Source organism: Raoultibacter massiliensis (assembly GCF_900199545.1).
Lineage (GTDB): Bacteria > Actinomycetota > Coriobacteriia > Coriobacteriales > Eggerthellaceae > Raoultibacter > Raoultibacter massiliensis.
In genome coordinates this window covers 1455432-1513102 of record NZ_LT962671.1, presented here as the reverse complement: position 1 = coordinate 1513102, position 57671 = coordinate 1455432, and the positions used below count along the sequence as shown (strand labels likewise).

The 57671-nt window shown below is 60.2% G+C and carries 57 protein-coding genes (2 of these 57 cut by a window edge); 48 read left to right on the top strand and 9 right to left on the bottom strand.

Going from position 1 to position 57671, the window contains the following annotated elements:
* The 9 genes from tsf to rpmE form a co-directional block, all read left to right on the top strand.
* On the top strand, positions 1–610 hold the 3' portion of the coding sequence (gene tsf / locus C1719_RS10750; protein WP_102375103.1) for a translation elongation factor Ts. Its footprint begins 257 nt before the window's first position; the window shows 610 of its 867 coding nt (coding positions 258–867); the start codon falls outside the window, past its left edge; its stop codon occupies positions 608–610.
* A gap of 869 nt (positions 611–1479) precedes the next feature.
* Complete coding sequence (gene murA / locus C1719_RS10745; RefSeq protein WP_102375102.1) at positions 1480–2751, top strand: UDP-N-acetylglucosamine 1-carboxyvinyltransferase; 1272 nt, start codon at positions 1480–1482, stop codon at positions 2749–2751.
* Between the two features lie 33 nt (positions 2752–2784).
* Positions 2785–4284: an LCP family protein gene (locus tag C1719_RS10740; RefSeq protein WP_102375101.1), complete on the top strand. Its 1500-nt coding sequence runs from the start codon at positions 2785–2787 to the stop codon at positions 4282–4284.
* An 81-nt stretch (positions 4285–4365) separates the two neighbouring features.
* On the top strand, positions 4366–4596 hold the full coding sequence (locus tag C1719_RS10735; RefSeq protein ID WP_102375100.1) for a NifU family protein: 231 nt from the start codon (positions 4366–4368) through the stop codon (positions 4594–4596).
* Positions 4597–4646: 50 nt separating this feature from the next.
* The gene (locus C1719_RS10730) at positions 4647–4937 is read left to right on the top strand and encodes a hypothetical protein (RefSeq protein WP_102375099.1); all 291 of its coding nucleotides are present in this window, start codon (positions 4647–4649) and stop codon (positions 4935–4937) included.
* Between the two features lie 72 nt (positions 4938–5009).
* Positions 5010–5231 (top strand): CpXC domain-containing protein, encoded by a 222-nt coding sequence (locus C1719_RS10725; RefSeq protein WP_102375098.1) that lies wholly within the window; start codon positions 5010–5012, stop codon positions 5229–5231.
* 105 nt (positions 5232–5336) lie between these two features.
* A complete protein-coding gene (lgt, locus tag C1719_RS10720) occupies positions 5337–6170 on the top strand; it encodes a prolipoprotein diacylglyceryl transferase (protein ID WP_102376039.1) in 834 nt (277 codons plus the stop codon).
* A 37-nt stretch (positions 6171–6207) separates the two neighbouring features.
* Complete coding sequence (locus tag C1719_RS10715) at positions 6208–6588, top strand: desulfoferrodoxin family protein (protein WP_102375097.1); 381 nt, start codon at positions 6208–6210, stop codon at positions 6586–6588.
* A 178-nt stretch (positions 6589–6766) separates the two neighbouring features.
* Positions 6767–7231: a 50S ribosomal protein L31 gene (rpmE, locus tag C1719_RS10710; RefSeq protein ID WP_102375096.1), complete on the top strand. Its 465-nt coding sequence runs from the start codon at positions 6767–6769 to the stop codon at positions 7229–7231.
* Positions 7232–7450: 219 nt separating this feature from the next.
* Here the strand turns inward: rpmE and C1719_RS10705 are convergent, their stop codons facing one another.
* Positions 7451–8299 carry a DUF364 domain-containing protein gene (locus C1719_RS10705; protein ID WP_102375095.1) on the bottom strand — a complete coding sequence of 283 codons (849 nt, stop codon included), beginning with the start codon at positions 8297–8299 and terminating at the stop codon, positions 7451–7453.
* 106 nt (positions 8300–8405) lie between these two features.
* Here C1719_RS10705 and C1719_RS10700 point away from each other — a divergent pair, with 106 nt between their 5' ends.
* Positions 8406–9134, top strand: a complete 729-nt coding sequence (locus C1719_RS10700) for a hypothetical protein (protein WP_102375094.1) — start codon at positions 8406–8408, stop codon at positions 9132–9134.
* Positions 9135–9141: 7 nt separating this feature from the next.
* On the opposite strand, the gene C1719_RS10695 is transcribed toward C1719_RS10700, so the two are convergent.
* On the bottom strand, positions 9142–10410 hold the full coding sequence (locus tag C1719_RS10695; protein ID WP_245874579.1) for a Bcr/CflA family efflux MFS transporter: 1269 nt from the start codon (positions 10408–10410) through the stop codon (positions 9142–9144).
* 228 nt (positions 10411–10638) lie between these two features.
* Here C1719_RS10695 and C1719_RS10690 point away from each other — a divergent pair, with 228 nt between their 5' ends.
* Together C1719_RS10690 and C1719_RS10685 are read left to right on the top strand one after the other, a co-directional pair.
* Positions 10639–11337, top strand: coding sequence for an aspartate/glutamate racemase family protein (locus C1719_RS10690; RefSeq protein WP_102375092.1), 699 nt, complete (start codon positions 10639–10641; stop codon positions 11335–11337).
* Between the two features lie 11 nt (positions 11338–11348).
* Positions 11349–12101 (top strand): flavin reductase, encoded by a 753-nt coding sequence (locus C1719_RS10685; RefSeq protein WP_102375091.1) that lies wholly within the window; start codon positions 11349–11351, stop codon positions 12099–12101.
* 109 nt (positions 12102–12210) lie between these two features.
* Here the strand turns inward: C1719_RS10685 and C1719_RS10680 are convergent, their stop codons facing one another.
* Entirely contained in the window at positions 12211–13104 is an 894-nt protein-coding gene (locus C1719_RS10680; protein ID WP_102375090.1) for a class I SAM-dependent methyltransferase, read from the bottom strand.
* A 116-nt stretch (positions 13105–13220) separates the two neighbouring features.
* Between C1719_RS10680 and thyX the strand changes: the two genes are divergently transcribed.
* The 7 genes from thyX (at position 13221) to C1719_RS10645 (ending at position 20836) form a co-directional block, all read left to right on the top strand.
* Positions 13221–13901: an FAD-dependent thymidylate synthase gene (thyX, locus tag C1719_RS10675; protein WP_102375089.1), complete on the top strand. Its 681-nt coding sequence runs from the start codon at positions 13221–13223 to the stop codon at positions 13899–13901.
* Between the two features lies 1 nt (position 13902).
* Positions 13903–15279, top strand: a complete 1377-nt coding sequence (locus tag C1719_RS10670) for a DUF1385 domain-containing protein (RefSeq protein ID WP_102375088.1) — start codon at positions 13903–13905, stop codon at positions 15277–15279.
* A gap of 135 nt (positions 15280–15414) precedes the next feature.
* Positions 15415–16731 carry a sensor domain-containing diguanylate cyclase gene (locus C1719_RS10665; RefSeq protein WP_102375087.1) on the top strand — a complete coding sequence of 439 codons (1317 nt, stop codon included), beginning with the start codon at positions 15415–15417 and terminating at the stop codon, positions 16729–16731.
* A 328-nt stretch (positions 16732–17059) separates the two neighbouring features.
* Positions 17060–17782, top strand: coding sequence for an amino acid ABC transporter ATP-binding protein (locus C1719_RS10660; RefSeq protein WP_102375086.1), 723 nt, complete (start codon positions 17060–17062; stop codon positions 17780–17782).
* A gap of 9 nt (positions 17783–17791) precedes the next feature.
* Positions 17792–18565, top strand: a complete 774-nt coding sequence (locus C1719_RS10655) for a transporter substrate-binding domain-containing protein (protein ID WP_102376038.1) — start codon at positions 17792–17794, stop codon at positions 18563–18565.
* Entirely contained in the window at positions 18558–20180 is a 1623-nt protein-coding gene (locus C1719_RS10650; RefSeq protein WP_102375085.1) for an amino acid ABC transporter permease, read from the top strand. The genes C1719_RS10655 and C1719_RS10650 overlap by 8 nt, the downstream gene beginning before the upstream one ends.
* Before the next feature lie 2 nt (positions 20181–20182).
* Complete coding sequence (locus C1719_RS10645; protein WP_102375084.1) at positions 20183–20836, top strand: amino acid ABC transporter permease; 654 nt, start codon at positions 20183–20185, stop codon at positions 20834–20836.
* 646 nt (positions 20837–21482) lie between these two features.
* Here the strand turns inward: C1719_RS10645 and C1719_RS10635 are convergent.
* Positions 21483–21971: a hypothetical protein gene (locus C1719_RS10635; RefSeq protein WP_102375082.1), complete on the bottom strand. Its 489-nt coding sequence runs from the start codon at positions 21969–21971 to the stop codon at positions 21483–21485.
* A gap of 432 nt (positions 21972–22403) precedes the next feature.
* Here C1719_RS10635 and C1719_RS10630 point away from each other — a divergent pair, with 432 nt between their 5' ends.
* The 12 genes from C1719_RS10630 (at position 22404) to C1719_RS10575 (ending at position 36152) form a co-directional block, all read left to right on the top strand.
* The gene (locus C1719_RS10630; RefSeq protein WP_102376037.1) at positions 22404–24890 is read left to right on the top strand and encodes a DNA topoisomerase I; all 2487 of its coding nucleotides are present in this window, start codon (positions 22404–22406) and stop codon (positions 24888–24890) included.
* 120 nt (positions 24891–25010) lie between these two features.
* The gene (mdh, locus tag C1719_RS10625; RefSeq protein WP_102375081.1) at positions 25011–25934 is read left to right on the top strand and encodes a malate dehydrogenase; all 924 of its coding nucleotides are present in this window, start codon (positions 25011–25013) and stop codon (positions 25932–25934) included.
* Between the two features lie 12 nt (positions 25935–25946).
* Positions 25947–26795, top strand: a complete 849-nt coding sequence (locus tag C1719_RS10620) for a fumarate hydratase (RefSeq protein WP_102375080.1) — start codon at positions 25947–25949, stop codon at positions 26793–26795.
* Positions 26785–27315, top strand: a complete 531-nt coding sequence (locus C1719_RS10615) for a FumA C-terminus/TtdB family hydratase beta subunit (protein WP_102375079.1) — start codon at positions 26785–26787, stop codon at positions 27313–27315. The genes C1719_RS10620 and C1719_RS10615 overlap by 11 nt, the downstream gene beginning before the upstream one ends.
* Before the next feature lie 28 nt (positions 27316–27343).
* The gene (gene tmk / locus C1719_RS10610; RefSeq protein WP_102375078.1) at positions 27344–28135 is read left to right on the top strand and encodes a dTMP kinase; all 792 of its coding nucleotides are present in this window, start codon (positions 27344–27346) and stop codon (positions 28133–28135) included.
* Positions 28128–29270: a DNA polymerase III subunit gene (locus tag C1719_RS10605; RefSeq protein ID WP_102375077.1), complete on the top strand. Its 1143-nt coding sequence runs from the start codon at positions 28128–28130 to the stop codon at positions 29268–29270. Before tmk ends, C1719_RS10605 begins: the two co-directional genes overlap by 8 nt.
* Complete coding sequence (locus C1719_RS10600) at positions 29236–30714, top strand: PSP1 domain-containing protein (RefSeq protein ID WP_102375076.1); 1479 nt, start codon at positions 29236–29238, stop codon at positions 30712–30714. The genes C1719_RS10605 and C1719_RS10600 overlap by 35 nt, the downstream gene beginning before the upstream one ends.
* Entirely contained in the window at positions 30707–32176 is a 1470-nt protein-coding gene (locus tag C1719_RS10595) for a nicotinate phosphoribosyltransferase (RefSeq protein ID WP_102375075.1), read from the top strand. The genes C1719_RS10600 and C1719_RS10595 overlap by 8 nt, the downstream gene beginning before the upstream one ends.
* Positions 32177–32259: 83 nt before the next feature.
* Positions 32260–33159 carry a DegV family protein gene (locus C1719_RS10590; RefSeq protein ID WP_102375074.1) on the top strand — a complete coding sequence of 300 codons (900 nt, stop codon included), beginning with the start codon at positions 32260–32262 and terminating at the stop codon, positions 33157–33159.
* A gap of 19 nt (positions 33160–33178) precedes the next feature.
* Entirely contained in the window at positions 33179–34117 is a 939-nt protein-coding gene (locus C1719_RS10585) for a DegV family protein (protein WP_102375073.1), read from the top strand.
* A 25-nt stretch (positions 34118–34142) separates the two neighbouring features.
* On the top strand, positions 34143–35105 hold the full coding sequence (locus tag C1719_RS10580) for an NAD(P)-binding domain-containing protein (RefSeq protein ID WP_102375072.1): 963 nt from the start codon (positions 34143–34145) through the stop codon (positions 35103–35105).
* Positions 35106–36152: a radical SAM protein gene (locus tag C1719_RS10575; RefSeq protein WP_425439807.1), complete on the top strand. Its 1047-nt coding sequence runs from the start codon at positions 35106–35108 to the stop codon at positions 36150–36152.
* A 144-nt stretch (positions 36153–36296) separates the two neighbouring features.
* Here C1719_RS10575 and C1719_RS10570 read toward each other — a convergent pair whose 3' ends face one another.
* The 4 genes from C1719_RS10570 to C1719_RS10555 form a co-directional block, all read right to left on the bottom strand.
* On the bottom strand, positions 36297–37142 hold the full coding sequence (locus tag C1719_RS10570) for a TIGR03915 family putative DNA repair protein (RefSeq protein ID WP_102375070.1): 846 nt from the start codon (positions 37140–37142) through the stop codon (positions 36297–36299).
* Positions 37139–38632 carry a putative DNA modification/repair radical SAM protein gene (locus C1719_RS10565; RefSeq protein ID WP_102375069.1) on the bottom strand — a complete coding sequence of 498 codons (1494 nt, stop codon included), beginning with the start codon at positions 38630–38632 and terminating at the stop codon, positions 37139–37141. Before C1719_RS10565 ends, C1719_RS10570 begins: the two co-directional genes overlap by 4 nt.
* A 151-nt stretch (positions 38633–38783) precedes the next feature.
* Positions 38784–39089 (bottom strand): addiction module antidote protein, encoded by a 306-nt coding sequence (locus C1719_RS10560; RefSeq protein WP_219717852.1) that lies wholly within the window; start codon positions 39087–39089, stop codon positions 38784–38786.
* Entirely contained in the window at positions 39086–39382 is a 297-nt protein-coding gene (locus C1719_RS10555) for a type II toxin-antitoxin system RelE/ParE family toxin (protein WP_102375068.1), read from the bottom strand. Before C1719_RS10555 ends, C1719_RS10560 begins: the two co-directional genes overlap by 4 nt.
* Positions 39383–39713: 331 nt before the next feature.
* On the opposite strand from C1719_RS10555, the gene C1719_RS10550 reads away from it, so the two are divergent.
* The 5 genes from C1719_RS10550 (at position 39714) to C1719_RS10530 (ending at position 43859) form a co-directional block, all read left to right on the top strand.
* Positions 39714–40037, top strand: a complete 324-nt coding sequence (locus tag C1719_RS10550; protein WP_102375067.1) for a hypothetical protein — start codon at positions 39714–39716, stop codon at positions 40035–40037.
* Positions 40038–40087: 50 nt separating this feature from the next.
* Positions 40088–41053: a DMT family transporter gene (locus tag C1719_RS10545; protein WP_245874499.1), complete on the top strand. Its 966-nt coding sequence runs from the start codon at positions 40088–40090 to the stop codon at positions 41051–41053.
* Positions 41054–41223: 170 nt separating this feature from the next.
* On the top strand, positions 41224–43146 hold the full coding sequence (locus C1719_RS10540) for an FAD-dependent oxidoreductase (RefSeq protein WP_102375066.1): 1923 nt from the start codon (positions 41224–41226) through the stop codon (positions 43144–43146).
* A gap of 174 nt (positions 43147–43320) precedes the next feature.
* A complete protein-coding gene (locus C1719_RS10535) occupies positions 43321–43650 on the top strand; it encodes a DUF6442 family protein (RefSeq protein WP_102375065.1) in 330 nt (109 codons plus the stop codon).
* Positions 43650–43859, top strand: a complete 210-nt coding sequence (locus C1719_RS10530; protein WP_102375064.1) for a helix-turn-helix transcriptional regulator — start codon at positions 43650–43652, stop codon at positions 43857–43859. Before C1719_RS10535 ends, C1719_RS10530 begins: the two co-directional genes overlap by 1 nt.
* Before the next feature lie 102 nt (positions 43860–43961).
* Here the strand turns inward: C1719_RS10530 and C1719_RS10525 are convergent, their stop codons facing one another.
* Positions 43962–45212, bottom strand: coding sequence for a putative ABC transporter permease (locus C1719_RS10525; protein WP_102375063.1), 1251 nt, complete (start codon positions 45210–45212; stop codon positions 43962–43964).
* 426 nt (positions 45213–45638) lie between these two features.
* On the opposite strand from C1719_RS10525, the gene C1719_RS10520 reads away from it, so the two are divergent.
* The 12 genes from C1719_RS10520 to C1719_RS10460 form a co-directional block, all read left to right on the top strand.
* Positions 45639–47963, top strand: coding sequence for a molybdopterin-dependent oxidoreductase (locus tag C1719_RS10520; protein ID WP_102375062.1), 2325 nt, complete (start codon positions 45639–45641; stop codon positions 47961–47963).
* 12 nt (positions 47964–47975) lie between these two features.
* Entirely contained in the window at positions 47976–48311 is a 336-nt protein-coding gene (locus C1719_RS10515) for an oxidoreductase (protein WP_219717851.1), read from the top strand.
* 12 nt (positions 48312–48323) lie between these two features.
* Complete coding sequence (locus tag C1719_RS10510; RefSeq protein ID WP_102375060.1) at positions 48324–48551, top strand: hypothetical protein; 228 nt, start codon at positions 48324–48326, stop codon at positions 48549–48551.
* Positions 48552–48665: 114 nt separating this feature from the next.
* Positions 48666–48905 carry a hypothetical protein gene (locus C1719_RS10505; RefSeq protein ID WP_102375059.1) on the top strand — a complete coding sequence of 80 codons (240 nt, stop codon included), beginning with the start codon at positions 48666–48668 and terminating at the stop codon, positions 48903–48905.
* Positions 48906–49273: 368 nt separating this feature from the next.
* Positions 49274–50581: a trigger factor gene (locus tag C1719_RS10495; protein ID WP_102375057.1), complete on the top strand. Its 1308-nt coding sequence runs from the start codon at positions 49274–49276 to the stop codon at positions 50579–50581.
* A gap of 159 nt (positions 50582–50740) precedes the next feature.
* A complete protein-coding gene (locus C1719_RS10490; RefSeq protein ID WP_102375056.1) occupies positions 50741–52243 on the top strand; it encodes an MFS transporter in 1503 nt (500 codons plus the stop codon).
* A 127-nt stretch (positions 52244–52370) separates the two neighbouring features.
* Positions 52371–52823, top strand: a complete 453-nt coding sequence (locus tag C1719_RS10485) for a hypothetical protein (RefSeq protein WP_102375055.1) — start codon at positions 52371–52373, stop codon at positions 52821–52823.
* 235 nt (positions 52824–53058) lie between these two features.
* Positions 53059–55560: a molybdopterin-dependent oxidoreductase gene (locus C1719_RS10480; protein ID WP_102375054.1), complete on the top strand. Its 2502-nt coding sequence runs from the start codon at positions 53059–53061 to the stop codon at positions 55558–55560.
* An 11-nt stretch (positions 55561–55571) separates the two neighbouring features.
* The gene (locus tag C1719_RS10475) at positions 55572–55913 is read left to right on the top strand and encodes an oxidoreductase (protein ID WP_102375053.1); all 342 of its coding nucleotides are present in this window, start codon (positions 55572–55574) and stop codon (positions 55911–55913) included.
* Positions 55914–56000: 87 nt separating this feature from the next.
* Positions 56001–56297, top strand: a complete 297-nt coding sequence (locus C1719_RS10470; RefSeq protein ID WP_102375052.1) for a zinc-ribbon domain-containing protein — start codon at positions 56001–56003, stop codon at positions 56295–56297.
* Between the two features lie 40 nt (positions 56298–56337).
* Positions 56338–57567 (top strand): MFS transporter, encoded by a 1230-nt coding sequence (locus C1719_RS10465; protein WP_102375051.1) that lies wholly within the window; start codon positions 56338–56340, stop codon positions 57565–57567.
* A gap of 97 nt (positions 57568–57664) precedes the next feature.
* Positions 57665–57671, top strand: partial view of an MFS transporter gene (locus tag C1719_RS10460; protein WP_180963564.1) — the 5' end (the start) only. The gene runs 1250 nt beyond the window's last position; only the first 7 of its 1257 coding nucleotides appear in the window; it begins with the start codon at positions 57665–57667; the stop codon falls past the right edge of the window.

The window sequence follows — 57671 nt, the reverse complement described above, 5'->3', positions numbered from 1 at the left end:
TATGAACGACAAGTTCAAGGCCTACGCTGAGAAAATCGCCAAGGCTGCGCTTGCCGCGAAGCCTGCCGATCTCGATGCCCTTAAAGCCGTCGAAGTCGAAGGCGAGACGGTCGAGGCCGTTGTGACCGACGCCATCCATACGCTTGGCGAGAACATCCAGCTTTCGCGTTTCGGCGTTGCCGAAGGCGGTGCTGTTTCCTCCTACATCCATGGCGGCGGCAAGATCGGCGTTCTCGTGGAGTTCGACGTTGAGGGCATCGATCCCACGTCGGCCGAGTTCGCGCAGTACGGCCGCGATGTCGCCATGCAGGTAGCCGCGGCATCCCCGGTTGCCGCGAACCGCGATGCCGTCGATCCGAGCGTCGTGGAGCATGAGAAGGCCATCTACATGGCTCAGGCGGCCGAGTCCGGCAAGCCCGAGGCCATTCAGGAGAAGATGGCGACGGGGCGCTTGGAGAAGTTCTTCAAGGAGAACACGCTGACCGAGCAGGCATACGTGAAAAACCCCGACCAGAGCGTCGCGGAGTACACTGCCGAGGTTGCCAAGAACCTGGGCGGCGAAATCAAGATCGTGAACTTCACCCGCTTCGTGCTCGGCGACGCCGAGTAGCTTCAAGCTTCATTCGCTGAACCGAATGCCGGCGGCCGTTTGGCTGCCGGCATTTTTACGTGCGCGGCTTCGACTCTTCGGTGCTTTTGCCTTGCGGGCGTTCGTGTCTGGCGGTGTGGATGTCGTGAGCGAATGCTGCGACCGTCTGGGCCTGTCGGCGCGAATGCTCGAGCGGGCGTCTCGGCTCCGCCGAGCCTGCAAATGACAGAAGAGGGTTCAAAAGTGGCTGAAATTTACGGTTTGGGCAATCGAAGACAGGATTATCTTCTGAATGAAAAATCATGACCTGCAGATATGCTGACTGATGATCAAATAAATCAAAGACTGCCGATGCCATGACTGCCCAAACCGTAAATTTCAGCCACTTTCGGGATTTTCCCTGCCGAAACAGCGGGGTCTGCCCTGTGGTTTCTGTTTCGGTCGAATTGCCGCGATGGTTCTGCGGCTTCGCCGGGTCTCGGATCCATGCGGGCAGCGGACGGTGGGCGGCGGTCGGTGAGCAATAGAGGCCGGGCAGCGGGCAGCAACAGGCGATGGCCGGGCGATGACTCGGCGGGCAACAGACAGCGGCAGGCGACGGGCAAGCAGCGGCCGCCGAGGTTCGAGCCGTGTCGGGCCTTCTGGTTCGAGCACGCTCGGATCGGGTTGGGCTTATCGACGTTTGCTTCGTTGCATCGCGCGAGCCTGCTCCAGCATGGTCGGCTCCTGAACGCCGAAGCGCGGATGCATCTTGCATGCGCGCGCAAGTCCGTTTCAAGGCACCGTTGAATCCCTCTGCTTTCGTTGTGGATGTTCGATGGTAGGGCATGCGCATGTGCGGCGGTTCTTTTATGGTGGATGAGGACTTTTCCGAACAGAAAGACGGGGTTATGCCAGAGGAAATCATCATCGTCAGGGGAAACTCGAAGCTTGCGGGTACGGTTGCCGTATCCGGTGCCAAGAACTCGGCGCTCAAGCTCATGGCCGCATCGATTCTCGGCCAAGGGGTTTCGGTGGTGCATAACGTGCCTCTCATTTCCGATATCAACATAATGGCCGATGTCATCAGGCGTCTCGGTGCTACTGTCGAGCGCGATGGGCATACGCTCGCCATCGACGCGACGAACGTGACGGAATGCGAAACCCCCTACGAGCTCGTATCGAAGATGCGCGCGAGCATCTCGGTGCTCGGTCCCTTGGTCGGTCGGTTCGGGCGCGCTCGGGTCGCTATGCCCGGCGGGTGCCAGATCGGCGCGCGCAAGATCGACATGCATATGATCGGTCTCGAGGCTTTAGGCGTGAACTTCGAAATCGATCATGGATTCCTGGAGGCCACGACTCCGAACGGGTTGCACGGCGCTCATGTCGTACTCGAGTTCCCCAGCGTCGGCGCCACCGAGAACATGGTCATGGCATCGGTCGTTGCGGAGGGTGCAACCGTTATCGAGAACGCTGCGCGCGAACCCGAGATCGTAGATTTGGTGAACATGCTCAACGCCATGGGTGCGCGCGTTTCGGGCGCAGGTTCGTCCATCATCGAAATCGAGGGCGTTCCGCTTCAGTCGATGCACCCCTGCGAGCATACGACGGTCGGCGACCGCATCGAGGCGGGTACGTTTCTTGCGGGGGCCGCGCTTGTCGGCGGTCCCGTTACGGTGACGGGCATCGACGCTTCGTTTCTCCGCATGGCTCTCATGAAGCTCGACGCCATGGGCTGCGAGATCGAAGTCGAAGGCGATTCCATCACGGTTTCCCGAACCGAGCCCATCCAGGCGATCGACATCCAGACATTGCCCCATCCCGGCTTTCCAACCGATCTGCAGGCCCAGTACATGCTGCTCGCCTCGCTTGCCGAGGGGAACTCGGTTATCTCGGAAAACGTATTCGAAAACCGCTTCATGTTCGCGTCGGAATTGGTCCGCATGGGGGCCGATATCACGATCGAAGGGCATCATGCTCTTGTTCGCGGCGTCGAACGGCTGCAGGGCGCACCGGTCTCGTCGACCGATCTGCGCGCAGGCGCCGCTCTCGTCTTAGCGGGGATTGCCGCCGAAGGCGAAACCCATGTACACGAGATATCCCATATCGATAGAGGCTACGAGGATTACGTGGGAAAGCTGCGATCCCTCGGCGCCGATGTCGAAAGGACGGTTCTTCCGTAAGAACCCGTCCGTCATAGACGTTAGGATCACCGAATGGCGTACAAACGGAGGAAGATTTCGGCTTCCCATTCGAACCGTACGTCGCGTAAACTGCGCGACGCCACCATAGGCACGCACGTGCCGTCGAGCGCTCGTAAAACGCCCGGCCGCGCAAGCGGCAGCTCCGTGGAGTTTTCGAACCCCCGCAAGTCGGTGCGCGCGCAGCGCGGCATCGTCGACCACGTGCTGCCGACGACGTCGACGCGCGAAAGCGATTCAGCCTATTCGCGTCGCGTTTCGCAACGCGATTTCGCCGATGGCATCCAGAGGAAGGCCCGCTTCAAAGGCATCGCAATCGCCCTTGCCGTCGTGCTGCTGGTCGTTTGCGTGGCGGGAGGCGTCGGCATCGCCGCGTATTTCGGGTCGGTATCCGACAAGATGAGCCTGGGCGATTCCAATGCGAAAAGCGCTCTGGTCGCCCCTGCGGAAGGCGACGCTCCCTATACGTTGCTTGTGGGCGAGTTTTCGCGGGCGGGACAGGATTACGAAGGCCCCGATATGCTCATGCTCGTCCGCGTCGATTCCGAAAGCAAGCAGGTTACCCTCGTGTCGGTGCCCGCTAACGCGCAGGTGTCGTTGAGCGACGGCAATGCGCATCGGATCGCCGATGCGCAGCTGCTCGGGGGAGACGAATATCTCGTATCAACGGTTGCGAGCTTTACGGGCGTGAACGTTTCCCATCTGATCAAGACCGATGCCGAAGGGCTTGAGAGCCTGGTCGACTACCTGGGAGGCCTGACAGTGGATATCGGCCAGGAGGTCGACGATCCCAATGCGGGGGACACTTACATCCCCGCAGGCACGCAAACCCTCGATGGCAAAACGGTGCTGACGCTGTGCCGTGCGTTGAACTTTGCCGAAGGCGATGAGACGCGTGCCGAAAACCAGCAGAAAGTCGTTCTCGCTTTGGCTGAGAAGCTGCTTCAAACCAATGCCTTCAGCATCATCCCCACGCTTGACGCCATTGCGGGGACGGTGCGAACCGATTATTCCGCATCGGATGCCATGGGCCTCATCGATTCGTTAAGGGGCGTAGATCTGTCTCGGGTGCATGCCGTGCGGATGCCCGGTTACGCTCTGACGAGTTCGACGACGGGCGCAGAGTACTTCATTGCGTCTGAAGACGAGTGGGCGGCCATGCTCGAGGCCATCGAGGCGGGCGAGGACCCGACTCCCGCCGACGAGACCGCCTTGTCGGTCGATCCTGCGAGCTTCAAGATAACCGTGCGCAACGGCTCGGGCATCACAGGCGGCGCCCAGCAGATGGCCGATTCCCTTGCCGAAGGCGGCTTCCAGGTAACCGAAACCGGCAACGCCGATCAGTACGTATACAACGAAACGCTGGTCGTGTACCAGGACGACGCGTACAAGGAAGCGGCGGAATCGGTTGTGAAGTATCTGGGCACGGGTCGCGCGGTGCCTTCGAACGGATTCTACGCGTTCGAAACCGACGTGCTCGTCATGCTTGGAAAAGACTGGCAGCCGTTGAATTGATCCGCTTGCCGCACTCGGGGCCGCACGGTCTTCAGTGTGCTACAATCGATCGGAACGCTAACCGTAGAAGGGATTTGCATCATGGTAGAAAAGAACGATGTGGCCGCAGTGCTCGAGCTTATCCGTCCGAGCCTCCAGGCTGACGGCGGCGATGTCCAGCTCGTCGACGTTGCGGAGGACGGCACTGTAACCGTCGAGCTGCAGGGTGCCTGCAAGGGCTGCCCCATGTCTCAGATGACGCTTGCAAACGGCGTCGAGCGCATTCTCAAAGAGCGCGTGCCGGGCGTTACCAAGGTAGTACCCGCGGTGTAGCCAATTTATCACCGCAAACGATAGAAGAGACAAGAAAGGTCGGCAGGAACATGGCTGTATGCTGGGAGATGCGGGGCTGCGATGACGAGATGCAATCGCGGTGTCCGCACAATCAACCGGGCGAGCCGTGTCCTGCCGACTGCCATTACGCGGCATGCCATCGCGAAACGCATGCCGTGGCAACCGATTTCGAGCTTCTGCTCAACCCCGAACTTGATTACGAGGCTTCCGTCAAGGAGGTCTGCCGGTTCTGCGAGTTCTTCTTAACGAACGGTCCCGCGCATGCCGATCGCACGGGCGACTCTTCGCGCCAAGGGAATCCCAATCGTTTCCTTTTGTAAGGCCTGCCTTCTGCTACAATGTGCCTAAAGCACGGCACGGAACGATGGCGTACGAAGGGAGATGTGAAAGCGATGACGGCAAAGCTGACCTGTCCCGCTTGCGGAGCAACCGATCTCGATGTATGCGAATACGATTCCATGATGGTGCTGAGAAAGGATACCGCTCTGTTTTCCCTGCATTGTCCCCATTGCGGCTCTGCGGTTTCTTCGGTTCACGCGATTCCCGCGCAGTTGCGCGAAGAGATAAAGTTCGCGGCGATCGAAGTGGGCGCCGGCATGGGCGCGGGGCAGTAGGCTCGACTCCTTTCGACGGATGCTGCCGCGTGCGGTCTGTTTTCCGTTTGGATGGTGGAATGCGACGATGCGCCGCTTGATGCGGCGCTTTTTATTGGAGGAAGCATGCTCAACGAAATCTATCAGAGTCTCGATCCGATAGCGTTCTCGTTCGGGCCCATCGTGGTCAGATGGTACGGGATCGCCTACGTGCTCGGTTTCGTGTGTGCGGCGTTCGTGATGTATCGGGTATCCAAGCGCTGGAAGGTTCGCATCGACGCCGATTCCCTCATCACGATCATGTTCTGCGTGATCATCGGCGTGATCATCGGTGGCAGGCTCGGCTACGTGCTGTTTTACGGCAACGGAAGCTACCTTCAAAACCCGCTTGAGATACTTGCGTTCAACCATGGCGGCATGAGCTTTCACGGGGGACTTATCGGTGCTCTGGTTGCGGGAGTCGTGGCGGCAAAGCTCACGAAGATCCCGTATCTCACGCTGGCCGATCTCGGGTGCATCGGTGCACCGATCGGCCTGTTCTTCGGAAGGTGCGCGAATTTCATCAACGGCGAGCTGTGGGGTGCGCCCACCGACGTCGCCTGGGGCGTGGCGTTCGGCGGCAGCGCAGGGATGATGCCCCGCCATCCTTCGCAGCTTTACGAGGCGATACTGGAGGGAATCGTCTTGTTCCTTGTCTTGTACCTTCTGTCGCGCAAGACGCCGCCGCGCTCTCGCGGCACGTTCCTCGGGATTTTCCTTATTATGTACGGTTGTTTTCGGTTTGTCATCGAGTTCGTCCGCGAACCCGATGTGCAGCTAGGATATCTGTGGGGCGGATGGCTCACCATGGGCCAGCTGCTCTCGGTGCCCCTGATCCTCGTGGGCATCGGCGTGCTGGTTTATGCGATTAAAATGAAGCTGCCTCAACAGGGACTTCCAGAATTGCCACCAGTAGAATAGCATATAAGAAAAGACGAAAACCACCGAGGAGGAAACCATGGACGTTAAGTTCTATCGTTGCACCCATTGCGGAAACATAGCCGTAAAGCCGTTCGATTCGGGAGTGCCGCTGGTCTGCTGTGGCGAGAAGATGGAAGAGATCACCGCCAACACCGTCGACGCGGCGGTCGAGAAGCATGTGCCCGACGTGAAGGTCGATGGCGCTAACGTTCACGTGCAGGTGGGAAGTGTGCTTCATCCCATGACGCCGGAGCACTACATCACCTTTATCTGCTTGGTGACCGAGGGCGGTTACCAGATCGTCGAACTGACGCCCGAGAGCGCTCCTGTGGCCGATTTCGCCGTAGCCGAAGGCGATAAGCCGCTCAAGGTGTACGAGTACTGCAACCTTCACGGCCTGTGGGTCGCCGAAGTCTAATCAGACGAATTCGTTTGGCGCCGGCGGCTCTTCGGAGCCGCCGGTTTTGCGTTTATGCAGGGTTTGTGGGGTGGGGCAGGCCTAATGACGTGCCGAAGACAAGAGGCAAGCAGTGTGCTATCATAGATAGGCTTGTCTTCGCCTTGGTCGGAAACCAAGGCCCGTAAAGGAGAAACCAATGAAACAAGGAATTCATCCGGATTATGTCGACTGCACGGTTACGTGCAGCTGCGGGAACACCTGGCAGACCCGCTCCACCAAGCCCGAGCTGAGGATCGACCTCTGCAACAAGTGCCACCCGTTCTTCACCGGTCAGCAGAAGTTCATCGATACCGGCGGACGCGTTCAGCGCTTTGCCGATAAGTTCGGTTCTGCCAAGGAAGCCGTTGCAGCACGCGAGGCCGCAAAGCGGGCAGAGCGCGCAGCCGCCATCGAGGCCGCCGAAGCAGCCAAGAAGGCCGAGCGCGAGGCGAAGGCAGCCGAGAAGGCCGCCCGTGCCGCCGAGTTCGCCAAGAAGTCGGAAGCCGAGGCCGCAAAGGCCGAGCAGGAAGCTGTTGCGGGCGAAGCGGAAGCCGCTGAGGCCGTTGCCGAAGAAGCAGCCGAGGCCGTTGCCGAGGCTCCTGCCGAAGAGTCTGCCGAATAGTAGCCCTTCGAGGGCGTTTGCCCAAGTCGCAGGCTGTGGCAGCATGAGCGTGTAAAAGCGAGCGCCGACGGGAATCCGTCGGCGCTCGCTGTTTCAGGGGCGTGCCCATGGTAGCCGTCTTTTTGCGTGCTTGCTCCGAGAACCCCTGCGTTAGGCGCGAATTCGCAGGCGAGGGGATTGTGCACGCAGCGCTTCTCGCGTTGCGCTCAAGCCGTCTTTCTAATTCGTCCGTTTCACCGTCATCATGCGCAGCGCTTCTCCGAAGAGCTTACCTGCACCGGACATGACTGCAAACCGCAGCTTTTCGGGATCGGCGACAACGCTGCCCGCGAGGGCTTCGACACCCCAGTCGAACAGGAAGGGCGAGGCTACGACGCTCGGTCCGACCATAACGGTCGTGGCGTTTTCGGTCAGATCGAGCAGCCTCGGCGCCGTCTTGTTGATTATGGTCACGCCGGTGATGAAGGCATAGTCTGTCGAGGGGAGCACGTATTCGCAGGCCGGATCGGGGGTGTCGAGGGCCTGGGAGCAGTTGCGTTCGAGCACGGTGAGCTCGGCGCTTTCGCCGAGGCGTTCGACGTTGGGGAAATGTCCGATCACGGTAACCTTCTTGCCCGCCATTTCGGGAAGGTACACCTCGAAGGCATCCATCTTATGCGTGGTGCCGTCGGGCAACTCGATGGCCTCGTCGTAGACGGCGCCGAGTGGGTCGAGCAGCTCGGAGCGCGAATACCAGGCGTTGAGGGCGGCTACCCCAAGCGACGCCTCTTCGAAGCACCATGATTTCGAAAGCTCGGCGACGGTTCTGAGGGGCATCCCCCGCAAATCGCAAGTGAAGGAGCGCCGCGATCCTCCCTTGCAGGTGAAGCTCACGCCCATGCCGCAGTCGGCTTCGACATAGGACCAGTGCGTACCCAGGCAGTAGTCGGTAACGTGGATGTCGTCGGGGATATGGGCAATCAGGTGGTTGTAGAACTTCCAGGGCGTCGCGTGGTCGTAGGTGCTGGGAAAGGCGATGTCGGTTTGGGTCGGGTTCGAGGCGCAGCAATCTTTTTCGGGGCATCCCATCGGTTCTCTCCTGTCGTTTCGCATCGTGCGTCAGCGCCTGAAAGGGCGCATGGATTGTCTCCAATGCAGTATAATACTCCGAAAGCGATGCGAAAGGAACTCTTCGATGCTCTTTATCCTGACCGGGGGCGTACAGATAGGGAAAACCCGTTGGCTCGAGCAGCTTGTCGGCGATCTTGCAGCCGAAGGCGTCTCGTGTTGCGGCGTGATCGCACCCGGTGTGTGGCGGCTTGCGCGCGATGCCGAAGTGGCGGGCGCCGATCGGGCGGGAAGCGGAGCCCGCAGCTTCGATGGCGCGGGCGATGATGATTCCCGCGTGCGCGAGAAGGTCGGCATCGACAACGTCCTGCTTCCGCAAAACGAGCGCATTCGCTTCGCAACCCGTCGCGACCTTCTTCCTGGAAGCGCTTGCGGGTGCGCGGAAGGGCGCTCGCAGCTGCCCGGTGACGAAGGGATCGGGCTGCGTGCGACTTCTCAAAGCGATAAGGCCTCTCTTGGTTGGGCTATCTACGACGACGCCCTCGCCCGCGCAAACGAGCACTTCGATAAGCTTCGCCGTCGCGAGCGCATCGAAGGCGTTCGGAATTCCGAACTGCTCGTCGTCGACGAGATCGGACGTCTCGAATTGGAGCATGGGCGCGGGCTCGTCTGCGCGCTGCGGGTTCTCGATGATGGGCCGCAGCCGGGCATGCCTCATGCGCTTGCGGTGGTGCGTGATTGGCTCGTGCCCGATGCCGAGCATCGATTCGGGACAAGGTGGGGCGAGCAGGTTGTGATCGGACCCGACAGCAGGGGAAGACGGGCGGTCAGAAACGCTTTCGGACTCGGCTCCTGACCGCGTTTCACCGCCGGTCTTTTGCCGCTGTCGCAGGATGCGCCGGGGCCGACGGGTCGGCGTCTTTCACCCCGATCAGCGGAATGCCCGAGCGCAGCAGCGCGAACCACGAGATGGCCGCGACGGCCATCGAGAGCACGATGATGGCCCCTACGCCCACGATGTAATTCGGCCAGGGCAGCACCGCAAGCACCATCCCTGCACATCCGATGGCCGTGTGGGCGAAATTGATGAGCGATGAAGCGGCGCCCGTGTCGCCTTCCTGCTGGGATAAAAGGATGTTCGTGCTGTACGGCCGCACGCACGCTTCCATGATGGCGAAAACGAGAAACGTCGCGCAGAAAAGATAGGGCGATATCTCTCCAACCATCATCATTGCTATTCCCGAAGCCAGGGCGATGACGATGATGATGGTCGTGAACCGGCGCGCGCTGACGTAGCGCGATGCCTTGAGCCAGATGAGCGGCCCGATTGCAGTGAGCAGGGCGGCGATTGCGAAGAAGTAGCTGTATTCGAGCTCGCTTAGGCCGAAGAACGTGATGTAGATGTACGATCCCACGGCGATGTAGGCCATGAACGGCAGATTGTACAGCCCTACGATGCACAGAAACGAGGTGAAGCCCTTGTTCTTCGCTACGGTGCCGAGCTGGGCGATGCTTCCGAACACCGTGCCTTGGTAGCGTGCTTGCGTTGGAAGCGTTTCTCGGTAGAGCAGGGATAACACCGCACATACGAGTCCGATTCCCGAGAGCGTCCAAAACGTCATGTGCCAATCGGCGACCTGCAAGATCAAGGCGCCTACGACCGGTGCGAGCACGGGTCCAACCACGAACATGACCTGGACTATGGATAGTATCGCCTCGCGTTTTTCGGGAATGATGGCATCTTTGACGATGGCGGTCGATACGGCGCTGACCGCTCCTGCCCCAAGCGCCTGTACGACGCGCATGCCGATGAGCATCCAGATGTCAGGCGCCGTCGCGCACAGTGCGCTTGCCGCCGTATAGGCGAGCATGCCTGCGAGAAGCACGGGTTTGCGGCCGTAGCGATCGCTCGTCGGCCCGAATACGAGCAGCCCGATTGCGAAGAAGAGGTAATAGCCTGCAAGCGTCAGGTTGACGGTGCCCGCATCGGTTTCGAAGTACTCGGTCATGTGGGGCACAGCGGGCGTGTACATATCGAGGGAAAGAGGCGTCACGAGGCTCGTGACGACGAGCAGGGCGACAAGCCCGAAGGGTCCGAGATATTTTTGCGGTTGGACGAGCCACCGGTTCATGTTCACAGAACATCTCCTCCTGTTCAGAGAACGCGACCCGATTAGGGGATTACAAGGGAGGTACTTTAGCGAAACGTTGCGCTTGCACCGCGGGATCCGCCGATCACCATAAAGACACCATTTCTTCATGTATGGTAAACGAGCAGATGGGAGGCTTGCCGACGGCGTTTGCGGACAATCGCATGCTAGAATACGAGGCAGTTTGCTTACGGTTAGGGGTGTGCGGCGATGAAGAAGCTCGGAATACTCGGGGGAATGGGTCCCGAATCGACGCTTTTGTACTACGAGCAGATCGCGATGCGGTACAACGCCCGTTTTGCAACGGGGATGTTTCCCCTGATGACAATCGAGGCGCTCGACATGTACGAAGCGGTCGGGTACTGCAAAGCGGGCGAGTTCGACAAGCTGCTCGACTACTTGCTCAAAGGGGTTCGCAACCTTGAGGCGGCGGGCGCCGAAGTCGGCGTCCTCGCCTCGAACACTCCCCATGTGGTATTCGACGAGCTGCAGAGCCGTGCGAAGATCCCCCTTATCAGCATCGTCGAAACAACGTGCCGCGCCGTCGCCTCGCGGGGGTTCGGCAGAGTAGCCTGGCTGGGAACCGGTTTCGCGATGGGTCATCCGTACTTTAAAGAGGCGTTCGCGCGCCGCGGCATAGAGGCGGTATCGCCCGAGGGGCGCGATCTTGAGCGAATCGATGCGATCATAGCCGACGAGCTGGAGTTCGGAGTGATCCTCGAAGAATCGAGACGCGAGATCGATGCCGTGCTCGAGAAGATGAGAAGAGAATCGGGCATCGAGGCGGCCGTTTTGGGATGCACCGAGCTGCCCCTCATGTACGCCGATGCGCTTGCACCTGTTTTTCTGTTCGATACCGTCGAGCTCCATATCGACGCAATCATGGATTACCTGTTCGAAGACAACTGAAAGGACCGACAATGATCGACATCGACGCGTTTCGCAGCATCTCCTACGGACTCTATCTCGTCTCCTCGCGTGCCGAGGAGGAATCGGCCGGATGCACGGTGAATACGTTTGCACAGGTTACATCGGATCCCTTGCAGGTGAGCGTGGCAGTGAACAAGGAAAACCATACAGCTTCGATCATCGAACGATCCGGCGCGTACACGGCGGTCAGCCTAGCGCAGAGCGCCTCGATGGAGCTGATCGGCAAGTTCGGCTTCTTCTGCAGCCGCGATGTCGATAAGTTCGAACCGTTTTCCGTGCGTACCGACGGCTTCGGGTGCCCGTACGTTGCCGAGCAGGCGGTGGCGCGCTTTTCCGTCAAAGTGACCGATTCGGTCGACCTCGGCACGCATATGCTGTTCATCGGAACCGTAGTCGAAGCTGAGGTTCTTTCCGACGAGGAGCCCATGACGTATGCGTACTACCACGCCGTCAAGGGCGGCAAGACCCCGCCGAAGGCCTCGAGCTTCATTGCGGACCGCGTCGGGGGTGCTGCGGTGGAAGGCGACGGCGCGAACAGCGGGTCGGGATCGGCTGCCTCGCAGAGCGATGGCGCGGGTTCTTTTTCGGCCGTCGATGCATCGACGGCGAAGCGGGAGGGCGTCCGCTACGGCTGGCGATGCACCGTCTGCGGCCATGTCGAAGAGGTAGACGAGCTTCCCGACGATTTCACCTGCCCGATTTGCGGCGTCGGCAAGGAGATGTTCGAGCGCATAGAGCTGTAGGCGTCTGTCTCTCGAAGATTCGGAAACGGAAAGCCCTGGCAAACCAAGCCGTGCGCCAGGGCTTCTTTTTGCCGTAACGTCCGAATGCGCGCTGCGCGTGCGGTAGTTCCTAGCGCGCGTCCCACGCCAAGAACGCCCAGGTGACGATACGTGGGTAATCGAGCTTGAACGCTTTTTGCGGCAGACCCTTCTTGTCGGGATTGCCCGCATCGGGGTTGGCGACGAGGTGCGCATCGGTCCAGGTGCGCAGGCGGTCGAGCGCCGCGGCTGCTTCGGGCGACTCCTTGTCGGCCATGGCATCGAGCGTCATGCGCGAAAAATCGTCGTAGGCCTCATCGACGCTATCGAACGTATCGGAACGCGTGCTTTTGATATAGGCCACTTCGGGCATGATGCCCTCGCCGACGAGAATGTTGAATGCATAGAGGAAATCGTTCCCGAACTGGTTCTTCACGCCGATATCGGCAAGTATGCGCTCGTCCATGCGCGGCGACGAACCCGTTGAGAGGGTGATGCACACGCGGCGGCGGGCAACCGAGGTCAGGCGCATGAGCGCGGCTTTCATGTCGGATACCGCGATCGAACGCGATGCGAGGGCCACGTCGGTCATGCCTTCGTGAACTCCATGGGCCTCCCAATCGTCTTCCCAGCTCATGAGTTTCGGAAAGACGGTAGTCACTCCCTTTTCGCGCAGCTCCGCCTCCATGGCGTCGAGCATTCCCTGCGAGAAGTCAGCCGCGACCACCTTGTGGCCCTCTTCGCCGAGGGGTACCGACAGGGCTCCGGTGCCGCATCCCATGTCGAATACCGTTTCGCCGGGCTCGATGCGCGCGAGCTCGAGGAAGCGGTCGACGTAGGCGTTCGGGGCGTCTTTGGTGGAAAACGTCTTGGATCTTTTATCCCAATACTCCGAGTTGTCTGCCTTTCGGCGGGCGATTTGCAGGCGCTTCCATTCTTCGTTCCAGTCGGTCGCAGAAAGCAGAGGTGTGAAGTTTTGCGTCATGGGGTCCCTTTCGCCGTTCGAAGCATCCAAGTTCAAGTACTATACTAGCAAACCGCGATTCGGTTCGCATTCAAGGGCCGAACAATCTTTTGATCCGATAAGGAGCGTACGCGCTAATGCAAGTCGAGCTTCTCTACCATACCCCCGATCCCGAACGTGCCATCGCCACAGCGGCGCGGCTCTGCTATGCGCCGGTGGGCGCTTCCGAGCTCATGGAAACCATGCCCGAAGATCGGGTGCAAAGCGTGCTTTCGACGATCATGGAGAGCGGCCATTTCTCGACGCTCGAGCATGCGAGCTACACGTTCGCCGTCGACGGCGTGTCGCGAGCGCTTACCCATCAGCTCGTGCGCCACCGCATCGCGAGCTTCAACCAGCAAAGCCAACGCTACGTGAAATACACCGAGGGCCTTTCGGTCGTCAAGCCGGAAACCGTGGCTGCAAACCCCGAAACCGAGCGCGTCTTCGATGAGGCCATCGATGCTGCGCTGTCCGCTTACGCGAAGCTGCTCGATGCGGGCGTTCCTGCGGAAGACGCGCGCTATCTGCTGCCCAACGCGGCCGAAACCAAGATCGTCATCACTATGAACGTGCGCGAGCTGCTGCACTTCTTCGGGCTGCGCTGCTGCAACCGCGCGCAGTGGGAGATCCGCGCAATGGCCGATCGCATGCTCGAGCTTGCGAAACCCACTGCTCCCTACATCTTCATGGATGCGGGTGCGCCCTGTATCCGCGGTGCATGTCCCGAAGGCAAGATGACATGCGGAAACCCGTTTCCGCGTGTGAAGAGGGGATAGCATGGCCGAGAAAAAGAGCGACCTTTCGCGCGCATTCAAGGAAGACGGCGCGCTCAAAACGCACGTAGGCGGCCAGGCGCTCATCGAGGGCATCATGATGCGCGGCAAGTACAACTGGTCGGTTGCCGTGCGCGAGCCCTCGGGTTCGATCTACACCGAAGAGCACGACCTCAATTCGGGCAAAGACAGGAACGGCTGGATGTACTGGCCGCTTGTGCGCGGTTGTCGGGCGCTCGTCGAATCGCTCGTGCTCGGGTACAAGGCGCTCGAGATCGCCGCGCTCCATGCGTTCGCCGAAGAGGCGGACGAGAAGGACGGTGCGAAAGACGGCGTCGAAGCCGCCGTGGTCGGTGCTGCGGCTGCCGAGGAGCCCTCTGCGAAAACCGATGTCGAAGCGATCCTGCCCGATGCCGTGCCCGTCGAAGGCGATGGGAAGCCGTTCTCATGGAAAGACGATTTCGGTCGCCCTGAAACGATGATCGACGCACTGGGCGCCCAGACCGAGCTCAAGGTCGAAAGCCTCGAGGCGTCTGCGCGCGAGCATGCCGAACGCGCCGAGCGGCTGGCGGTCGCCGAGGAGGCGCTGCTCGAAGGAGAGTTCGAACAGCCCGAAGGCAAGCAGAAGAAATCGTTCATGGACGAGGAGGTCGAATTCGGTAAGAAGGAGATGGCGATCTCCATGGTGCTCGGCCTGGTGCTCGGCGTCGTGCTGTTCATCGTGGCGCCTGCGTTCATCACGAACCTCATCGTGGGAGAATACGATCAGAACACGCTTCTGTGGAACATCGTCGACGGCCTTCTGCGCGTGGCGGTGTTCGTGTTCTACATCTGGCTGATCGGGCGTATGGGCGAGATCAAGCGCATGTTCGGATACCACGGGGCCGAGCACAAGACCATCCACTGCTACGAGCACGGGCTTGCGCTCACTCCCGAAAACGCGCGGAGCTTCCCCCGTTTGCACGTGCGCTGCGGTACTGCGTTTCTCATCATGGTCATGGTCATCGCGATCATCGTGTACACGATCACCCCCTTGAACGCGCTCATCGAGGCGCTCGGCGTGTCCGATGGGGCGCCGAAGCTCGTGCTCGTCATTTTCGTCCGCATCCTGCTCATGCCCGTGATCGCCGGCATCTCCTACGAGATCACGGTAAAGTGGGCGGGAAGCCATCCAGACAACCCGCTTGTGAAGGTGATACTCTGGCCCGGCATGCAGATGCAGTACCTCACCACCAACGAACCCGACGACGGCCAGATAGAATGCGCCATCGCCGCCATGCAGCTCGTGCTCGAGCGTGAGCAAGCGGAAGATGCCCGCGCTGCCTCCGCAGACGGCGGCGCGCGAACGGGTGCAGGAGTCGAGGCCTCGGCGAAAGCGTAGCCGTTTTCGCCGAGGTTCGCGTTCGCCGCAGGTTTAAGCGCAGTGATCTATCTGGGTAAATTCGCTTCCTGCCGATAAAACTTGATCGATGGGGTTATAATTTCGAGCATCGGTTTTACGGCGACGGAGGGACGTATGGCTACTGACGACGAGTTCGAGTTGCTCAACCGCCTGGTTGAGGCGAAGGACCGCGAGCTTGAAAGCGTATTCGATCTCGTCGCGGATGGCATCGGGAAATTCGCGTGCAACGACGAGTTCTCGATTCTCTATTACAACTGGGGTCTTGCCGATCTGGTGGGCGCAGATCGCGGGTTGGTCGAATCGCAGGGTTTCGACAGCAGCCTCTACATCTACGAAGAGGACTATCCGAAGCTTCAGGCCGCTATCGCGCAGGCCATCGAGCGTAACGAGCCGTTCAGCGTTACGTATCGTTTGAAGCATACCGACGGACGGTTGATCTGGGTGAAGACGAACGGTCTGCTCATCGATGAACTCTACCAGGACACCTACCCGATCATGTATTTGTTCTATACCGACATCACCGATATCGTCGAGACGAGCGAGCGGCTCAGCATCGAGCTCAAACGCCATGAAGCGCTTATGGCGCTTACCGGCGAGATGTTCGTGGAGTACGACTACGTTGATGACGAGTTGCTGCTGCTCGGCGAGTTTCCGTCCTATTACGACGGCGATTCCCGCATCGAGCATTACAGCGATTTTCTGTTCGACCCGGCCGACGATGCTGATTCGACGGTGTTTCGCGAGCTGTACCGGCTGTTTCGGGAGGGCGGCGACGATTTCTCCGTGGAGCGAAGGCTCCCACGGAAAGACGGCTCGATGGCGTGGTTCTCGATCGGCGGCAAGCGAATTTTGGCGGGCGACGGGTCGCCGCGCAAAGTTCTCTGCCGCATTACCGATATCGACGAGCGCAAGAAGCGCGAGGAAGCGCTTGAAAAGAGCGCGAGGACGGACGACCTGACGGGCGTCTACAACCAAGGTGCCGTCTATGCGCTCGTAACCGATCGGCAGAAGAGCATCCAGAAGGACGAGATATCGGTGTTCATGATGCTTGATTTCGACCACTTCAAAGAGATCAACGATACGTTCGGCCACCCGCTCGGCGACCGCGTCCTTTCCGAGGGCATGGCTGTGGTGCGAAGCGTTCTGCGCGACGACGACATTGTCGGCCGTTTGGGCGGCGATGAGTTCTGCCTGTATATGAGGAACCTGTCGAGCACTGAGGAGGCCGAGGCGATCGCATCCCGCATCTGCCGGGCGGTTACGGCTATGGACGGCATGGCCGAAGTCGGTGTGACCTGCAGCATAGGCATGAGCTCGAGCGTGGGCGGCGATAAAACCTACGACGAGCTGTATGCTGAAGCCGACAGGGCGCTCTACAGCGTCAAAGAGGCGGGCCGCAACGGCTTCGGGTTCAGCGTCTCCGAAGGATAGCGCTGTCGGATCAAGCGCCGAGCGGCTTGCGGGCGTGCCGTGCCGCATCTCCTGGCCGTATCGCAGGCGATTCGCCGAACGGTTCGCGGGCAGCGTCATCCGCCTGCCCGCCCGCCGAACGGGCCCGTTCTTGCGGCGTGACCTTGCACGTCCCGATACAGAAATGCAACCGTCAAGCCCCCGTTACCAAACGAGCTTTGCATTGGCGATACAATACGGCCATGCGTTTTCGCTGTTCGGGCGGGAGCGCCGTGTTTCGAAGGCGGGCAGCGGCCCTGCGCGGCGGCCTTCGTCCGAAACGCGGTCGGACGAGTGTACGGGAGCAAACATGATATCAGTTCGCAACATAACGAAGAACTTCGGCAAGGTCGAAGCGCTTAAGGGCGTTTCGCTTGAAGTCGAAGAGGGGGAGAAAGTCGTCATCATCGGTCCTTCGGGGTCGGGCAAGAGCGTGCTCATACGCTGCATCAACGCTCTTGAAATCCCCGATTCGGGAGAGATCGTCGTCGACGGCATGAACCTTTCGGATCGAAAGGTCAATTCTCGAGCGCTCGCCCGCGAGGTCGCCATGGTGTTTCAGAGCTATAATCTCTACCCCCACAAGACGGTGCTCGAAAACGTTACGCTTGCACCGGTGAAGGTTCTCAAGGTGAACAAGGCCGAAGCCGAAAAGACCGGCCTCGCCTATCTTGAGCGCGTGGGACTTTCGGACAAAGTCGATAAGTACCCCGACCAGCTTTCGGGCGGTCAGCAGCAGCGCGTCGCCATTGCCCGCGCCCTCAACATGCACCCCAAAATCATGTTGCTCGACGAGCCGACGAGTGCGCTTGATCCCGAGATGGTCCAGGAAGTGCTCGACGTTATCAAATCGCTTGCCGAAACCAACATGACCATCGTCATGGTCACCCATGAGATGGGCCTTGCCCGCGAAGCGGCCGACAAGGTCGTGTTCATGGAAAACGGGTTGGTGGTCGACCAGGGCACTCCGTCGCACATATTCGACGAGACCTCCAACGAACGCATCCAGAGCTTCCTGTCGAAGATTCTCTAGGCGGTGCGCATGCTGACCAGAAGAGATTTCATACGCATCACGGCGCTTGCCGCGGGAACCGTTGCCCTTGGCGGCAGCCTTGCGGGTTGCGCCGGCGACGACGTGCTGCGCGTCGGTACGAAGATCGACGTGCCGGGCTTCGGATTCCAGAACCCCGAATCGGGCAATATCGAAGGGTTCGAAGTCGATATCGCCCGCGAGCTTGCCGCCCGCATCAAGGGCGATCCGAACAAGCTCGAGGTAACGGGAGTCAACGTGACCACGCGTGGCATCATGCTCGACAACGGCACGCTCGATGCGACGCTTGCGACCTTCACCATCACGGAGGCCCGCAAGAAAAGCTACAACTTTTCGCAGCCCTACTTCACCGATCACATCGGCGTGCTCGTGAAGAAGAGCGCGGGCATCGCCGAGCTGGCCGACCTCGACGGCAAAACGGTTGGCGTCGCTTCGAGCGCGACCACGCGTGACAAGCTCACCCAAGCGGGCGACGAGATCGGCATTCACATGGAGTTCGCCGAATACGCCACGTATCCCGAGATCAAGATCGCGCTTGTCACGGGTCGCGTCGATGCGTTTTCTGTCGACCGTTCGATCCTCATGGGATACCTCGACGATTCGACGATGCTGCTCGATGCGCAGTTCGCACCCCAGGAATACGGCATCGCAACGAAGAAGACCAACACCGAGCTTGCGGCCCAGATCGATGAAGCGCTGCAGAACATGATGGACGACGGTACGCTGGCCTCCCTTGAAGAGAAATGGGGGCTCGAAGATGCTTGATGCGTTCGCACCGTTCAAATGGGAAGCGCTGTTCGCCCGTTGGCCGGAGATCCTTTCGGCTTTCGGAACCACGGTGCTCATATCGTTTTTCGCGCTTATCCTCGCGCTTGTGCTCGGAGTGATCTTCGGCGTTTTGTCGGTGTCTCGTTTCGCGCCTCTGCGCGCTATCACGCGCATCTACGTGGAGGTCGTGCAAAACGTGCCGCTGCTTCTGCAGGCGTTCGTGTTCTATGCGCTGCTGCCTCTCATAGGCATCAACATGGAAACCGTCTACATCGGCATTTTCGCCATCGGCATCTACCACGGCGGATATATTTCCGAGGTCGTGAGAAGCGGCATCGGGTCTATCCATCGCGGCCAGTTCGAAGCGGCGAAAAGCCAGGGTTTCAGCTACTGGCAATCGATGTTCGTCATCATATTGCCCCAGGCCATGCGCATCATCCTGCCGCCCCTTGCAGTGCAGGCCGCCAACCTCGTGAAAAACACCTCGATCCTCGCGTTCTTCGTCGGCGGCGAGATCATGTACTTCTCGAATTCGTTTGCCGGATCCACGAGCTATTACGGTCCGGTCTATCTGATCGCAGCGGTGCTGTACTTCATCATCTGCTTTCCTCTGTCGCGTTTGGCGCTGTACCTCGAGCGGCGCACCCGTTCGCATAAGCATGTGACCACGGGAGACGCGACCGAGCACCTGGCGACCGATCCCACCGAGGTCACACCGGGTTCGCACGACATCACGGGCCATACCGCGGCCGACAGTCTGGCCGCCGGTGTGCAGACGATGCACGAGACCGTGGATATCGCACCGGCGGTCGTGGCGCCCTCCCCGCGTCATCCGCTGCATGTGATCGTCGATCCGGGCGACCCTGATTCGATACGGCGCGCCTATCCGCTTACCGGCCGCCGCGCCGCCGAGATCGCCGACGAGATAGGCCGCGAGCTGCAACAGCAGATCGAGGACGAGTGTGCAGGCGACGAGGCGTGCGTGCGCAGGAAGACGCGTACGAAAGCGGGCCGCACGGGAGCCAAGCGCAAGCTTTTGGCGAAGAAGATCGTGCAGGAGGCCGCGGAGAACCCCGAAGTGGCCGATGTGCTTGCCGAGCGCATGACGAAGGGCGCCCTTTCCGTCGAGCGAGCCGAGGCGAGCAGGCGGGCTGCGCAGGAGGCTGCCGAACGGGCGAATGCAGCCAAGCAGGAAGCCGCCCAGGTGGTGTCCGAGGCGAAGGAGGCCGTGAAGAAGGCCGCTGCGGCTGTCGAGAACTCGGGTCCTCTGCCGAAAATCGCCGGTGGGCAGGCTGCTTTGGAGAAAGCGGCCGAAGAGGCGGCTCTCGGCGAGGAGGCGTTTGCCGATAACGAGTTTTTGGCGGATCACATCGCGACGTTGGAGAAGCTCCATCAAAGCCTCGGCGGCGATGCCGGCGAGATCGAAAGCGGTGTTGCCGAATCGGGTGACGGGGAGAATGCGCGCGATGTCGAGCCGATCGACGCCTCGGGGACCGATCCCGAGAATGCGTTCGCCAAACGGACGGGCGTTGGGGGCGCTGCGGGCGGCAGGAGCGCTGGCGAGGGCGGTTCCGCTGCGCGAGACACCGACGGACGAGGGGAGGCGAAGTAGCCATGGCAGAGCTTTTTACCTGGATTAACATGCGATTCTTGCTGCAGGGCCTTGGCATGACCCTCGTTATTTCGGCTATCGCCATCGTGTGCTCCATCGTGCTCGGCACGGTCATCTCGATCATGCGCACGTCGAACAACCGCGTGCTTTCGGCCATCGCGACCGTTTACATCGAGATATTCAAGAATACGCCGCTGCTTCTGTGGATCATGTTCACGTTCTTCGTAGCCCAGCTTCCGCCGCTCGGTGCTGCCGTGCTTGCGTTCACGCTCTTCACGAGTGCGAGCGTGGCCGAAATCGTTCGCGGCGGCTTGGCCAGTGTTCCGTTCGGCCAGTACGAGGCGGCGAAGAGCCAGGGCTTCTCGATCGTTCAGACGTATGCGACGATCATCTTGCCTCAGGCGCTGCGCAACATGATTCCCGCGCTGCTTTCGCAGTTCGTGACCACGATCAAGGATACAAGCTTCCTCTGGGGCGCTATGGCGGTGCAGGAGCTTATGGGCCGCGGCATGATTCTCATGAACAGCTACAATTCGACCGAGCAGATTTTCGCGATCTTCGGCATCATGGCGGTGCTGTACTTCATCGTATGCTTCACGCTCTCCCAGATCGTGCGCGCCTACCAGCGCAAGATCAAGAAGGAGCGAACGAGCTAGGGCTTCGTTGCCGGTTCGGTTGCGACATCGGTCGTGTGCGACGATCGATGTCGCCGCCGCCGATGCGATGGGCCGTGCGGCAACAGGTGCTTTCGGCGGGCGCGTGCTTTTCCCGACGGCGCGCCCGCCCGAACGGTCAAACGCTTGCCTCTTTCGATGGCGAGCGCGCTCGAACGGCGAGGGCTGCGATTCTATCGCTTGCGCAAACGCCGCCCGCATGCTCCGGGCGGCGTTTTCTGCTACTGAATAGGTTCCATTCGGAAAAAGCACCTCAAAATGGCGGTCAAGGCAAGCTTCTGCAGGTGTTGGAGGCCGTTTTGCGGTTTTTCGGACCCTGTACGGCTGTCGTGAAATTCGCGACCTGCGCAAACGCCGGAGGAATCGTCGATCGAACGCGCCAGAGCCGACAGAAGCTTGCCTTGACCGCCATCCAGGCGGCGTTTTTCGCAGGGAAAGCCATCGCGGTCCCAGCAGCATGCGGTCCCGCGCGTGCGGGACCGTTAACGCGCGGTTCCTTTAACATGCAGTTCCTCGCACACGTGGTTCCTCGCACATACGGTTCCCCACGTGCGGCCGACGAGCCCTCGTGTAATGCGTTTCTCGGTGCTCGGCTGCAGAACCCCGGTGCCCGATCGTCGCTTAGGCTTTATGCGGCCTGGTCGAGGTACTGATCGGCGTATTGGAGATAGGGGAGATAGGCCTGGGCCGACTCGGGGATGCGCATGGTGACGTTTTGGCCGTAGGCGTTGACGGTGATGTATTCGGGGTCGTCGTAGTACGTGATGGTGCCGTCGATACCCGCGTAGCTGCCCGACAGCGAGCCGGCTTCTTCGGCTGCGTTCGGGAGCACGGCGGCTTCCCAGTTTTGGATATCGAGGCTGTAGACGATCTGCGCGCAGTCGGCTTCGCTCAGGCCCGTTGCCGCAGATATGGAGTCGAGGTTGTCGTGGAGGGCGTTCGCCGCCTTGTCCTTGAGCCCGCTTACGTCGATGAGCGCGTTCATGCTTGCGGCTTTGATGCCGGCGATCGGGTCGTTCTCGTCGGAGGTTGCGATAGAGGGCACGAACATGATGACGATGATTCCAGCGATGAGGAGCGCGATGAGGCCGGTGAAGGCTACGATGACTTTTTTCATGGCGTGCTCCTTTCGGGTTCGGCCTTGCAATGTATGACGGGTGCCGCCGGTGGTGCGTGTATGCGTCGTCGATACTGCTGTTTTCCGGGATGCGTTCTGGCTGTGTTTGGCAGGTCGACGGCTTCCCGTTACCCTAGAGTAATCCAAAACTGCCTGATTCATGAAATGTGCGCCGTATCTTCAACGGGTGCGGACAACATCTCTACGGATTAACCAAAACTACCCGATAAAAAACAATGCTGTTGCATGGGTCGAAAATCGTGTATGCTAACAAACTGTTTTGGCTCGACCGACGCGGTCCTCGGAAAAAGCGGGGAATCGGCGCGTCGGGGGTCGAAGCGATCTGACCCCGCACACGTAAATAAACGCATGGGGATCGTGTGGACGACTATGCGCCGGACGGTATCCGGCTGCAAGAACAGGAGGAACCGCGTGAAACTGGTTGTGACGGAGAAGAACGACGCGGCTCAGAAAATCGCCGATCTGCTCGGCGCAAGCAAACCCAAAGCCGATAAGGTGTATTCGACGCCGGTCTATCGGTTCGATCTCGACGGAGAGGAATGGGTGACGATCGGTCTTCGCGGCCACATTCTCGAACCCGATTTCGCCCCGTCGCTCGTGTATAAGAAATCCAAGGGATGGCAGGGCGTGACCGAGGAAGGCGAGGTTTTGCCCGCCGCCATTCCGGCAACGCTTCCGAAGCCCCCTTTCAAAAAGAAGAAACCGTTTACGGTAGACGGCGTCGAGCTCAAGGCGTGGAAGATGGAGGCGCTGCCGTATCTGGTATATGCGCCCATCGAGAAGTTGCCCAAGGAAAAGGAAATCATCCGCAGCCTGAAAAACCTTGCGAAGAAGGCGGACTCCATCGTGATCGCCACCGACTTCGACCGCGAGGGCGAGCTCATCGGTTCGGATGCGCTTTCCTGCATCCAGGAGGTCAATCCGGACGCCCCGGTGTCGCGCGCTCGCTATTCGGCGTTCACCAAAGAGGAAATCACCAACGCGTTCGAAAACCTCGTCGAGCTTGACACCGATCTTGCATCGGCGGGAGCATCTCGTCAGGATATCGATCTGATTTGGGGTGCGGTTCTCACGCGCTATCTCACGCTCGTGAAGTTCGCTGGATACGGCAACGTGCGCTCGTCGGGCCGCGTGCAAACGCCCACGCTTGCACTCATCGTGGCTCGCGAACGGGAACGCCTTGCGTTTGTGCCCGAGGACTACTGGGTCATCAAAGGGGCGTTCGGCGAAGTCGACGATGCGTTCGAGGCACCGCACGAGACCGCCCGCTTCAAAGTGGAATCGGAAGCTCAGGCCGTCATGGCGCACATCGAGGGCAAGACGAAGGCGACCGTCGAATCCATCGAGAAGAAGAAACGCACGGTTGCGCCGCCCGTTCCGTTCAACACGACCTCGCTCATGGCCGCCGCATCGGCCGAGGGCCTCTCGCCCGCTCGCACGATGCGCATCGCCGAAAGCCTGTACATGGACGGCTACATCAGCTACCCCCGCGTCGACAACACGGTGTATCCCTCCTCGCTCGATCTGGCCGAGACGGTGCAGCGGCTCGTCGGCAATCCCGCGTACGCCCCGTACTGCAGGGAGCTGCTTTCGAAAGACAAGCTCACGGCGACGCGCGGCAAAAAGGAAACCACCGACCATCCGCCCATCTATCCTACGAACTCGGCGACGCCCGATGATTTGCCCGCCGCCGAATACAAGCTTTACAACTTGATCGCCCGCCGTTTTCTCGCAACGCTTTCCGAAGCGGCGGTCGTCGAGGGCACGAAGGTTTCGCTCGAAGTCGGGGGAGAGACGTTCATCGGTCGCGGAGACGTGCTCGTTAAACAGGGTTTTCGCGCCATCTATCCGTACGGCCTCAAAAAGGACGAGCAGATGCCCGCGCTCGAGCAGGGGCAGCAGATCGCCTTCGGGGGCGCCACCTGCACTAAGAAGCAGACCGAGCCACCCGCGCGTTACAGCCAAGGCAAGCTCATCCAGGAGATGGAGCGCTTGGGCCTCGGCACCAAATCGACGCGCCACTCGATCATCGAGCGCTTGTATGCGGTGAAGTACATCATGAACGATCCCATCGAGCCTTCACAGCTCGGCATGGCCGTGTGCGATGCGCTTGACAAGTTCGCGCCGCACATCACGCATCCGGAAATGACCGCCGAGCTGGAAAGCGAGATGGACAACATCGCCGCCGGCTCGACCTCGAAGGAGACGGTCGTCACCAACTCGCGCAACCTTCTCGCCGATCAGCTCGGCGAGCTGATTCCCCATTCGGAAGAGGTCAAAGAGGCCCTCGCCGATGCGGTTGCGGCGGACGCCTTCATCGGCAAATGCCCGAAATGCGGCAAAGACCTGCAGCTGCGCGCATCGCAGAAGACGCGGTCGATGTTCATCGGCTGCTCGGGGTGGCCCGATTGCGACGTCACCTACCCGGTACCCAAGGGCAAGGTCGAATCGGTCGAAGAACCGTGTCCGACGTGCGGCATGCCCCAGATCAAGGTGACGGCGTTTCGCTCGAAGCCGCGCATCGTGTGCATCGATCCGACTTGCGAAACCAATCATGAGCCAAACGTCGAGGTGGGCGAGTGCCCGACGTGCAAGGCCCAGGGCAAAACCGCGAAGCTCATCGCGCAGAAGAACCCGCGCACTTTGAAGCGCTTCATCCGCTGCGAGAATTACGAGGAGTGCAACACCGGCTACCCGCTGCCCCAATACGGCAAGCTCACCGCTACCGACGAAGTGTGCGAGCACTGCGGCGCGCCGATGGTGATCGTCACCACGAACCGCGGTCCGTGGAAGCTCTGTCCGAACTTCGATTGTCCGGGCAAAGAGCAGGATAAAGACGCCAAAAAGGGCGCTTCGGCGAAAAAGGGCGCCAAGAAAAGCACCGCGAAGAAGAAATAGCGGTACAATCTACAATCGACAAGAACCGGAAGGCGGATGCTCTCGGGCTTCCGCCTTTCTCGTCGTCGGGCTTACGGCTTCAGGCGACGTGGGCGATACGGAATACGAGGAGCGAAATCCATGGCCAAGGTAACCATTGTTGGAGCGGGCAACGTCGGAGCGACGGCGGCTCACATCATCGCATCGAAGAATCTCGCAGACGTCGTGTTGGTGGACGTCGCCGAGGGCCTGCCGCAGGGCAAGGCGCTCGATATGATGCACATGCGCAGCGTCGAGAAGTTCACGGTGAACGTGACCGGCACGAACGATTACGAGGCGACGAAGGATTCCGACGTAGTGGTCATCACCGCCGGCATCGCACGCAAGCCCGGTATGACGCGCGAGGATCTGCTCGGCGTGAACGCCGGCATCATGTCGTCGGTCATCGATGCGGCCCTCGAGGCGTCCCCGAACGCCGTCTACATCTGCGTGACGAACCCGCTCGACGTCATGACCTATCTCGCTTACAAGAAATCGGGTCTGCCCACCAACCGTCTCATGGGCATGGGCGGCGTACTCGATTCGTCGCGCTTGTCGTTCGCGGTGTGCGAGAAGCTCGGCTGCATGCCCGAAGACGTGGTCGCCTGGGCGCTTGGCGCGCACGGTGAGGGCATGGTGTGCTGGCCTCGCTTCACGACGGTTCAGGGCACTCCCATCACCGAGCTCATGAGCGAAGACGACGTGGAGGCGGTTGTCGAGCGTACTGTGAAGGGCGGCGCCGAGGTTGTGGCCCATCTCAAGACCGGCTCGGCTTACTATGCTCCGGGCGCATCGATCGCGAAGATGGTCGAGGCGATCCTCACCGACAGCAAAGAGGTCATGAGCGTGTGCTCCTACATCGACGGCCAGTACGGCATCGACGATCTCTACATGAACATCCCGACCCGTCTCGGCAAAAACGGCGTCGAGGAGATCGTCGAGTTCGATCTGACCGACGAAGAGCTTGCGGCTTTGCGGGCCTCTGCCGAAAGCGTGCGCGCGGGCCTTGCGAACCTGCCGGAATAGCGAAGGGCGTTCATGGGCAGAACCGTTACAGCGAGAGAGGTGGCCGAGGCGGTGCATTCGGCCATTCCCCGCCTTGCCTGGGAGCTTCCGGCCGACATCCTTGCAGGCCTTGAAGCGGCGCGCGACGCGGAGGAAAACGAACGCGGCCGCATCGTGCTGGACCAGCTTGTTGAAAACGCCCGGATCGCCCGGACCGATCGGGTCCCCATCTGCCAAGATACCGGTACGGTGTGGGTGAGTCTCGAGATCGGTCCCGACGTGGCGGTGCAAGGCGATGTCTTCTCGGGCGTCGACGGTGCGGTCGCACGCGCATACGACGAGGCCCGTCTGCGCAAATCGGTCGTGGCCAACGCGATTTTCGATCGTGCGAATACGAACGACAACACGCCGGCGTTCACCGACATCCATCCGATCGACGAGCCGGGGGCGGCCCGCCTGCATATCATGCTCAAAGGAGGCGGCTCGGACAATGCGAGCCGCGTGGTCATGCTCGTGCCCGGCGCGGGGCGTGCGGGCATCGTCGATGCCCTTGTCGAGTGCGTGCGCGAGAAGGCGGCGAACGCCTGCCCGCCGCTTGTGGTGGGAATCGGCATCGGCGCGACGTTCGACAAGGTCGCAGGCCTTGCGAAGCGCGCGCTCATGCGGCCGATCGATGAGGCGGCTCCCGATGGGGAGACAGCGGCGCTCGAGCGGGAACTGCTCGAAGCCGTCAACGCGACGGGCATCGGCGCCGGTGCGCTCGGCGGGCTCAGCACCGCTCTCGCCGTGCGCGTGGAAACCGCACCCTGCCACATCGCCGCCTTGCCGCTTGCGATCAACATGGGGTGCTCGGCCATGCGGAGGTGTACCGTTGACCTCTAGGAAGCTGACGCTGCCCCTGTCGCGCGAAGACGCCGCAAGCCTGCAGGCCGGCGATGCCTGCTTGCTCTCGGGGCCGATGTACACCCTGCGCGATGCGGGGCATATCCGCCTGCTCGCCGAGCTCGAAGAGGGTGGTTCGCTGCCCTACGGGCTCGCCGGCCAGACCGTCTTTTACGCCGGTCCTACGCCGTCTGCGGCGGGAAGGCCGTTCGGCGCGGTCGGCCCCACCACGGCTTCTCGCATGGATTTCGCGGCACCCGATCTGCATCGGGCGGGCATTGCGGCAACCATCGGGAAGGGCGTTCGTTCGCAGGCCGTGCACGAAGCCTGCAAGGAAACGGGTTCCGTTTATTTTGTGGCGTGCGGCGGTGCCGCGGCGTTTCTGGCACGCTGCGTGGAAAGTTCGGAAACCATAAGCTATGATGAGCTTGGAACGGAAGCGCTGCGACGAATCGTTGTAGCCGACTTCCCGGTATTCGTGGGCATCGATACCCACGGCAACGACATTTATTCGCTGTGATCAGCGGTGTAGCTTGAGGAACGCATTCGTGGAACAAGGGAAACGACATGGCGGGGCGCAAACCCCCGGCATCTTCATAACGTTCGAGGGAGGCGAGGGCGCCGGCAAGTCGACGCACATCCGCTTTCTCGCTGAAGCGCTCGAAAGCCATGGCCGCGAGGTGCTCTGCCTGCGCGAGCCCGGCGGCACTTCGATAGGCGAGGATCTGCGGGCGATCGTGCTCGATCCAGAGAATTCCGCCCTGTCCGATGAAGCCGAGCTTCTCATCTACGAGGCCGCCCGAGCGCAGATCGTCAACGAGGTTATCGCCCCTGCGCTTGCGCGGGGAGCCGTTGTCTTGTGCGATCGCTTCTTCGATTCGACGATTGCCTACCAGGTATTCGGACGCGGGCTCGATCGGGCGTTCGTGGAGGCGGCGAACCGATTCGCCTGCCAGGGCGTCCGCCCCGACAGAACGGTTCTGCTCACGGTGGGCGATTGCGCCGAGAAGGGGCTTGAGCGCGCCACCCATCAGGTCGGCGCCGATCGCCTCGAACTCGAGGGCGCATCGTTTCATGCGCGCGTGAACGCTGGGTTCATGGAGATCGCGGCGGCGGAGCCCGACCGCATCCGCATCGTCGCTTCGGCGGACAGGAAATCCGATACGGCTCGCAAGGTGTTCGCGGCGCTTTCCGACATCTTCACGTGGATGGCGGATCCCGCGGTCGCCGACGAGGCGTTTTTCGGCAAAATCGAGAAGAGCTACTACGGCAACAAGAAGTCCGCCGCTTCTTCGGGCGGCGATGTCCGCGGATCGGAAGGCGGGAGCCTCGATGGCTGATGCGTTCGAGAACATCCTCGGGCAACCCCAGGTACGCGAATTTCTGCGTGCCGCGATTGCGGGCGGCAAGGTGAGCCACGCCTACCTGTTCACCGGTCCGGCCGGGTCGAACAAGACGCTTGCGGCGTATGCGTTCGCCCAGGCGATCTTGTGCGATAAGGCGGGATGCGGCGAATGCGATTGCTGCCAGCGCGTCATGCGCAAGAAGCACCCTGACGTGCGCTACTTCGCGCCCGAGGGTGCGGGCGGCTATCTGGTCGATCAGATCCGCGATATCGTGGCCGATACATCGCTTGCGCCCATTCGCGCATCGAAGAAGGTCTATATCCTCGATCGCGTCGATCTGCTCAGCTCATCTTCGGCAAACGCGTTTCTCAAAACGCTCGAAGAGCCGCCGGACGATGTGGTGCTCATCCTCTTGGGCCGCACGCGTGAAAGCGTGCTGCCGACCATCGTATCGCGTTGCCAGGTTGTGCCGTTTCGCCATATTCCGGCAAGCGAGGCAGCCGGCATTCTCGTGCAGAACACGGGCGCGACGAAGATGGCTGCCGAGATCGCGATTCAGGCGTGCGGCGGGTCGATCACCAAAGCGCTCGATTTCCTGAAGTCCAACGAGCGCATGACGTTTCGGGCACGCATTCTCGAGGTGCTCGCCTCGCTTGCGCTTGCCGACGATTGGGATGTGCTCACCTACGCCGAGGACCTTGTGGTGCGTGCGAAGGCGCCGCTCGACATCGTTCGCGCGGCACAGGAGGAAGAACTTGCCGAATCCGCCGATTTCCTGGCGAAATCAGCCATACGGCAAATAGAGGCCCGCAACAAGCGGGCGCTGACTGCGAAGAGCTTCGAATCGCTTCATCAGATGACCGCGATCATACGGTCGTGGCTGCGCGACGTCCTTGCGGTGTGCGCCGGCACGCCCGAACTCGTGATCAACGCCGATGTGCGGGCGAGCATCGAAGAGGCTGCGGCGAAAACCGACGAGGCGCGTGCTGCGGCGGCGCTTGCGGCCTGCAACAGCGCGGACGGGGCGTTGACGTATAATGTATCACCTGAAACATGCCTCGATGCGCTGCTGTTCGAGATAAGGAGTGTACTATATGGTACGGGTAGCTCCCATAAAGCTGCAATATAATCCCAGGACCCTGTGGTTCGATCCGCAGGACTTGGAGATTCGCAAGGGTGATCCGGTCGTCGTGAAGACGGCGCGCGGCACCGAGTTCGGCCATGCGGCCGACGATATCATCGAAGTTGACGAGGCCGACATCAAAAAGCTCAAAAGCGAGCTCAAGCCGGTTACGAGAATCGCAAGTCCCGAAGACGAGGCGAAAGCCGCCGAGATGCAGCGTAAATCCGACGAGGCCCTTCCCCTGTTCAAGGAGATGGCCTCCGAGGCAAGCGACGACATGCATCCGGTTTCGGTGGAGTACTTGCTCGACGGAGACAAGGCCGTATTCTACTTCGAAGCCGAGGAGCGCGTTGATTTCCGCGAGCTCGTCCGCAAGCTTGCCTCGCATTTCCATGTGCGCGTCGACATGCGCCAAATCGGCGTGCGCGACGAGGCGCGCATGGTGGGCGGGCTGGGCCACTGCGGCCAGGAGCTTTGCTGCAAGCGGCTCGGCGGCGAGTTCTGCCCGGTTTCGATCCGTATGGCCAAGGAACAGGATCTTTCCTTGAACCCACAGAAGATTTCGGGTGTGTGCGGGCGCCTCATGTGCTGCTTGCGCTACGAATTCGATGCATACAAGGAGTTCAAGGCGCGCGCCCCTAAGCAGAACGCCATGATCGACACCCCCGAGGGCCCTGCGAAGGTCGTCGAGCTCGACATGCCCAAAGAGCTTGTGAGTCTGAGGACCCAAGAGGGCAAGACCGTGAAGATCCCGCTTGCCGAAATGGAGACTTCCGAAGGCGCCGCAAGGCCCGACAAGGTGTCGGCCGATGTATTCGACGCCTACGCGAACCGTACCGTGCTCGACGCGCTGACCGATTCGCTGCTGATAACTCCGCATTTCACCGGGGAGGACAAGCTCGGCGATGCGAAGGCGCGCAAATCGTCGAAGAGCTCCAAGGGGCGCCCCGGAGGATCGCAGAAGCAGCGCAAGGCGTCCGAGGCGGCGACCGAGACGAGGAAGCCGCGCCGCAGGCGCAGCACTACCGTAGGCGCCGAGGGAGACGCCTCATCGGGCGAGGCCAAGAAGCAGGCAAGGTCCAGCCAGCAAGGGCAGCAGAAGAAGAGGTCGGGCCAGAAGAAGAGGTCGGGCCAAGGACAGAACCAAGGACAGAACCAGAACCAGGGCAAAGGCCAGCAGCAGAAAAAGCAGAGCCAGCGCCAGGGGTCGAAAGGTGCCCAGAAACAAGGTCAGGGCCCGCGTCCGGGGCAGAAGTCCTCGGGCTTGCGCAACGCCGAAGCATCCCATGCAAAGACCGCGCCCAAGCAGCAGTCCAGCGGCCAGGCCGCTGGCGGCGAAAGCGCGCATCGCAAGACGCGGCGGCGCAGCCACAAGGCGGGAAGCGGCGAGGGCGGCAACGCAACGGGATCGAATCCGACCGGCGGTGCGGCCGGAGGCGGCAATGAATAGCGGCGAAACGTACGAGTACTCCCTCTTGACCGACCTCTATCAGCTCACGATGGCCCAGGGGTATTGGGAATCGGGGAAAACCGACGATCTCGCATGTTTCCACATGTACTTTCGCGAGAACCCCTTCAAAGGGGGATTCGCCGTTGCATGCGGGATGTCCCAGCTGGCCGAGATGGTGGAGACGTTCGCGTTTTCCGACGACGATATCGCCTACCTTGCAGCGCTTCCGGCGCCGGGGGGAGGAAGGCTCTTCAAGCAGGGATTCCTCGAGTACCTGCGCGCATTCGAACTCGATGTGGACATTGATGCGGTTCTCGAGGGGACCGTCGTGTTCGCCAACGAGCCGCTTGTGCGCGTGGTGGGTCCCATCATGCATTGCCAGCTTCTCGAGACAGCGCTTCTCAACTGCGTGAACTTCCAAACGCTCATCGCTACGAAAGCCGCGCGGGTGTGCTTGGCTGCGGCGGATGCCCCGGTCGCCGAGTTCGGCTTGCGCCGAGCCCAGGGGGCGGGCGGCGGCCTGTGGGCGAGCAGGGCTGCGGTTGTGGGCGGCTGCGCTTCGACGAGCAACGTGCTCGCGGGCAAGCTGTACGGGCTGCCCGTTTCGGGAACGCATGCGCATTCGTGGGTGATGTCGTTTCCGACGGAAATCGATGCGTTTCGAGCGTATGCCGAGGCTATGCCCAAGAATTGCGTTCTGCTCGTGGACACCTACGATGTCAGGCAGGGCATCGAAAACGCCATCACCGTGGGACTCGAGATGCGCGAGCGCGGCGACAGGCTTGCGGGCATCCGCATCGATTCGGGCGATCTCGCATGGCTTTCGAAGATGGCCCGTGCGCGCCTCGACGAGGCGGGACTTGCAGATTGCGGCATCGTGCTGTCGAACGACTTGGACGAGTATACGATCCAGTCGCTGCGCGACCAGGGGGCGAGCGTCACTTCGTACGGCGTGGGCACCAAGCTTGCAACCGCGTACGACCAGCCGACGCTCGGCGGCGTGTACAAGCTTTCCGCAACCAAAAACGCGGGTGAAAAGGAATGGCGCGATCGCATCAAGATCACCGAGCAGGCGGTCAAACTCACCGTTCCGGGCGTGCTCGACGTACGTCGCTACTACCACGATGATGCGCGCCTGGCGGGCGATATGGTCTACGACGTGAACCGCGGCGTCAACAAGCGCGAGCTCATCGTCGATCCCGCCGACAGCCTGCGTCGCAAAGTGCTTGCAAACAAGCGCTACGACACGTTGCTCGAGCCGCTTGCGCGCGCGGGCGAAGCCGTGCTCGCGCAGGATGGCCGCGATGCCATGAAGGCGCAGAGGCGCGCGGCGGCTCAGGTGGCAACGCTTGATGAAAGCCAGAAGCGGATGCTCAATCCGCATTCCTATCCCGTCGGTTTGGAATGTGGTCTTTTTGAGCGTCGCAACAATCTGGTTGTGCAATTGCGGGGCATTGAGTAGTTTTAGGTAAGTGTCGCCTGCGATCGGGTGAAACCGTATCACGGGGTTGTATGGGCGGCTGCAATCGAAGACGAGAGGATACCATGATCAAGATCATTACCGATTCAGTGGCATCGATACCTTCCGATATGCTTGCCGGCAAGCCGGTCGAAGTCGTGACGCTCTACGTCAACCGCGATGGCATCGAGTACGCCGATGCCGAAATGGACCTCGATGCGTTCTACGCCGACATCTACGATATGATCGACAACATTCCGATTTCGAGCCAGCCTTCGCAGCATACCCTCGAAGAGGTTTTCGAGGGTGCGGCGCGAGCGGGCGACGAAGTGCTCGGGGTGTTCATCTCGTCGCACCTTTCGGGAACGTTCGACGGCGCCGTGCGCGCCGCACGCGCCGTTAAAGCCCGCAACATCGATTTTTCGTACCGTATCATCGATTCGACTTCGTGCGGGTTCGACGAGGGATGGGCGGTTCTCGCTGCGGCGGAGGCAGCCGCAGCCGGCAAGAGCCTCGATCAGTGCGCCGAGGCGGCTCTTTCCTCCATGCAGGCAACCCGCTTTCTCTTCACGCCCGAAACGCTTACGTTTTTGCAGAAGGGCGGACGGATCGGCGGCGCTGCGGCACTGCTCGGCAACCTGATCCAGCTTTCGCCCGTGCTGACCGTACGCGACGGCGAGGCGACGACGTTTGCCAAGGTGCGCACCCGTAAAAAAGCGCTTGAGAAGATTGTCCAGACGTTTCTCGGCGACGTCGAAGAGCACGGTCTCAAAAACGTCGTCGTCCACTATATCGGAGACAAGACCCCCGCGCTCGAGTGGGCGAAAAACGTCATCGAGCCGCTTGTCGGCGCATCGGTGCGCGTGCTTCCGGTGAGTCCCGTCATCGGGCTGCATGTCGGGCCCGCCGTCGGCATAGCCTACGAGTGCAAACAGGCTTTGCAGAACAAGATCAACGGCTCGATTCAATCATTGTGCGTTCAGTAAAGAGAAAGCGATGTAAAGCATGCAGCACCAATGCAACCTGATCATTGATTCCTGTTGCGATTTGCCTTTCGAGGTTGTGAACCGCGAAGGCATCGATCTCATCGAGTTCCCCTACATCATGAGCGACGGGGAGCACGCCGACAACCTCTACCAGACGACGAGCGCACACGATTTCTTCCAGGGCATGAGAGACGGGGAAACCCCCTCGACTGCCCAGATATCGGTGCCGACGCTGCAGGCTGCATTCCAAAAGGCGGTCGACAGCGGCGTCCCGACGGTGTTTTTGAGCTTCTCGAGCGGCCTTTCAGGCAGCTATGATGTGGCTGCCATGGTCATGGAGCAGGTGAAGGAGCAAAACCCCGAAGCCGAACTCTACATCGTCGACACGAAGCTTGCCTCGGTCGCCGAGGGCCTGCTCGTGTACGAGGCTATCAGGCAGCGCGACAAGGGCCTGACGGCGAAGGAGCTCGCCCAATGGGCCGAAGAGGCCCTGAACTACGTCGATGCCGAATTCATGGTCGACGATCTCGAATCGCTGCGCCGTGGAGGCCGCATTCCCGGCTCGGTCGCCTATGCCGGCTCGAAGCTCGACGTGAAGCCGCTTCTGACCATCGATTGTGAGGGGAAGCTCACGCTTTCGGGCGTAGCTCGCGGTCGCAAGAAGGGCATCAAGCAGCTTGTCGACTACTACGAGAGGCGAGTTGCCTCGAAGGCGCCGGGGCAGTGCGTGGTGATCGCGCATTCCGATTGTCCCAAAGACGCCGAGCGGCTGAAGGACCTTCTGTCGAAGGTCGACGACAGCATCCTGTTTTTGGAAAGTTACATCGGTCCCGTTATCGGCAGTCATGTCGGTCCGGGCATGATCGCCGTGGTATTCTGGGGATACGATCAACGCGAGGAGATGTCGGTCGCCGATAAGATCGCGCGCAGGGTCAAGGGCGGCGAGCGCGCTTCGTAGCCGAAGGGACGTAAGGGGAGAGAAGATGGGCAAGACGTTTGTGTTTGCGGGTGACACCGCAATAGGAGCCGTGCTGGCTGACAATCTGGTGAAAGCCGGCTATCGGGCCGCGCCCGGCATCGCCGAAGCCGATGTCGTATTCACCTTCTGCGCTACGCAGACCGATCTCGAGGATGTGTACTTCGATACCGAGGGCCTCGTGCAGGTGGCGGGCAAGGGAACGTGGCTTGTCGATCTCAGCCCTTCAACGCCCGGTTTCGCGCGCGAACTCAACGCCGTCGCAATCGTAAGCGAACTCCATGCGATCGAGGCGCCGCTCGCTGTGCGCGATGCGACGGTCGAACGCGCTTACTCCGATACGGACAACCTCATCTGCTTCGTAGCTTCCGAAGATGAAGACGAAACCGCCGAAATACTGCCGATGCTCAAGGCGCTTGCCAGAATGGTCGAGCCGACCGGAACGCCCGGATCGGCCCAGCTCGCTCGTGCAGCCCTCACGCTCAACACCGCTTCTCAGCTCGTTTCCGTGATGGAGGCCGATGCGCTGTGCCGCGCCTCGGGAATACAGAGTTCGGGGGCGTTTCGCTTCGCACGCGAGCAAGGTTTCATCACCGAAGCCGCCGCTCGCCTCTATGCCGCTGTGGTCGAGAAGCGCTTCGTAGGCGAATATTCGGTGAGGATATGCATGGCCGAACTTTCCGCGGCGCTTATGGCCGCCGATGACATCGACCTTATTTTGCCCGGGGCCGAAGCGGGTCTTCATCTGCTCGAGCTTTTGGCGGTTATCGGCGGAACCGATATGGCGGTGTCTTCGCTGAGCCTCGTGTATGGCGAAGAGGCGGCCTGTGCCGCCCAGGGCCTCGATTGGACGCGCGCCGAGCAGGCCTACGGCGATATGGAGGACAATGGGGACGAGTGCGATTGCGGCGGCGACCATCATCACCATGAGGAGTATCCCGGCGGCTTCGGCGGGTACTCGGCGAACTAGGTGGCTGTGGGCTTTTTGCACGGCGATAGGCTTGAATCAACCGGTTTCGCGTCCGATGCGCCCGAACCGTCGCCGTGTGTTTCCGAACCGCCCGGCACGATGTTCGATCCATCGCCTCTTCCGCCCGAGCGCTGCATGCTTTGTCCGCGCGGATGCGGGGCGAACCGAGCTGCGGGGGAGCGGGGCGCGTGCGGCGCGGGGGCAGAGCTCGCGGTTGCCCGTGCGGCGCTCCATTTTTGGGAAGAGCCGCCGATCAGCGGGAACGCGGGAAGCGGCACGGTGTTCTTCAGCCATTGCCCTTTGCGGTGCATCTATTGCCAGAACCACGAGATCGCCGTCGGACGAGCGGGCAGGGCGATAACGGCCGATCGCCTTGCGGAAATATTTCTCGAGCTTCAGAGCGCGGGCGCACTCAACGTCAACCTGGTCACGCCGACCCATTACCTGCCCCAAATCAAACATGCCATCGACGCCGCGCGCAGCGTCGGGCTTTCGCTGCCGATCGTATACAACACTTCGGGGTACGAAACGCCCGGGGCCATCCGATCGCTTGCGGGCTACGTCGACGTCTACCTGACTGACTTCAAGTACTGGTCGGATGATCCTGCTCGCGCGTACTCGCATGCGTCCGACTACCGCGAAGCAGCCTGCTCTGCGCTCGATGAGATGGTTTCCCAGATAGGCGGGCTTGCTTACAGCGAGATCGCCGGGGAAGACGGTCCGGTGCTATCGCGCGGCGTGGTTGTGCGCCATATGATGCTGCCGGGCCTGCTCGACGACTCGAAGGCTATCGTGGCGCATCTCGCCGAGCGGTACGGCGACTCGATCGCGCTCAGCCTCATGAACCAGTACACGCCCCTGCGCGCGTTTCCCGAACATCCTGCGCTGAACGAGCGGGTGCCCGCCGAAGACTACGAGGCGCTGCTCGATTTCGCCGATGGCCTCGGTATCGAAGACTACTTTTGGCAGGAGGGCGATGCGGTGGGCGAGAGCTTCATCCCCGCATTCGACGGAAGCGGGGTCGATGGGAGCGCGCGGGGCGATTGATCGCTTTCGGATGCGTCTCGGGGTGCTTCGGACCTTCATCTGCAACGATTCGCCGATTGCCGTTGGCATTCCGATCCGATGCGGCGTAGCGTGCAGTCGCACTTCTTTCGCGCAGGCGGCTCTGGCCCTGCAGTGCGCAACGGGTTATCGCCTGGTGATTTCTCTGCTCGGCAGCGTTTCCTTCATCTCGGTGATGTTCTTCCAGAAGCGTTTGGGCATGAACTGGCGGCGGAGCTCGGGGTTGTAGCGGGATTCCACGGCGATGGTGTTGTAGAAGCGCTTCCAAGCTGCCTGCATCACCTCCTCTTCGGCGGAATGCTCGGGCAGCATCAGGCTGTCCGTTTTGACAAGATACCATTCCTTCCCCTCGTAGACGCCCGCGATACGATGGTTCTCGTCGTAGATCATGAACGCCTGGGTGTTGAACCTTCCGGCGAACCAGTCCATGATGAGCGGCACGACCGAAGCTGCGGGGTTGCATCGGGCGAACCAAACGTCTCCTTCCATATGTTCGAAGCGGAGGAATTGCAGCATGCGATGTCGCTCGTTGTAGACGGCGCGGTTGAGTTCGTGGAACGGCGCGACGCTTGGATGGACGATATCGTTGAGTGCGCTGTTCTTCTGACTGCGGGTGCACAGGCCTCCGCAGCGCATTTTGCGCGGGCATCCCGTGCAATCATGCGGTTTGTGCTTCGCCATGGCGTATCGAACGAACCGGTACACGATGCTTCCCGCAGCAGGATCATCGGAAAGCGACGCGCTTTTAACGGCGTCGAATACAACTGGTCCGCACGTGCGGCAGATGCCCTTCTGCACGCGCAGCGCAACGTCCATATCCGATTCGATGTCGCGCATCTCTTGGCCGAGGCGCGGTTGCAGGTTTTTTGCGATGACGACATCGGACGGATCCTCTTTGCACGCGTAGGCGGTGAAGATCGCGCTTAGAAGACCTTCGAGCGAGCCGTCGTAGACGTAAGCGAGTTCGGTCATGCGCGTGTGCCGATGAGAACTTTTTCGCGGCTGGGCCGAGCGGGCCCGCGGAGTGGGGCGCTTGCGGATGCGCCGAACCATTCGGGCAGCGATGCGGCGAGCGGGTCGTTTGTCACCGCGGGAGGTTCGTGGAGCGTGCGGTATTCTTGCGGTCGCATGATCTTGGGCTTCGGTGCTTCGGTTTGCTCGAACAGGCTCAGCTGCCCGGGGATGGCCTTGTCGGCACGCCTTCCGTGGCTTCCGCCTTTAATGGGGGCCGCGAGCTGCGCCCGCAGGCCTTCGCGTGAGAAATCAGCCCCTGTGCCGCCGTAGCTGCCGTTGCAGGTTATGAAGTAACGTGCCCGTTTGTAGGCGATACCCAGCTTTCGCAGTTCGGGTTCGCGCAGGGTCGAGCGTTTCCGTGCCCTCATGATGGATTTCGCGCCGCGCACGCCTATGCCCGGCACGCGCAGCAGCATTTCGTAGGACGCGGTGTTCACTTCGACGGGGAAGCGATCGAGGTTGTTGATAGCCCAGTTCGCTTTCGGATCGAGCATCGGATCGAGGAACGGATGCTCTTCGTCGATGATTTCGTTCACGTCGAACCGGTAGAAGCGCAAAAGCCAATCTGCCTGGTAGAGACGGTGTTCGCGATTGAGCTCGATGGCATCGGCCGAAGGAAGCCGCCTGTCGTCGTTTACGGGAAGATAGGCGCTGAAGAATACGCGCTTGAGAGACAGCGTGCGGTACAGCGATGCCGAAAGGTTGAGGATATGGTAATCGCTCTCGGGGGTGGCGCCGATTATCATCTGCGTGCTTTGCCCGGCGGGAACGAATGCGCGCGTTTTCTTCTTCGGCTTGCTTTCAGCCATATAGGTGGTGCATTTGCGCATGATTGCGCGCGTATCCTTGTCTTCGGCGATGTTCTCTTTGATTTGCTTCATGGGAGCGAGGATGTTTTGCTTGTTCTTTTCAGGGGCGAGCAGTTGCAGGCTCTTCTGCGACGGCAGTTCCATGTTCACGCTCATCCGGTCGGCCAGGTGCCCGAGCTGGTCGACGAGTTCGGGCGAGGTGCCGGGAACCGCCTTCGCGTGGATGTAACCGCGAAACGCGTGCTCGAAACGCAGTATCTCGAGTGTTTCGATCATGAGTTCGGTTGTGTAATCGGGGCTCTTGATGACGCCCGAACTGAGGAAGAGACCCTCGACGTAATTGCGGCGATAGAAGCCTATCGTAAGATCTGCGAGCTCGCGTGGCTTGAAGGCGGCGCGAGCTATCTCGTTGGAGCATCGGTTGACGCAGTAGGCGCAATCGTATACGCAGACGTTGGTCATGAGCACTTTGAGCAATGTGATGCAGCGCCCGTCGGCTGAGAAGCTGTGGCAGATGCCTGCTGCCAGGGTGTTGCCGAGCTTCCCCTTCTGCGCATCGCGATCAATGCCCGAAGAGGTGCAGGCAACGTCGTACTTCGCTGCATCGGCAAGTATTTCCAGTTTATCTGCGATGTCCATGCGGCTCCCTGAAACGAATATTTGTTCGTATAATAGTATGCAAACGAATGTTCGTTGTCAAGAAGTCAGTCTCTCGTGTGGAAATAGATGCTGGCGAAGCCCCGACCGTTTTTGAGCCCTTCTTAAGAGGTTCGCCCTTACGGGACCTTGGCTATGTCGGCATGGAAACGCTGAGCTTCATTCCCAACGCTTTTGAGACTTTCAGTATGGTGTCGAAAGAAGGATTGCCCTGCGGAGAAAGTGCCTTGTAGAGCCCGTCTCGGGTAATACCGGTTTCTCGCGCAAGTTGCGTCATGCCCTTTGCGCGGGCGATATTGCCCAGGGCTACGTTTATGAGCTCGCTGTTGCCTTCTTCGAGCGCTGCATTAAGATACGCAACCATATCCTCTTCGGTTTCTAAGAATTCAACCGTATCCCATTTTGCCGCTTTCTTCATTTCCACCGCCTCTTTCGTCATTCGTATTCGCCATTCAGCCGTTTCGCTCTTGCGATGTCTTTCTGTTGAGTCGATTTGTCTCCGTCGACGAGCAGCAGAATCAACTTATCTTCGCGCCAGGCGAAATACAGCCGGTAGCCAGGCCCGTAATCGATCCTCATTTCCGATACGCCGTCTCCCACCGACTTGCAGTCGCCGAGGTTTCCGGTCATCGCTACGCGGTCGACCCTCAGGTTGATGCGCGCCCTGGCTGAAGCATCTTTCAGCCGCTTCAGCCATCGGGCAAATTCGTCTGTTCGGGCAATCTCGATCATGAGTATATTATAGTATACAAATATACAACTACACAACTACACAAATATACGACTATGTAATTCCGCTGCTTGACCAACTGATGCGGCTGAAGGCGCAAAGTCGTCGCACCCAAGCCGCCTTGCGTCTCTCGATAGCAACTCGGAAAATCAGGCGATGTTTCGATAGGTCTCACTAAGCTCACCTGCAAGGCGGTTGCCTTTTCGTGCAACTCGTGGTGTCTGAGAAGCAGGATAGGCGTATGCGCTTGCCGAGCGCGACCGGCTCTACGTCGAGGCAGTCGACAGGCGCGTGTTCGCCTATATCTATGCAGGTCACAGCGAAGGCCTCGATATGAGTGTCGGCATGCTGGTCGCTGTGTTGGTCGCCGCACTGCTGCAAGGGTTCTGGTTCAGCGGATTTGTTCTCAAGCGGATGCGCTACGCCACGCGGCTGGCCGGTTTCGCATTGACGGCGGCACCCCTTATCTTCGCGTGCGGTTGGTTTGCGGGCTGGTTTCCCCCGCGCATCGAATCCGCGGTGAGCTTCTTCATCGTCTTCCTTGCGATATTCGCCTTCGTATCCGTCGGCTATACGCTGTATTTCAAGAAGGTGGCGGGCGGATACCAGGAAGCGCTCGAGGCGTATCGCAAGCAGGCGGCGGAAAAGAGGGGATGAGCCGTCGCGCCCACGCGTTTGATCGGGTATCATGGTTCAGCTGATGGCTGATGGCTGGGCAGGGTATCCGCGAGGCGCTTCTCGCAACTGCTTCGCCGCCGACCCGCGTGAGGGAGTCGATGAGGCGTGCTTACATCATATATTTCGCTGCGCTCGTGCTGTTCGGCACGAACGGCATCGTCGCGAGTTCTATCGATCTGCCGAGCTATGAGATCGTGCTCGCCCGCACGTTGATCGGCAGTCTGTTCCTTGCGGGGGCGTTTGTGCTCAGCCGCAAGAAGCTGCAATTCTTCCGCGTGGGAAGGCAGGCGTGGTACCTGGTGGTTTCGGGGGCGGCCATGGGGGCTAGCTGGATGCTGCTCTTCGAAGCGTATCGCCTTGTGGGCGTCAGCGTTTCGACGCTTCTGTACTACTGCGGGCCCGTTATCGTCATGGCGCTTGCTCCGCTTGCGTTCGGGGAGCGGATCGGGCGGGCGATGGCCGTCGGTTTCGTTGCCGTGCTGCTGGGCATGGTGTGCGTCAACGGCTTTTCCGTTCCCACGGGCGATTCGGCGTGGGGTTTTGCCTGCGGCATCCTTTCTGCGGTGCTGTACGCGGTCATGGTGATCGCCAACAAGAAGGCAACGGGCGTCACCGGTGTCGAAAACTCCTTGTGGCAGCTGGTGTTCGCCTGCGTGGTCGTCGCCGTGTTCACCGCGTTCAACCATACGGGCGAACTATCGATTCCCGCCCAAAGCATTCTGCCGATGCTTTTTCTCGGCATCGTCAATACGGGGCTTGGCTGCTATTGGTACTTTTCCTCGATCAAGCGCCTTTCGGCCCAAACCGTTTCGATCTTCGGTTACCTCGAGCCCCTGTCGGCCCTGGCGTTCTCGGCGCTTCTCCTTGGCGAGCACCTTTCCGTCGTCCAGGTGTTCGGCGCCGTGCTCATTTTGGGCGGTGCGGCTTTCGGCGAGCTGTTCGGCGGGAAAAAGACATCATCCGACACGCCGTCCGAGGACGAGGCTATCGGTTAGCAAGGCTCCGCTTCGCATGTACCCCGCGCATCTTCCGCAATCGAAAAACATTGCTTGATCTGCTTATTTGCAAATACCCCCTATGGGGTGTACTGCATTTTCCCTTTCGCGGATAGGCTTTCTCCGTCAAAGTTCAACGCGCGGCATCGCCGTGAAAGGAGTGAAAAGCAATGGGAGGAAGCACAGCAACGAATATGAGCCGTCGCACGTTTCTCGGAGCGGCTACGGTTGCGGGGGTTCAGCTTGCCGTTTTCGGACTGGCGGGGTGCGCACCGAGCGCCCAGGGGGAATCGGGCAAAGCCGGCGGCTTCACTGCGGGAACCTACACCGGTGAGGCGGAGGGCAAGTTCGATGCCGTCGTCGTCGAAACCGATTTTACGGAAGACTCCATCGCTGCCGTGCGCGTGGTGAAAAGCGGCGACACCGCCCGCATCGAGCAACCCGCCATCGAGAAGATGCCCGAGCGCATCGTCGATGCTCAGGGGCTCGGTGTCGATACGGTGACGGGTTCGACGCTTACGAGCATGGCCATCCTCAACGCGGTGTCTTCCTGCGTCGAGCAGGCGGGCGGCAGCGTCTCGGCGCTCAAGAAGAAAGGCGCGTCCGAGCCGAGTGGCGAGCATGTTGATCTCGAGGCCGATGTCGTCGTGGTCGGCGCGGGGGCGAGCGGCATGGGCGGCGCCATTGCTGCGGCGCAGGGTGGCAAGCGCGTCATCGTACTCGAGAAGAATTCGAACATCGGCGGCAACTGCCTGGTTTCGGGAGGATACCTCGAATATCTTGCCGCGCCCGATGATGCGCGTCCCGCGATGACGCCGGAGCTTGAGCGCTATGTTGAAGACGTGCTCGGCAGCGAGATTGCGGCCCAGTCGAATCCCGAGGTGGTCGATGCGGTCAGGCGGGAGTTCGAGGCATTCAAGGCATCGGGCAGCGCGAAGCTGTTCGATTCGCCGAATTACTACGCCCTCGATTTCGCGGTTACGACCGGCGAGGGTCTGCCCGTCGAGGCGTATCTTCCCGTGGGGAAGAACATCCTTGCGCTCAACCAGTGGATGACTGAAAACGGATTCGAATGGATCGAGCCCACGTTCGCGATCACGGGGTATCAATACCCGCGCTGGTCGGGTCCTGTGGAAGGTGTCAACGGCGAAGGTTACTTCGATTTCTACGAAGATTTTATTGCGGGCGGCACCATGGACATCGAAGTCTATCTTGCCACCGCGGTCGACGAACTGATCGTCGAGAACGGTGCGGTCGTCGGCGTTGAGGCGACGGCGGAAGACGGCATCGGCTACACCATCAAGGCCGAGAGCGTGTTGCTCGCATCGGGCGGCTTTTCGGGCAACTCGGATATGCTCAGGCAGTACAACACCGAGTGGGAGTATCCGGAAGGCGCCATTCCCACCACAAACGTCAACGGGCATACCGGCGACGGCATAGCCATGGCAACCAAGCTCGGTGCGGGCGTTGTCGATATGGGCAATCAGATGATGTTTCCCTTCAACGATCCGGTCAACTTCTCGTTCGAGGATATCATGGGCGCGTTCGGCGACAGTCCGGTTGTCAACAAAGACGGCAAGCGCTTCGTCGACGAGACGACCGATCGCTTCACGATAACCTCCGAGCTCATGAAGCAGCCCGACAGCCTCGGATTCTTCGTGTGCGACAAGAAGTGCAGCGACTACCCGTCCGAAGAGCGTCAGGAAACGCTGCTGCGCCGCGGGCTTTTGTATCGGGCCGACACCCTTGAGGAGCTGGCTGAGCAGATGGGGTGCGATAAGGGCGCGTTCGTCGAAACCATCGAGGCGTTCAACGAGGCCGCTTGGGCGGGCGAGGACGAGACGTTCGGGCGGTACCTGTTCACCGAACTGAGCTCGGTAGAGGAGCCGCCGTTCTTCGCCTCGCCGGTCACGTGGGCCGCTCACATCACGATCGGCGGCCTGGCCACCGACGAGAACACGCATGAGGTGCTCACCGAAGCGGGAGATCCCATCCCGGGCCTCTATGCGGCGGGCGAAACGCGTCAGGACATTTGCGGCGTCGGCAGCATGGCCGACGGGTTCGCAGCAGGCCAGACGATAGCTTCGCGCTAGGCGACCGGGAGGCTGCAGCTCCGCAGCCTCCCGCTTTCCGTCCCTGCTCGCCAAAGTCTAAATTGACAAGAAAACTTGGCATGCTGTATACTTCATTATGTCAAGAAAACTTGGCAATATGAAGCCGTTGCACATTGTTGGGCGAGCGTGCGCGGGTGCAGGCGGGAGGCGGTCGTGAACAAAAGCGAAATCCTCGAAAAGAGCCGAAGCGAATACGGCGTCGTCGACGAGCGCGAGAAGCAGATGGGGTATCGTGCGGCATCGGTCGGCATGTGGGTCACGTTCGCGCTCGTTATGATATACGGTCAGATAAAGATCTTTGTATTCGGAGAATCGGCGAACGATATCATGGCGATTGCGTTTCTCGGCGCGGCTGCGACGTTTTTCGCCCGGTATCGTTACGCGCGGGAGCGTGCGGCCTTGGCGGGCGGGATCGTGTTCGCGTTCGTCGCCCTCATCTGGTTCGCAACTTTCATCCTGCGCTTCTACGGGGTTGTCGTCTGATGGATGACCGGTTGATCCTGCGCAACAATTTGCGGAAAGCCCGCAAGGAGCGGGGCTATTCGCAGCTTGAGTTTGCCCGCCTCGTCGGCGTATCGCGCCAAACCGTTTCGTCGATCGAAACGGGGCAGTTCAATCCCACTGCAAAGCTCGCGCTTGTCATCTGCATCGCGCTCGACAAGAAGTTCGAGGAGCTGTTCTACTTCGACTAGGGGGAAGCGGCTTCGGGGGCGATTCGCTCGCTGAGGAAACGCCGCTCGACGCCCCGATCGCCTATCGCGCTCGGGGCTTGCCCTGCCTGTTCCCCCGTCGCCTTAGCGCTCGGTACGGGTTGCGTTGTCGGGATCGATGGACATGCTCTGGAAGCGGTGCTCCATGTACTCGTTGTCGAAGTGGTCGGCGAAGAACTGCTCGACCGGCGTGTCGGGCGTTCTGCCCGCCTCCCGTTCGTACCAGCAGTCGAGCGACATGAGGGTCATCACGCCGTTTGTGATCATGAGCGCGGCGGCTACAGTGGTGACGATGTAGCGCCAGTTCCATGGAATGAGATTCACGATTTTGAGCATTTGCGGCAGCAAAAGCTTGATCCATACCACGCCGAGGCATCCCCACATGATCATGAACATGCCGTTCGTGCGCCCGTCGATGGAGAGCCATGTGCCCGAGTAATCCCAGGCGATGATGCCGAATGCAAACTGCATGAACCAGCTTGTCAGGTACTCGAACGCGCCGCCGATAACGGCGCTTACGAGGAAGATGATGATAATGGGCTTGTCGTGGAAGCGATTCAGGGCGACGGTCATGAGGACGGCGCCGAAGCCGTAAATGGGGGAGAACGGGCCGAACAGGAGCCCTGCCCGGTCTTCGTAGCCTCCGAACAGCATGAAATGGTAAATTGTTTCGAGGATGAGCCCGATCACGCAGCAGACGACGAATATCCAGAAGATGTTGAAGAAGTTCAGCGTGATGAATCCTTCTCCCGAAAGGTCGCGGCCCGCTCGGTCGCCGAGCTCGGCCTGCGAGCGGTCCTCCATGAGGCGCAGCTTGCGTTGCAGCTCGCGCTCTTCGGCAAGCGAGGGATCGATGTAGCTTGAGAGAGCAATGAGGATCACGAAAATCACGGCGTAGAAGATATCGTCTTCGTTTAAGCCGAACAGCATCATGTCGCATAAAACGATGAGGATCACGAGCACCATGAGCACTTCGGCGACCTGTCTGGCCCCACGGCGTTTGTTGCGCATGAGGCGCGCACCGAGGATGATGAACAGGATGGTGAGGGCGGCCATGAGCCCGATTTGGGCGAAGAACAGGATGTTCGACACGATGGAATCGTCGGAGAACATGCCCTCCTGAAACGCTTCGACCATCACGAAAACGAGAAGGCCTATCAACGGCAAAACGGCAATGCCGCCGATGAGGCACAGTATGCCGAATATCTTCAGCGGCAGCGGGATCTTCCTGTTGTCGAGCGGGGCATCGGGATCGCAGGGGGTTTCGGCTTGGTTGGGAACATCTGAATCGCTGGGTTTTGCTTCTTCGGGAACCCGGGCGTCGTGATCCTGCATGGTTGCTCCTGTTCGTTGCCATCGAATTATGGGATCGCATGGCCGATGTGCTTGCGAGAGCCGGGTCGGCGCCGCCGATCGCCGGCCATTGTTGGAACACGTTACCATAAGACATGTCGTTTATCCAGTACAGCCATTGGGTCGTATCGGCTGACGCCGAAGCCGTCGTCGGGCGCGTCGCATCGCGGAATGGCGCTTATTCCGTTTCGGCATCGTTTGGATAGCGCAGCGCCTCATCCAGCGGCGGGAATCGGAAATCCAACTATGCCGACACCTTGCCCCCAGGGGGTCGAATCGGACTTTTTCATATGCCCTCCCATCCTTTTACAATCACTCGTCGATGAGGTTAATCGGCGGTCGGCGCCATGTGCTGCGGGTCACGTGCGATCGTTGGCGGCGTCCGCTTGGGGCGAGAGAGGAGTTTGCATGAGAAAAGGAATGAATCCTGATCTCTATCGCGATGAGTGGCAATGGCAGGAAGGGGATACGACGGTCACGCGAAGCTGCCAGTGGTCGGGACCTGGCTGCCATCAAGGATGCAATGTTTTGTTCTACACCAAAGACGACAAGCTCGTGAAGATAGAGGGAGATCCCCGCTCTCCAGTGAACGAGGGCCGGCTGTGCATGCGCTGCCTGGCGATGGTCGAGGCGGTGAATCACCCTGACCGCATTCTGCATCCGCTCAAGCGCGTGGGAGAGCGCGGCGAGAACAAGTGGGAAGAGATCACGATGGACGAGGCGTATGCCATCATCGCTGAAAAAGCCCGCGAGGTTACCGAGGAGTACGGTCCCAAATCCATTGTGACGGGCATCGGCACGGGGCGCAATGCCACATGGCAGACGTCTTCGCTCGCATTCGCCGGATTCAAGACCCCCAACGATACGGCTGGCATGCTTTCGGGCGACTGCTGCTATACGCCGCGTCTGCAGGCCATGAACGCTATTTTCGGTTCCGATTTCATTGCGGATTGCGCTCAGCTTTCAGCCGACCGATTCGACGATCCCGAATATCGCCGTCCCGATGTGATTTTGAACTGGGCCTGCAATCCGGTCGTGTCCAACGCCGACGGGTTCTTCGGGCACTGGATCATCGACTGCATGCAGCACGGTTCGAAGCTGTTCGTGGTCGATACCCGTGTGACCTGGATGGCGGCGCACGCCGAAATATTCTTGCAGCTTCGTCCCGGTACCGATGCCGCCGTCGCGCTCGGCATCTGCCATGTCATGCTCGAGGAAAACCTGTACGACAAGGAATTCTGCGACATGTGGGTGTACGGGATGGAGGCTTTGGAGGAACGTGCCGCCGCTTATACGCCCGAGGTCGTCGAGAAGATATCCTGGGTTCCCGCAGAGAAAATCGTCGAAGCGGCCCGCTATCTGGGGTCTGCTGGAACGGTCGCCCTGCAGTGGGGATTGCCGCTCGACCAGACGAAGTGGGCTGTCGGTGCTTCGCTGGCCGTTGCGGCCGTCGAGGTTCTCACGGGTTCCATCGACGTTCCGGGTGGTTTCGTGAACGTGAAGTACGGCCATGTTCAATCCGATATCCGCGAGAACATCTGCAAGGGCATGGGCAAGGAAGTGCGCGAGGGCCGCTTGGGCGATGGGAAGTACGCGCTGCGCACGGTCGGGTTCGGTCCTCACTCCATGGGCGACGACATCCTGCTCGCAATGGAGACCGGCGAGCCCTATCCCATCAAGATGGGCTTTCTGTGCTCCACGAACAGCTTCATCAACATGGCGGGCGAATCGAAGCGCGTGTACGAAGCGTGGCAGAAGGTTCCGTTCGTCGTGGTGTGCGACCTTTTCATGACGCCGACCGCTGCTGGCTGCGCCGATATCGTTCTGCCCATCGCCATGGGCTGCGAGCGGTGGGGCATCCGCGCTTGGTTTACGCCGCTGCGCGCCATCAACAAGATCCTGCAAGCGGGCGATGCGCGCGGAGACGAGCAGATCATGCTCGAGCTCGGTCAGATCCTCAATCCCGATATGTTCTTCTGGGATACGGTTCCCGAGATGAACGAATACGTTATGAAGAATCTCTCTTCGATGCCGTTCGACATTACGTGGGAGGAACTGCAAGAGAAGACGCTCGTGTATCCGAAGTTCCAATACCGCAAATACGAGACGGGCGATATGCGCTTCGATCATCAGCCGGGCTTCAATACGACTACGGGACGCATCGAGCTGTACTGCACCATGTACGATTCGGCGGGTATCGATCCGCTGCCGAGCTTCAAGGAACCCACGTGCAGCCCCGTTTCGGCTCCCGAAGAGGCGAAAGAATATCCCTTCGTGCTTACGACGGGGCGTAGGAGCTGGGAATTCTTCCATTCGGAGCACCGTCAGCTCAAATCGATGCGCGAGTTCCACCCGTGGCCCCTGTGCGAGATCAACACCCAGGACGCCGAGGAGCTGGGCATCCGCGACGGTGATTGGGTGTACCTGGAGAACCAGTGGGGCAAGATCATGCAGAAAGCCGAGGTGTCCGACGGTGTTTTGAAGGGCACGATCATGGCCGAGCACGGGTGGTGGTTCCCCGAGCGCTCGGGGAAGCTCGAAGACGGTCTGTACGGTGCGTTCGATTCGAACATCAACTGCTTGACCATCCAAAACGATATGGCGACTGCGGGCTACGGATCTTCGTACAAGACCCAACTATGCAAGGTCTACAAAGTCGAAGACGGAACCGAGCCTAAGGGCGATATGCCCGAAAACGTAGGCCGCAATCAATTCGAAGTCGTGAACCGGTAGGGAGGAGGAATCATGTTGAACGGCTTGCTTATCAATTACAACTTCTGCACCGGATGCCACAGCTGCGAGATGGCATGCAAGGTGGAGCATGGTTTTCAAGAGGGGGAATGGGGCATCAAGCTCACGCAGCAGGGTCCCGATCTTGTCAAGGAAAACACGTGGGAGTTCAACTTCATTCCCACGCCGACCGATCGCTGCGATTTGTGTGCCGATCGCGTGAAGGAGGGCCGTCTGCCCACGTGCGTGCACCACTGTCAGGGCCTTTGCATGGAATACGGCCCGGTGGAGGAACTGGCTAAGCGGATGACCTCGTCGCACATGGTGCTTTTCACCCCGTGCGAGGAATAGGAGTGAGATCGTATGAACAGAGAAGACGTTGCCGAGAAGTACATGGATCTCGTGAGCGATTGGCTTTGCGTGGAAGCGTACATAAAAGACGGTGCGCTGTACTACCGCTATGATGCCGCCGACCCGGTGACGGAACCCGGGCAGATCACCTTCAACAAGATCGCCGATGGGGCAACCGAGCCCGTGCAGGTGACAACCGTCGAGTTCCATGAAGCGCAAAAGGGAGACAAGCTGAAATAGGCATGCAACGCGTCCCGCCGCCTGGTTGGCGGGCGATGGGACGCAACCCGATTGGAGACAGAATGATCGCGCGCCTGCCAGCCGACTTCGGCAGGCGGGAGGAAGGGGGCTGTGATGGATCGCCAGAAGATCATGGACGCATATGCCGACCTGTTGGCTGCCGAGTCGACGGTGGAGGCGTATCTGCTCGACGGAGAGCTGTACTACCGCTACGAATGGCTCAACGAAGTCGAGATGATGCCCGAGATCGTGTACTACCGAATCACTGGAGACGAAAGTCCCGATGAGAAAGGGGAAATCGTTCCCTTGGGCAGGTATTACAAAGCCCAGAAAAACGGGGAGAAAGTCAAGTAATCGCAGCGTCGTCGCACCGATGGCGCAGGCGAGCAAGCGTAAAGGAGCTTTTCATGTGTTTTAGACCGGCAGATGCGCAAGCAGCAACGAAACAATGCCCGAAATGCGGGGCCGAGAACAGCTTTTTCGATACGGAATGCAAGGAATGCGGAACCGAGCTCGCCTCCAGCAGCCCGCGTCCCATGGGTGCTCCCGGCCGACCGCCCGCGCCGAGCGCTCCCGGGGCTCCGAAAGCGCCGGGAGCGCCTGCTGCCCCCGGGGCGCCGAAGGCTCCCGGAGCCCGATAGCGCATAGGGGAATCGACTGAGCGTGTAGGAAAGCGCGGTTGTGCGGAGCGTTGAACGAGGATCGATGGGGGAGATATCATCATGGTTCAAGCTGGGTTCTTGAAACTTGCTGCCGAGGAAAAAGACGGCGGGCAGCGCATCGAGGTTGAAATCGAGGTCGGGGCCGATCGGGTCGATGAATTGCTTGACGAGTTCTATCGTTTGATGGCGCGCGTCAGGGGCATCGATGCCGCATCGGGAGACTGCTCGTCGTTGAGCCTTGCTTTGGCAGATGCCCTTGGCGAGGAGGAAGTCCGGGCGGCAAGTAAGGATTTCCTGCTTAATCGACTTACGATGGAGGCCGTGCGCGAACTCGGCATCGATACCGTGCTTGCGCCGGGCGTCCATGCGAAGGAGGTTCCGGCATTCGGCCGTGCCTTCTCGTTCGTTGCCAACCTCACGCCCCGCCCCGAGCTTTCGCTTCTCGATGCGGGGCCCGTGAGGGTGCAGCGTCCCGTCGTCGCGGTCGAAGAGAGCGACGTGGATGCGCAGGTAGCTTTTTCCGCCCAGCAGTGCGCTGAATTCCAGAGCGCCGATCATGCGGATGTTCGCGTGGGGGATTTCGCGCTCATGGACGTAGACATGCTGAAAAACGGCGCTCCATGCAAAAGCCTCTCGGGGTTGCGGCGGCGCGTCGAGGTTTCCGAGGGGTGCGTTCCGCAGGGGTTCATCGACGGCGTGTGCGGTATGACCCCCGGGGAGGAACGCTCCTTCTCGTTCGATGCAGATGACGGGGCCGTCGGCGAAAAACCGGATAGCTATCGGGCCTCGGTCAGGTTGTACGAGGTGCAGAAGCGGGTTGTACCCGTCGTCGACGACGAGTGGGTCGAGCGCGTGCTGCCCCAGTTCGGAAACCTCGAAGGGTTTCGTGCTCGCATACGTGCCGATTTGGAGCAGCAAAAGGAGAAGGTCGAACAGCAGGAGCTTGTGTTCCGGGTTCGATCGGCTCTGGAAAAAAGGCTCGTCGGCACCATTCCCGACGAGATGTACCAGGAAGCGAAAGAATCGCTGATGGCATCCACCCTGAGCTCGATCGACGCCAAGGGAATGACGCTCGAAGAGTACTGCGACGAGCACGGCACCACGAAAGATGCATTCAACATGAACGTGTTCATGCAGGCGGCCGAGACGCTTCGCCAGAATTTGGCGCTCGATGCGCTTGCGCGGAAGAGGGGGATTGCGGAAACGTGCGACGAGATCGCCGAAGCAAAGGCCGCTCTTCCCCAAACTCTAGCCACACTGCCAGACGAGGAGTTCGAGCGGCGCGGTTACCGAGCGTCGCTCGGCGAGAGCATTCGCCGCAAGAAAGCCTTGTCCTGGCTGATGGAAACAATGATCGTCGAAGGCTGATCCGATGCCGGGCCCGTTCGGGAGCCGTTTTCGAACGTCCTTTGCGACTCGGCATCAAAACGGGAGGTGATTTGCGCCACGGGGGCTGTGCGCATCAAGGATGCAGTTGACATCAAAGGCATCGCACCTTTGCGTGCGAGGAGGAAAAGGGGTTAAAACATGACCGATACGACGATTTCCGCTCCCGAACCTCAGGGAGGTGCTGTAGGGAAGATCACGAACGCCATATCTCAGAAAATGGGGCTTATGTACGGCCTTGGCATGATGTTCTTCTCCGGGTGGAATCAAATGCTGAGTTCGTATTGGAACTACTTCCTTACGAACGCGGTGGGCATGGATCCTGCATTGATGGGCACCATGACCACCATATCGAGCTTCATGGCGTGGATCATCGTGTTCATCGCCGCCGTTATCATCGAGCGCGTGTGGCTGCGCTGGGGCCAATACCGCTCCTACATGCTGTTTGCGCCCGTTTGCGCTCTGGTCTTCATCATGGGCGCCTGGACCGATTGGACTTGGATCGGTGTCGAGACCGGCAGTGTGGCCCAAGCCGTACTGATCGGCGGCTGCTACATTATCGGCCAGTTCTTCATCAACCTGTTCATGATTTCTGCAACGTCGATGATCACGGTCGCATCGAGGACCGAAGCCGACCGAGCGCTGATGTCTGCCCGCAAGGCTCAGGGCAACCTGATCATCAAGCTCTTGTTCGCTGCGGTCTCGCTGCCCATGATCATCTTCTTTGCCGGCGGCGATGTTGCTTCCAACACGCGCCCCGATACGGTAATCGGCTATACCATCACGGCGTTTATCTGGGGCATCGTTTTCGTGCTCGCATACGTCTACCTGTTCAAGATGTTCAAGGGCATGGATCCGACCGAGGAGTACTGCCGCAAGCGCGCCGAGGCCAAGAAGGCGGGTCGGAAGGCCGAGGAGATTCCGAGCGATATCGAGAAGGTGTCCATCTGGAAGTGCCTCAAGTACTTCTTTACGAATCTGCCTGCGCTGGGCCTGTTCATCGGCGAGGTCGGACGTGCCATATGGTCGATGCTGCTCGGAGCCATGGCCGTGTACTACTGCACCGTGGTGTTCGATCAACCCATGCTCTACGCCGGCTGCCTTACGCTGGCTAACGCTGCGGGCTTGGTCGGCACGTTCTGCGGCGAGGCGATTGCCCGCAAGCTCGGCAACCGCATCACCTACCTGACGGGCATCGCCATCGTAATCGTCTCGATGATTTTCGGCTACTTCGGTGCGGCGTCTTCGACGCTGGTCTTCACGGTTGCGATCGTCGTCAGCTTCTTCGGCGGCAACATGATGATGGCCGTCGAGTTCTCTTGCATGGCGAACGCCATTACCTATCAGGAATACAAGAAGGGCGAAAGCGCCAAGGCATTCATCATGGGCACGATCCAGTGGTGCCCGAACATCGGCAAGATGTTCCAGGGCGCCATCATCGGTTTCGGTTTGGCATCGATCGGTTACAGCGCATCGGTCGAGGTGGTGTCCGAAGCCATGGTGCAGGGTATTACGTTTATGACCTTCATGGTGCCGGCGATCGCCATGATCGTTTGCTTCGTCGTCTTCTTCTTCCTGCACCGCCTGACTTCCGCTCAGATGAAGGAGGCGGAAGAGGCGCTGGCTGAGCGCAGGGCGAAGTAGCCGGACGCTTGGGATCCGAATCCGGCCTGCTTCCATCCGCCGGATTCGGATCGGGCGGCCGAGCGGCTTCCGTTCGGCCGAAGGACGTTCAGTTTCAGCGGCAACCGATGAATGAGAGCAGGTCGAAATGCTGGATACCATACTTCTTGCAATCGCCGTGATCGTTACCTTTGCGGGTTGTGCGATTTTGTTCGTAGACGTTGTGGCCACAAAGAAAACCGATTTTTGCCAGGAGGAGACTCCCGCGCGATATGTTGGCAAGGGATCGGACGATCAGACGGAGTCGAACAGACGCTCGGGCCTTTTCGTTCTCGCCGTGCCCGAATTTCGCTACGAGTTCGAAGGCAGAACCTACCAAGGCAAGAGTGCGAACGTATTTTTCCATCTTTACCTGGGGCGCAAACAGCTTCCCGTTCCGTTTCTCGATGGCAAAACCTATCTCATCTACGTCAATCCCGCACAGCCGGCCATGTACGTGACATCGGGAGAGCAGCGGTTTGCGTTCATGCACCTGCTCGGATGCTCGGTATCGGTCGTCGGTATCATGCTGCTGCTGTTCGCCATGGGCATATTCGGATGATCCGAGGGTTTCTGCCGGCCGTCTCGGGCGCATGCTCGGTCGGATGGCGCGCGGCGGGCGGAGCCGCACGGAAAACGATGGGGTAAGGGGGTCGCATGCGCGGGCATTGGAGCACGCAGCGCTTTCGCAGAAGGCGCGCAAAGTTCAGGCCGCCGCCCGAATGATAGGCGAGGGGGCATCTTCCTGCATAGGTTGATGCAAAACGACGAGAAACCAGAAAGAAGAGGTATCAGAGTTGGCTACTTACATAGATGAAAACGCCGCTCCTCAGGTGCGCGTGCTGGAAGATGGCACCGAAGTACACCGTACGTCTCCGTGGTCGCCTCCGGGTTGCCACGGCATGGGATGCGGTGTGCTCGCATACGTCAAAGATGGCAAGTGCGTAAAAATCGAGGGCGATCCCGATCACCCCACGACGAAGGGTCGCCTGTGCGTGCGCTGCTTGCGCGTGCTCGACCTCATCTACCACCCCGATCGCGTCGTTCACCCGATGTACCGCGACCCGAAGGATCGAGGCAACGCCGATGCGTGGAAGGTTGTTTCCTGGGATTGGGCTTACGACAAGATCGAGGAAGAGATCAAGAAGTGCAAGGAGCAGTACGGACCCAACAGCTTGACCGTGCTGACGGGAACCGGCCGTGAAGCGGGTCGCTACATGACGAACACGTCTGCCCGCATTTGCGTTACCACGAATCAGTGCTATACGCAGACGGGCTTCTCCTGCATGGCTCCGCGCGATACGGTGTGCTCGATGATCGGCGGTGCGGGCTACATTGAATACGACTTCGCCAACGGCCTTCCCGGGCGCTATGACGATCCCGAGTACGTGCAGCCGAAGTACCTGCTCAACTGGGGACGCGACTCTCTCCGCTCGAATCCCGACGGCACGTGGGGTCATTCGATCATCGAGCTTCTGAAGCGGGGCACCAAGCTCATCAACGTTGATCCGCGCGTGAACTGGCTTTCCACCCGCGCCCTCTACTACATGCAGCTTCGCCCGAACACGGACACGGCTCTTGCTTTCGGCCTGTTGCGCGTGATCATCGAGGAGGATCTGTACGACCATGACTTCGTTGAGAAATGGTGCTACGGCTTCGACGAATTCAAAGAGCGCGTTATGGAATACACGGTCGATTGGGCTGCCGAGGTGACCGAGGTGCCCGCCGAAACCATTCGCGCGGTCGCCCGCTGCCTGTCCGAAAAGCCCTGGGGGCTCAACATGGGCCTCGCCAACGATCAGAATCCCAACGGCGTTCAAAGCGTGCATTGCCTGTACGCGCTTGTGGCGATCACGGGCAATCTGGATATCCCCGGCGGCACGAACATCGGTTGGAACATCACGCTCGACTTCGGCGGCAACCAGTTCGACAACGTCGACGGGGTGGGGGGCAGCAAGAAAAAGGAGACCGTTCCCCCGAACCCGGTTACCCAAGAACAGCGCGACAGCACCGTTGGCCTCGACGTCTATCCTATCTACAAGCTGCTGCTCGGCAAGGCGGTGCCCGACGAGTTTCTGCCGACGCTTGAAACCGACGAGCCGTACCCGGTGCGCTTCTGCTGGATCCTGCACACCAATCCTGTGGCTCCCACCAATACGGCGGCTCCGGGTCGTTGGCATAAGGCGTTGAAGCGTATGGACTTCGTGGTCGCACAGGACATCTTCATGAATCCCACCATCGCTTCCTGCTGCGATCTGTTCTTGCCCCTTGCCACATGGCTCGAGCACGATGGCTACATCACACAGCTCATGGGCGAGCATCCTGGCCCCGTGGCTGCAATGGTGAAAGCCGTCGAGCCGGTCGGCGAATGCAAGAGCGAATTCGAGATCGTCCACGATCTGGCCCAGCGCCCCGCATTTCGCGACAACTTCTACGTCGACGGCGAAAGCAAGGTCGAAAGCATCGAGCGCTACATCTCCGAGGACCTCACCAAGGTGGTCGGGTTCGGGCACGATTGGGAATATCTCAAAGAGCATGTGCAGGTATGCCGCAAGACCGAGTACCGCAAGTACGAACGCGGCATGCTGCGTCCTGACGGCCAACCCGGGTTCAACACCACGACGGGCAAGGTCGAGCTTTTCAGCCTGATGTTCGCGGCGTGCGGCGGCGATCCGCTGCCCTATTACGAGGAGCCTGTGTTCAGCGAGTACTGGCAAGACGACGCCGACGAGCTACACTCCTGCGCCGCCTCCCATTTCATGTCGGAGTACACCGCCGAACACCCCAACTGGAAAGACGAGTATCCCATCACCATCACCACGGGTGCTCGCAACTGGGCTTCGTTCCATTCCGAGCATCGCCAATCAAAGATGCTGCGTGAGATCAAACCGTATCCGGTTGTTGCCATGCATCCCGATCTGGCCGAAGAGATCGGGGTGACCGAAGGCGAATGGGTGTGCATCGAAAACCCGTGGGGCAAGTGCTATGAAAAGGCCAAGATCACTCCGATCCTGAAGCCGAACGTGGTCATGGCCGACCATGGCTGGTGGTATCCCGAAGAGGATATGAACGAACCCAATATCGGCGGCGTGTGGAAGTCCAACATCAACGAGCTCATTCCGAACAACGTCGTCGGCCACTACGGATTCGGCGCGCCGATGAAGTGCATGATCGGCAGGTTGTCCAAAGCCGATCACGCGCCGCTTGTCGAGCATGCTCCCCAAGATCTTCCGAGCCTGCAGAACTTCCCCGGCTCCATCAAGAACGATCCCGCTCTGCAGAATCTTATGGCCGAATAGGAGGTAGGAACATGGCTCAGAAATACGGCTTGCTCATCGATAACTACTGGTGCACCGGATGTCATTCTTGCGAGGTGTCATGCAAGAACGAACACGACCTTCCGATCGGCCAGTTCGGTATTAAAATGCTCGTGCTCGGTCCCTGGGAGCTGATGGAGGAGGGTACGTGGGAGCACACCTACTACCCGCTGATCACCTCGTATTGCGATCTGTGCGCCGATCGCGTCGCCGCAGGCGGCGTTCCGGCATGCCAGCTCCATTGCCTGGCAAGCGCGATCGAATACGGTCCGATCGACGAACTGGCGGCCAAGATGGCCGAACGCGATCGAAGGACGACGCTTCTCATCCCGTAGGAAACGGTCGGCTCGGGGCTGCGCGCTGCTTGCGCGGCCCCTGCGCCGACGGGTTTTTCGCATATTCGAAAAGAAAGAAGGAAGGCCATGTGCTTTAGACCGGCAGCCGCCTCGACCCCGAAAACGTGTCCCGAGTGCGGCATGATCAATCCCTCCGTCGCGGAGAAGTGTGTGAAGTGCGGCGCCGAGCTGCCCGAAGATCGGATCAAGTGCCCGCATTGCGGCGAGATGAACATCGCCGGCGCCATGGAGTGCTCTGAATGCGGAAGCGAACTGGCTGTTGCGGCGCCCGCTGCTCCCGCACCCGCCGCCCCGGCGCCTTCGATGCCCGGCGCCCCGAAAGCGCCGGGCGCTCCCGAAGCTCCCAAGGTGCCTTCGAAGTAGCGCATCGCAGGCTGCGGATATCGCGAAAGGTTGATTCGCCATGCAACGCAACAAGCTCTGGAACATCCGATTCGTTCATCTGCTGCTTATCGAAGCGGTATTCCAGTTTGCAACGTATCTGACGAATCCGATCGTTTCCAGCTACGTGATCTTCCTTGGAGCATCGCTTGCCGTAGGCGGGTTCATAGCGGGACTCGTCGCCTCTGCCGCATTGGCCATGCGACCTTTCACGGGGTGGATCTCCGACCGATTCAGCAAGACCACGCTGCTCGTGCTGGCTGCGCTGTTGTTTACGGTTGCTGCGTTCGGTTGCGCGTTTGCACCGAACGTGTGGTGGATCGGTGCGTTTCGCATCGTGCAGGGCGTCGCCTTCGCGTTTCGCTCGGCGGTGGTCGTCTCGCTGGTTTCCGTAGTCGTCTCGCACGACTGCATCGGCAGGGCGGTCGGCTGGGTGGGCGTGGTTACGACGACGTCGTGCGCCATCGCCCCTTCGGTTGCTGCCGGCGTCGGCGAAGCGGTCGGGTATTTCGATTGCTTCATGATGGCTGGCCTGCTCTTTGCGATCGGGCTGGTTCTTGCTGTTTCGTTCAAGCTGCCCAAGAGCGGTTGCGCAGATCTTGGCATCGAGCGCCGTCGGAAAGGATGCGGCGGCAAGCGGGTGATTCGCCTGCGCGATTTCGTGTTCGTTCCTGCTGCTCCCTATTCGGTCATGGCCGCTCTTGCGGGAGTGCCTCACGGCATCAACGTGTCGCTTCTTTTTGCCGTCGGGGATGCTCGCGGCATCGCGGGCATATCCTTGTACTTCACTCTGTATGCCGTATCGGCGCTCGTTGCGCGGCCGCTTGCGGGGCGCTTGAGCGATACGAAGGGGTTCGGCGTCGTGATCGCGCCGGCTCTGCTCATCGATCTGGCGGGCGTCGCGGTTCTCGTCGCCATGCATTCCCTTGCCGCTGCTGCGATTGCGGGGGCGCTTGTCGGCATCGGCCAAGGATCGGCGCATTCGGCATTGCAGGCCGAGGCGGTGCGCGGTGCCGATGTGCGAGAATTGGGAAGAGCTTCTAATACATTCTATATCGGGCCCGACGTCAATATGGGCATGAGCCCGCTTGTGGGGGGATTCGTTATGCAGACGTGGGGGGTTGCTGCGATGTACGAGGTTTGCTTCGGTTTTGTCTCCGCAGCGTTGATCCTGTTCTTGGTCATGAAAAAACGATCCGCTTTCGCCGCCGTTTCAGGTGCGTCGCGAAGCGCAAGGGAAACGCGTCCGTAAAGCGGAGCGCCGAGAGATGCCGCCTTGCTTTGCGGCATGCATTGAGATTGTAAATCGATTACGTAATCAGGATTGCTTAGTCAGCGAGGTGGCTGTAATGAAAG

Coding starts and splice junctions, on each gene's coding strand:
- murA (WP_102375102.1), top strand. CDS start 1,480: ATGCCAGAGGAAATCATCATCGTCAGGGGAAACTCGAAGCTTGCGGGT.
- C1719_RS10740 (WP_102375101.1), top strand. CDS start 2,785: ATGGCGTACAAACGGAGGAAGATTTCGGCTTCCCATTCGAACCGTACG.
- C1719_RS10735 (WP_102375100.1), top strand. CDS start 4,366: ATGGTAGAAAAGAACGATGTGGCCGCAGTGCTCGAGCTTATCCGTCCG.
- C1719_RS10730 (WP_102375099.1), top strand. CDS start 4,647: ATGGCTGTATGCTGGGAGATGCGGGGCTGCGATGACGAGATGCAATCG.
- C1719_RS10725 (WP_102375098.1), top strand. CDS start 5,010: ATGACGGCAAAGCTGACCTGTCCCGCTTGCGGAGCAACCGATCTCGAT.
- lgt (WP_102376039.1), top strand. CDS start 5,337: ATGCTCAACGAAATCTATCAGAGTCTCGATCCGATAGCGTTCTCGTTC.
- C1719_RS10715 (WP_102375097.1), top strand. CDS start 6,208: ATGGACGTTAAGTTCTATCGTTGCACCCATTGCGGAAACATAGCCGTA.
- rpmE (WP_102375096.1), top strand. CDS start 6,767: ATGAAACAAGGAATTCATCCGGATTATGTCGACTGCACGGTTACGTGC.
- C1719_RS10705 (WP_102375095.1), bottom strand. CDS start 8,299: ATGGGATGCCCCGAAAAAGATTGCTGCGCCTCGAACCCGACCCAAACC.
- C1719_RS10700 (WP_102375094.1), top strand. CDS start 8,406: ATGCTCTTTATCCTGACCGGGGGCGTACAGATAGGGAAAACCCGTTGG.
- C1719_RS10695 (WP_245874579.1), bottom strand. CDS start 10,410: ATGAACCGGTGGCTCGTCCAACCGCAAAAATATCTCGGACCCTTCGGG.
- C1719_RS10690 (WP_102375092.1), top strand. CDS start 10,639: ATGAAGAAGCTCGGAATACTCGGGGGAATGGGTCCCGAATCGACGCTT.
- C1719_RS10685 (WP_102375091.1), top strand. CDS start 11,349: ATGATCGACATCGACGCGTTTCGCAGCATCTCCTACGGACTCTATCTC.
- C1719_RS10680 (WP_102375090.1), bottom strand. CDS start 13,104: ATGACGCAAAACTTCACACCTCTGCTTTCTGCGACCGACTGGAACGAA.
- thyX (WP_102375089.1), top strand. CDS start 13,221: ATGCAAGTCGAGCTTCTCTACCATACCCCCGATCCCGAACGTGCCATC.
- C1719_RS10670 (WP_102375088.1), top strand. CDS start 13,903: ATGGCCGAGAAAAAGAGCGACCTTTCGCGCGCATTCAAGGAAGACGGC.
- C1719_RS10665 (WP_102375087.1), top strand. CDS start 15,415: ATGGCTACTGACGACGAGTTCGAGTTGCTCAACCGCCTGGTTGAGGCG.
- C1719_RS10660 (WP_102375086.1), top strand. CDS start 17,060: ATGATATCAGTTCGCAACATAACGAAGAACTTCGGCAAGGTCGAAGCG.
- C1719_RS10655 (WP_102376038.1), top strand. CDS start 17,792: ATGCTGACCAGAAGAGATTTCATACGCATCACGGCGCTTGCCGCGGGA.
- C1719_RS10650 (WP_102375085.1), top strand. CDS start 18,558: ATGCTTGATGCGTTCGCACCGTTCAAATGGGAAGCGCTGTTCGCCCGT.
- C1719_RS10645 (WP_102375084.1), top strand. CDS start 20,183: ATGGCAGAGCTTTTTACCTGGATTAACATGCGATTCTTGCTGCAGGGC.
- C1719_RS10635 (WP_102375082.1), bottom strand. CDS start 21,971: ATGAAAAAAGTCATCGTAGCCTTCACCGGCCTCATCGCGCTCCTCATC.
- mdh (WP_102375081.1), top strand. CDS start 25,011: ATGGCCAAGGTAACCATTGTTGGAGCGGGCAACGTCGGAGCGACGGCG.
- C1719_RS10620 (WP_102375080.1), top strand. CDS start 25,947: ATGGGCAGAACCGTTACAGCGAGAGAGGTGGCCGAGGCGGTGCATTCG.
- C1719_RS10605 (WP_102375077.1), top strand. CDS start 28,128: ATGGCTGATGCGTTCGAGAACATCCTCGGGCAACCCCAGGTACGCGAA.
- C1719_RS10600 (WP_102375076.1), top strand. CDS start 29,236: ATGGTACGGGTAGCTCCCATAAAGCTGCAATATAATCCCAGGACCCTG.
- C1719_RS10595 (WP_102375075.1), top strand. CDS start 30,707: ATGAATAGCGGCGAAACGTACGAGTACTCCCTCTTGACCGACCTCTAT.
- C1719_RS10590 (WP_102375074.1), top strand. CDS start 32,260: ATGATCAAGATCATTACCGATTCAGTGGCATCGATACCTTCCGATATG.
- C1719_RS10585 (WP_102375073.1), top strand. CDS start 33,179: ATGCAGCACCAATGCAACCTGATCATTGATTCCTGTTGCGATTTGCCT.
- C1719_RS10580 (WP_102375072.1), top strand. CDS start 34,143: ATGGGCAAGACGTTTGTGTTTGCGGGTGACACCGCAATAGGAGCCGTG.
- C1719_RS10570 (WP_102375070.1), bottom strand. CDS start 37,142: ATGACCGAACTCGCTTACGTCTACGACGGCTCGCTCGAAGGTCTTCTA.
- C1719_RS10565 (WP_102375069.1), bottom strand. CDS start 38,632: ATGGACATCGCAGATAAACTGGAAATACTTGCCGATGCAGCGAAGTAC.
- C1719_RS10560 (WP_219717852.1), bottom strand. CDS start 39,089: ATGACGAAAGAGGCGGTGGAAATGAAGAAAGCGGCAAAATGGGATACG.
- C1719_RS10555 (WP_102375068.1), bottom strand. CDS start 39,382: ATGATCGAGATTGCCCGAACAGACGAATTTGCCCGATGGCTGAAGCGG.
- C1719_RS10550 (WP_102375067.1), top strand. CDS start 39,714: ATGAGTGTCGGCATGCTGGTCGCTGTGTTGGTCGCCGCACTGCTGCAA.
- C1719_RS10545 (WP_245874499.1), top strand. CDS start 40,088: ATGGCTGGGCAGGGTATCCGCGAGGCGCTTCTCGCAACTGCTTCGCCG.
- C1719_RS10540 (WP_102375066.1), top strand. CDS start 41,224: ATGGGAGGAAGCACAGCAACGAATATGAGCCGTCGCACGTTTCTCGGA.
- C1719_RS10530 (WP_102375064.1), top strand. CDS start 43,650: ATGGATGACCGGTTGATCCTGCGCAACAATTTGCGGAAAGCCCGCAAG.
- C1719_RS10525 (WP_102375063.1), bottom strand. CDS start 45,212: ATGCAGGATCACGACGCCCGGGTTCCCGAAGAAGCAAAACCCAGCGAT.
- C1719_RS10520 (WP_102375062.1), top strand. CDS start 45,639: ATGAGAAAAGGAATGAATCCTGATCTCTATCGCGATGAGTGGCAATGG.
- C1719_RS10515 (WP_219717851.1), top strand. CDS start 47,976: ATGTTGAACGGCTTGCTTATCAATTACAACTTCTGCACCGGATGCCAC.
- C1719_RS10510 (WP_102375060.1), top strand. CDS start 48,324: ATGAACAGAGAAGACGTTGCCGAGAAGTACATGGATCTCGTGAGCGAT.
- C1719_RS10505 (WP_102375059.1), top strand. CDS start 48,666: ATGGATCGCCAGAAGATCATGGACGCATATGCCGACCTGTTGGCTGCC.
- C1719_RS10495 (WP_102375057.1), top strand. CDS start 49,274: ATGGTTCAAGCTGGGTTCTTGAAACTTGCTGCCGAGGAAAAAGACGGC.
- C1719_RS10490 (WP_102375056.1), top strand. CDS start 50,741: ATGACCGATACGACGATTTCCGCTCCCGAACCTCAGGGAGGTGCTGTA.
- C1719_RS10485 (WP_102375055.1), top strand. CDS start 52,371: ATGCTGGATACCATACTTCTTGCAATCGCCGTGATCGTTACCTTTGCG.
- C1719_RS10475 (WP_102375053.1), top strand. CDS start 55,572: ATGGCTCAGAAATACGGCTTGCTCATCGATAACTACTGGTGCACCGGA.
- C1719_RS10470 (WP_102375052.1), top strand. CDS start 56,001: ATGTGCTTTAGACCGGCAGCCGCCTCGACCCCGAAAACGTGTCCCGAG.
- C1719_RS10465 (WP_102375051.1), top strand. CDS start 56,338: ATGCAACGCAACAAGCTCTGGAACATCCGATTCGTTCATCTGCTGCTT.